Below are 47,657 nucleotides of genomic sequence, written 5' to 3'. Positions count from 1 at the left end.
GGCGACCTCCCCCACCAGCGATCGTCCAACCAGCCGACCTACACCGTCAAGCCAGCCAGCACCTTGACAGCCGATCCCCGATAGGGAATCAGTCGCGGTTGATCCGGGCCGACTGCTTCACCAGCTGGTACGCCGGCAGCAGGTCCTCCGGGTCCGGGGCGTCCAGGCTCAACACGACCGGGCCGTAGAGGGAGGACAACGCGATGGCGCGGTCCGTGTCGCCGTCCGCCGTGTAGCTCACCTCGACGGCGTCCAGCGTGCCGGCCCGCAGCCGCCGGTACTGCGCGCCCGTCGCCTTCGGCGCGTACGCCTCGACGAAGTGCTTCAGGTGCGCCTCGGCGCCGCCGGCGACCCCGTCGACCCGCCACACCCGGAGGAACCCGAGGTCGCCGGTCGGCCGGGCGTCGAGTTCGCACAGCATCCTGGCCTTGCCGACGGTCGGCTCGCCGAACTCCGTCGAGCCCTGCACCGCCTCGACCTTCCACCTGGCCGGCAGCGAGAAGGTGATCGGCAGCTCGCAGGGCGTGCCCTTCTGGCCGACGGTGGTGCCGGCGGCCGCGGCGGCCACCTCGTCGTGCCAGGGTGGGCCGGGGGTCACCGGCGAGGCGGTGGTGCTCGGCGCGGCCGACGCCGACGGCGAGCCGCCGGCCGACGGTGTTTCCTTCGCGTCGGCGCAGGCGCCGGTCAGCGCGATCGTCAGCGCCGCGAGCACGGCGGTGCGGGTACGTCGTTCCATGTGTCCATTCCCCGTTGACGATGAGAGCCGGCCCATCAAAGCGGGGCGGACGGCCCGCGTCAACCCGGTTGACCTAGTGGGCCGCGCGCAGCGCGGCGACCAGCCACTCCACGGCCGGCACCGCGGGCGGGAACGGCTCCCGCCGGTTGAGCACGCCGATCAGCTGCCAGTACCGCTCCACCCGCCGGTCGGTGAAGGCGGCGATCCCGTCGGCCATCGCCCGGCGCTGGTCCGGCGTGAGCGTCGGGTCCACCATCTCGTCGAGCACCGCCCGAGCATCGGGCGACGCCGGGTCGATCCCGGCGGCCAGCGCCGCACGCGCCGGCTCGACCGACGGCATCGGCTCCGGCGGCGGCGCCGTCGCGTCGGCCGACCCGGCCACCGCCATCTCGCGTACCCGACGGCGGAAGTCCGGGTCGGCCACCAGTTCGGCCAGCTCCAGCCAGGCGTCCACCTCCTCGTCTGTGGGCTCGTCCGGCAGGTCCGCCGGCAGCGCCCGCATGGCCTGGGCCAGGCCGGCACCCAGGTCGACGTCGACGCCGTCGAAAACCTCGGCCACGAAGTCGTCGATGATCCGCTGCCGCTCCCGGGCGGAGAGGCGGGCCAGGTCGTTCATGAGTCTCAACTCCTCGGTCGTACTGCCACGTCGGGTGACCGACCGCAGCACCGCCCGGCGCAGCCGCAGCGTCCGGATCTCCGCGTCCAGCGCCCGGACGTGCGCCTGCGCCACGTCCCGGACGGTGGACTGGCGGTCCACGATCCGGCGTACGTCGTCCAGGCCGATGCCCAGTTCGCGCAGGGAGCGCAGCAGCTCCAGCCGGGCCACGGCGGCCGCGTCGTAGAGCCGGTAGCCGCCCGGCGACCGGCCGGTCGGGGGCAACAGGTCCAGGTCGGACCAGAAGCGGATGGTCCGGACCGAGAGGCCGGTCCGCCGGGCGAGCTGCCCGATGGTGAACAGGTCGGTGCGGTCGTCCACGTCGAAGAGCCTCCTGTCTCCAGCCGCTGGAGAGTCAACCCGGAAACGGGCTCGCGGTCGCCCGCCGCGCCTGGCACGCTCTGCGCACATGGGAACGGCACAGGGTTTCGCGTACGCCGAGCGGTCGGACGGCACCGTGGTGATCACCCACCACGGGCGGGTGGCGGGCACGTTGCGCGGCGGCCGGGCGGCGGAGTTCCTCGCGGAGGTCGAGGACGACCCGCAGCTCGCGATGGCCCGGTGGACCGGCAACTACCGCCGGGGCAACGAGCGGACCGCCCGCCGGCACCCACGTAACCGGGGCTGAGCGACGCGAGGGGCCCGCGCTCGGGTGAGCGCGGGCCCCTCGACGGTACGTGCGACTACAGCGGGATGTTGCCGTGCGCGCCCCGGGCCGCCGGGGCGGCGGCGAGGGCCTCGGCGATGCGGCGACGGGTCTCGGCGGGGGTGATGACGTCGTCGACCACGCCGATCTCCAGGGCGCGGTTGACGCCGCCCGCGACCCGGGTCTGTTCCTCGATCAGCTGCGCGCGCAGCGTCTCGCGTTCCTCGGCGGGGGCGGCGGCGAGCTTCTTGCGGTGCAGGATGTTGACCGCGGCGCTGGCCCCCATGACGGCGACCTCGGCGTGGGGCCAGGCGAACACGGCGGTGGCCCCGAGGGAGCGGGAGTTCATCGCGATGTACGCCCCGCCGTAGGCCTTGCGGGTCACCAGGGTCACCCGGGGCACGACGGCCTCGGCGAAGGCGTGCAGCAGCTTCGCGCCGCGGCGCACCACGCCGTCCCACTCCTGGCCGAGGCCAGGCAGGTAGCCGGGCACGTCGACCAGCACGATCAGCGGCACGCCGAGGGAGTCGCACATCCGCACGAACCGGGCCGCCTTCTCGGCGCTGGAGGCGTCGAGGCAGCCGCCCAGGCGCAGCGGGTTGTTGGCGATCACCCCGACGGTGCGGCCGGCGAACCGGCCCAGGGTGGTGACCACGTTCGGCGCCCACTTGGCGTGCAGCTCCACCCCGGGAGCGTCCAGCAGCGCCTTGACCACCGGCTTGACGTCGTAGGCCCGGTTCGTCTCCACCGGCATCTTCGCCGCCAGGTCGTGGCCCTGGTCACCCTCCACCGCCACGTCGTCGGGCGACAGCCGACCCTGGCGTCCCAGCAGCGCGGCGAGCTTGCGCGCCTCGGCCAGCGCCGACTCGTCGTCCTTGCACGTCACGTGGACCACCCCGGAGCGGCGGCCGTGCGGCTCCGGCCCGCCCAGCCGCTCCATGTCGACCTGCTCACCGGTGACGCTGCGGACCACCTCCGGACCGGTCACGAAGATCCGTCCGGCCCCGCTCATGACCACGATGTCGGTCAACGCCGGCCCGTACGCCGCGCCGCCGGCCGCGGGCCCCAGCACCACCGAGATCTGCGGCACCCGCCCCGACGCGCGCACCATCGCGGCGAAGACCTGACCCACCGCGTCCAGCGCCACCACGCCCTCGGCCAGCCGGGCCCCACCCGAGTGCCACAACCCCAGCACCGGCACCCGCTCCCGCACCGCGGTGTCGATGGCGTCCACGACGTGCCGGCACCCCTCGGTGCCCATCGCCCCGCCCATCCGCGTGGCGTCGGTCGCGTACGCGATCGCCGGCGTGCCGTCGATCTCGCCCCGCGCCCACAGGACGCCGGAGGTGTCCCGGGGCGCCATCAACCGCAACGAACCGGCATCGAACAGCGCCCGCAGCCGCAACTCCGGATCTCGGTGGTCCACGACGGGTGAAGTGTCCGCACCAACGGCGGTGGTGGTCACGTGAGCCTCCAAGGCTGTGGTCTCAGGCCCGCGTAAAGACGAGAGCCACGTTGTGCCCGCCGAAGCCGAACGAGTTGTTCAGCGCGGCGGGGATGTCCATGTGGCGCGCCTTGTTCGCGGCCACGTCCAGGGTGAGGCCGTCGTCCGGGTCGTCGAGGTTGATCGTCGGGGGCACGACACTGTCGCGGATCGCCAGGATGGTGGCGATCGACTCCAGTGCGCCCGCCGCACCCAGCAGGTGACCGGACATCGACTTGGTGGAGGACAGCACCGGGTGGTCGCCGAGCGCCTCGTGCAGCGCCTTGATCTCCGCCACGTCACCGACCGGGGTCGACGTGGCGTGCGCGTTGACGTGCGTGATGTCGGACCTGGCGACGTCCGCGTCGGCGATCGCCTTCGCGATGGCCCGGATCGCGCCCTCCCCCTCCGGGTGCGGCTGCACGATGTCGTAGCCGTCGGAGGTGATGCCGGCCCCGGCCAGGCGCGCGTACACCCGGGCTCCCCGGGCGGCGGCGTGGTCCGCGCGTTCCAGCACCAGGATGCCCGCGCCCTCGCCGAGCACGAAGCCGTCGCGGCCCTTGTCCCACGGCCGGGAGGCCCGCTCCGGCTCGTCGTTCCGCGTCGACATGGCCCGCATCGAGCTGAAGCCGGCGATCGGCAGCTGGTGGATGACCGCCTCGGTGCCGCCGGCCACCACCACGTCGGCGCGGCCGGCGCGGATCATGTCCAGGCCGAGCGCGATCGCCTCCGCACCGGTCGCGCAGGCGCTGGCCACCGAGTGCACCCCCGCCCTCGCGCCCAGCTCCAGCCCCACCCAGGCGGCGGGGCCGTTCGGCATCAGCATCGGGATGGTGTGCGGGGAGACCCGCCGCGGCCCGGACGCCTCCAGGATGTCGTCCTGGGCGAGCAGGGTCAGCGCGCCGCCGATGCCCGAGCCGACGCTGACGCCCAGCCGCTCCCGGTCCAGCCCGGAGTCGGCCAGGCCGGCGTCCGCCCAGGCCTGCTGCGCCGCGATGATCGCGATCGCCTCGGAACGGTCCAGCCGGCGCAGCTTGACCCGGTCGAGCAGGCCGGCCGGATCCACCGCGAGCTGGGCGGCGATCCGGACCGGCAGCTGCTCGGCCCACTCCTGGGTGAGGGCACTCACCCCGGAGCGGCCGGCGAGCATGGCGTCCCAGGTCGACGCGACGTCCCCGCCCAGCGGGGTGGTCGCGCCGAGCCCGGTGACGACGACGTCGGTGTGCGCCATGATCAGGACTGCGCCTCGATGTAGCTGACGGCGTCCCCGACGGTCTTCAGGTTCTGCACCTCGTTGTCCGGGATCTTGACGCCGAACTTCTCCTCGGCCGCCACCACGACCTCCACCATGGAGAGCGAGTCGACGTCCAGGTCGTCGGTGAAGGACTTCCCCTCGGCCACGTCGTCCGGGTTCACCCCGGCAACCTCTTCGAGGATCTCGGCGAGGCCGGCGGTGATCTCGTCACGGGTCATTGCGGTTTGGTTCCTCTCATCGGTTTCACTCGACGGCCGACGACGCCGGCCGTCACTCCCCGGCGCTGGCGCGCCGGAGGGGCTTCAGGGGCAGCGGACGACCTGACCGGCGTAGGTCAGGCCGCCGCCGAAGCCGAAGAGCAGCACCGGGGCGCCCGAGGGCACCTCCCGCCGCTCCACCAGCTTGGACAGGGCCAGCGGCACGCTCGCCGCCGAGGTGTTGCCGGACTCGACGATGTCCTTGGCGATGATCGCGTTCGGGATGCCGAGCCGCTTCACGATGCCGTCGATGATCCGGGCGTTGGCCTGGTGCGGCACGAAGGCGGCCAGCTCCGACGGGTCCACCCCGGCGCGCTCGCACGCCTGCCGGGCCAGCGGCGCCAGCTCGGTGGTGGCCCAGCGGAAGACCGACTGCCCCTCCTGCTGGATGTACGGGCGCCAGCCCTCGATGCGTACCGCGTCGCTCTTCTCCGGGGCCGAGCCCCAGACCACCGGGCCGATGCCGGCGGGCTCGTCCTCGGCGGTGGCCGTCACCACGGCGGCGCCCGCGCCGTCGGCGAAGATGATGCAGGTGGAGCGGTCCGTCCAGTCGACGATGTCGGAGAGCTTCTCCGCGCCGATCACCAGGGCGTTGCGCGAGGCGCCGGCCCGGACGGCGTGGTCCACCGTGCCCAGCGCGTAGGCGAAACCGGAGCAGGCCGTGTTGATGTCGTACGCCCCGGGCGCGGTGATGCCGAGCTTGGCGGCGACCCGGCAGGCGACGTTCGGGCTGCGGTCGACGGCGCTGCAGGTGGCAACGACGACCAGGTCGATGTCGGCGGCGGTGAGGCCGGCGTTGGCCAGTGCCTTGCCGGCGGCGGCGGCGGCCATGTCGGTGACCGACTCGCCGTCGGCGATCCGTCGGGTGACGATGCCGACCCGGTCGCGGATCCACTCGTCGCTGGTCTCCACCAGCTGCGCGATCTCGTCGTTGGTGACCACTCGGGAGGGCTGGTAGTGCCCCATGGCGAGGATCCGGCTGCCGGTCATGCGTGACCTCCGATGCGAACGAGCGGCTGGCCCGGCGCGACCGGGTCGTCGTGGTGGGCGAGCCACTCGGTGAGCACCCCGCTGGCGTGGGCGGGCACCTCGACGGGGCCCTGCCGGGTGGCGATGTGGCCGACGACCTGCCCCGTGTCGAGCGTGTCGCCCTCGGCGAGGCCCTCCGCCGGCTCGAAGGTGCCGGCCGACGGGGCCACCACCACGCGGAACTGCATGGTCGGCTCGTGGCTCGGCGCCATCCCGTGCCGGGCGATCAGGTCCCGTGCGGCGGGCAGGTCGTCCGGGGTGTTCAGGGTGACGATCTCCGGGAGGCCGCTCTCCTTGAGCTCCCGCTTGATCAGGCCCGCGAGGGTGCCCGCCGGGGGCAGCTCGATCACTCCGGTCACCCCGAGGTCGGCCAGCGTGCGCATGCAGAGGTCCCAGCGCACCGGCGCGGTGACCTGCCGGACCAGGCGCTGCACCATGTCGCGCCCGTGGTCGACCGCGGCGCCGTCGATGTTGGACAGCAGGATCCGGGTCGGGTCGGCGGGGGTGATCCCGGCGGCGACGGCGGCGAGCGCCGCCTCGGCGGGGGCCATGTACGGGGTGTGGAAGGCGCCAGCCACCTTGAGGCGGATCACCCGGGCCTTGGTCGGCGGCTCGGCGGCGAGCTTCTCCAGGCCCGCGACCGCGCCGGCGGCGACGAACTGGCCGGCGCCGTTGCGGTTGGCCGGGTGCAGCCCGTGCGCGGCGATCGTGGCGAGCACGTCGTCGGGCTCCCCGCCCAGCACGGCGGCCATCCCGGTCGGCTCCAGCGCGCAGGCGGCGGCCATCTCGCGGCCGCGTACGCCGGCGAGGGTGATCGCCGCCTCCGCGGGCAGCACCCCGGCGAGCGCCGCCGCGCCCAGCTCGCCGACGCTGTGGCCGGCGGTGACGGTGACGTCGTGCATCGGCAGGTGTTCGGCCGCGAGCAGCGCCGCCGCGACCAGCAGCGGCTGGGTGCGGGCGGTGTCCTTGATCTCGTCGGCGTCGGCCGCGGTGCCGAGGTGCACCAGGTCGACCCCGGCCATCGCCGACCACCACCGCAGCCGGGCCTCGGCGCCGGGCAGGTCGAGCCAGGGGGTCAGGAAGCCGGGTTTCTGGGAACCCTGGCCGGGAGAGAGTACGGCGAGCACGTCTATGACTCTCCCGGATACGCGCGGGTAGCGCTGTGCCGCCCTCGACCAAACCGCACTAGAACCTTTGGAGGGTTCCTACAAAGATCGGCGGTGATCGTCACCCGACTGTGATGTTTTCCTGACGGCTGGGGTCATTGTCTGGGTTGGGACCACCGGGACCACCGGGTCGAGCCGGCCGACGGTGAGCGCCACCTGGAGGGCGAACGCGTCCCGCGCGGTGAGCGGCGAGAAGCCGGTCACGTCGGCGATCCGCCGCAGCCGGTAGCGCACCGTGTTCGGGTGCACGAAGAGGGCGCGGGCGGCGCTCTCCAGCGTGCCGCCGGCCGCGAAGAACGCGTCGAGGGTCTCCAGCAACTCGCCACCCGCCCGCACGAGCGCGGCGTAGACGTCGTGCCGCAGCCGCCGGCGCGCCTCCGCGTCACCGGCCAGCGCGCGCTCCGGCAGCAGGTCGCCCGCCGGCACCGGCCGGGGCGCGGTCGGCCAGGCGGGGGCGGCCCGGAAGCCGGCCAGCGCGGCGCGGGCCGACTCGGTCGCCTCGTCCAGGCTCGGCACGGCCGGGCCGACCACCACCGGCCCGTCGCCGAACGCGCCGAGCAGCTTGACGGTGGCGGCGACGGGATCGGCGGCGCCCCCGAGCACGATGACCAGCCGGTCGCCGTGCACCCCGCCGATCACCTCCGCGCCGATGCGCCGGGCCTGCCGGTGCACGGTGTGCAGCACGGCGGAGACCTCGCCGCCGGGGGAGCGGCCGACCGCCACCGCCACCGGCGGGGCGTCCGCCCAGCCGAGCGCCGCCGCGCGGCTGGCCAGCACGTCCGGCGAGTCGCCCCGCAGCAGCGCGTCCACCAGCAACGCCTGCAACCGGGCGTCCCAGGAGCCGCGGGACTCGGCGGCCCGGGCGTACGCGCGGGCGGCGGCGAAGGCGATCTCCCGGGAGAACCGCAGCACCGCCTCGCGCAACTGCTGCTCCTCGCCCGGCGCGGCCAGGTGCGAGACCTGCTCCTCGACGACGTCGATCATCACCTTGATCAGCGCCACCGTCTGCTGGAGGCTGATCGAGCGGGCCAGCGCCTGCGGCGCGGTGGCGAAGACCTCGTCGGAGACCTCCTGGGTGCTGTCCGCCGTGCCGCCGCCGTCGCGCAGCCACTGCACCAGCGACCGGGCGCCGGCCTGGGCCACCAGCATCACCCAGGAACGGTGGTCGGCGGGCAGGTCGCGGAACCAGGGCAGGGCCTCGTCCATCCGGGCCACGCTGGCGGTGGCCAGCGCCCCCGCCGCCCGCTCGATCCGGCGCAGCGTGGCCGACAGCTCCGTACCGCCCGGCTCGCTCACTGCTCCAGCCTGACACGTCCCGACCTGGACCTTCACTCCGGGCGGCCCGCGCTCGGCGGTGACCCGGGCGGGCCGGCGGGTCGGGTCAGGCGGGCGGGGGAGCGGGCAGCCCCAGCTCCTGGGCCAGGATGGCGGCCTGCACCCGGCTGCGCAGGTCCAGCTTGGCGAGGATCCGGCTGACATGGGTCTTGGTGGTGCTCTCCGCCATCGCCAGCCGGTCGGCGACCTGCTGGTTGGACAGCCCGAGCCCGAGGCAGGCCAGCACGTCCCGCTCCCGCGGGGTCAGCGCGTCCACCGCCGCCCGGGTCGCCCCGGAGGCGGCCGGGGCGGTCGCCGCGAACGCGGTGATCAGCCGGCGGGTCACCGCCGGGGCGATGAATCCCTCGCCCCGGGCGACCGTCCGCACCGCCGCCACCAGCCCCTCGGCGTCGGTGTCCTTCAGGACGAAGCCCGCCGCGCCAGCCCGCAGCGCGCCGAAGACGTACTCGTCGAGGTCGAAGGTGGTGAGCACGAGCACGTCGGCGAGCCGGTCGGCGACGATCTCCCGGGTGGCCGAGATGCCGTCCAGGCGGGGCATCCGCACGTCCATGACCGCCACGTCGGGCCGCAGCTCGCGGCACAACCGGACGGCCTCCGCGCCGTCGTCGGCCTCGCCCACCACGGTGACGCCGGGCGCGCCGGCCAGGATCAGCGCCAGCCCGGCCCGCACCGCCGGCTGGTCGTCGGCGAGCAGCACCCGGATCACCTCGGCCATGACACGTCCCGTCCCCTCATGCCGCCCCGCCCGTCGGCAGCTCCACCCGTACCCGCCAGCGGCCCTGCGCCGGGCCGGCGGCGAACCGCCCGTTGAGCAGCACCGCCCGCTCCCGCATCCCGACCAGGCCGGCCCCCGCGCCGCTCGGCGCGCCACCGCCGGCGCCCACCGGGTTGTCCACGCCCACCACCACTCCCGCCGGCTCGTACGCGACCAGCAGGTCGGCCTCGCCGCCGCCGTGCTTGAGCGCGTTGGTCAGCGACTCCTGCACGATCCGGTACGCGGCCAGGTCCACCCCGACCGGCAGCGGGCGGGGATCGCCGCGCCGGGTCACCCGCACCGCCAGCCCGGCGGCGCGAGCCCGGTCGACCAGCCCGTCGACCTCGCTCAGCCGAGCCCGGGTCGTCTCGTCCGTCGCGTCGACGGCCGGCCCGCTCTCCGCCGGCTCCCGGAGCAGGCCGATCATCTGCCGCATCTCCGCCAGGCCCTGCACGCTGTTCTCCCGGATCACCCGCAGCGCCGACTGGACCTGCGCCCGGTCGAGTCCCGGCACGGAGAGCACGGCCGTGGCGTGGATCGCCACGGCGCTCAGGTGGTTGGCGATCACGTCGTGCAGCTCCCGGGCCATCCGGGCCCGTTCCGCGCCGACCGCCTGCCGCCGGTCGAGCTCCACCAACCGCGCGGTCTGCTCGGCCCGGGCCCGCTCGGCCGCCGCCTGGTCCCGGTACTGCCGCACGCTGATCCCGGTGAGCACCGGCAGCACCCCGGCCAGCACCAACGGCATCCCGAGGCCCACACCCCGCCAGTCACCGGTCAGCAGCACCCCCGCCGCCGTGCCGAGCACGCTCAGCCCGACCATGACCCGCAGCAGCCAGCGCCAGGTCAGCGCCGAACCGAACACGCACGCGTCGTAGAGGACCTGGGTGTAGACGAGGACGGTCGCCAGCGAGCCGCCCATCGCGAGGTCGACCACCACCGCCACCGTGCCGAGGGCCAGGCTGGTGCGGGTGGCGACCCGGCGCAGGCCCACCGCCACGCAGGCAGCCGCCAGCGGCAGCAGGAACAGCGGCTCCGGCGGGCCCGGCTCCCAGGGCAGCTGCGGCTGCGTGCCCAGGGCGTACATGACCGCGCCGCCGGCCAGGGACGCGGCGGCGAGCATCAGGTCCCGGCCGGCGGTGCCGGGCCCGAGCCAGGTCGGCGCTCGCATGGCCCCGATCCCACCACACCGACCGCCGCCCGGGCTCCGACCGCCGGAGGAGCCCGCCCCGCCCTGCCCCCACCAAAAGATGTACGCCACCCGGCCCGGCCGGTGCCGGTGAGGGTGGGTCCGTCGAAGGAGGTAGGGAGATCTCGTCTTCGGCGGTGAGGGTTGCGCGTCCGGGGCGGGGCAGGGTGGTGGGGCACGAACGGGGAGGGGCAGGAATGCTGCTGGGAATCATCGTCGCCTGCGAGATCGGGTTCTGGGTGGTGCTCGCCGCCGGGCTGGTCGCGCGGTATCCGCTGCGCCGGCCGCGGCTGGGGGCCGCGCTGCTGGTCTGCGTACCGCTGGTGGACCTGGTGCTGCTCGCGGCGAGCGCGCTGGATTTGCGGCGTGGCGCCACCGCGGACGTCACCCACGGCCTGGCCGCCGCGTACCTCGGCTTCTCGGTGGCTTTCGGGCACTCGATGGTCCGCTGGGCCGACCAGCGCTTCGCGCACCGCTTCGCCGGCGGCCCGCCGCCGGTCAAGCCGCCGCGGCACGGGTGGGCGCGGACCCGGCACGAGTGGCGGGAGTGGGGCAAGGGCCTGCTCGGGTGGGCGATCGCCTGCGCGCTGCTCGGGGCGGCGATCGTCTGGGTCGACGACGCCGAGCGGACCCGGGAGCTGACGAACTGGATCGGCAGGCTCTCCCTCGCCATCGTCATCTGGCTGGTCGCCTTCCCGGTCTGGGAGACGATCTTCCCGCGCCGGGCGCGGCGCTGACCCGGGTCCGGCTGCACGGCCCGTCGGTGCCGGCCAGTACGGTGACAGGGCACGTCGGGCGACCCCGGCGGGCGTGGCTAGCGTGAGGAGACCGGATGGCGCACGGGGAGGCCGAGCACGGCTGCGCCCAGGGTGAGCCCTGCCGGACGGGCCACCACGACCAGCAGGCGGCGGCCAAGCATCACCGCCGGCTGCCCGGCGGGTTCCCGGCCCATGCGCCGGAGCCCCCTGGCCGTGCGGCGGAGCGCGCCGACGAGGACGGCCCGGTGCCCCGGCAGCGTGCCGCCGAGGCGGCCCTGCCCGGCGAGGTCGAGCCGGCGGCGCCGCAGGGCTGCCGCAGCGACCTGCCCGGTTGGGCCGGCGCGCACCGGCACGGCCCGGTCCGCCCCCGGCACCGTGTCGTCCGCCGGGAGCGACCGCCACGCCGCTGGTGCTGACCCCACGGGCGGCCCACGACGGGCCGGTCGGGCGACGGCGGGCCTAGGGGCGGTGCGGGCGGCGGGGGCGGGCCGTCAGCGGGTGCGCCGGCGGACCAGCAGCGCGATCCCGGCGAGACCGGACGTGATCACCAGCACCACCGCCACGTTGAGCAGCAGCAGCCGCTGCAACTCGCCGAGCGCCTCGTCGATGCCCTTCGCCGGGTCGAGCGCGTCCTCCGGGATGACCCGCTCGCCGCCGCCGACGCCGCCGCTCACCGTGTCGAACTGCCGCTCCAGCGGCACACCGGCGGTGCGGAGCGTCTCCGACATGCTGAGCCGGCCGAGGAACCACCCCGCGGCGGTCTTGCGGGAGTCGGGCTGCTTGGCGGGCCGGTAGACCCGCGGACCGCCGACTGCCTTCGGGTAGAGGTCGTACGTCTGCTTCGGAACGTCGCCGGCGAACACCACGACCGTGTACTTCGGACCGAGGTCGGCCGCCTTCGGGCCACGGGCCTGCCCGGTGCGGCCGAGGAAGTTGACCTGGTCGATGACCGCCACGACGTGCGCCGGGTGGGCGTCGGCGTGCAGCCGCAGCGGCTCGGCCAGGCCCTCGCCGGTGATCTCCACGCCGGCGGGCGGCGGCTTCGGCGCCGCCTTCGCCGCCCCGGCGAGACCGAGCGACAGGACCGTCGCCGCGAGCCCGCCCGCCAGCACCGCGACCAGTCGCCGCATCGTCCGGACCATCGCCGCCTCCTCGCCCCGTTCGATGGATGGCTTGCTGCAGGTCACGCGTTGCCTGGCCGACGGAGTGACCGAACCCGCACACATCGGGTGCCCACTCTCAAGACTCCGCAGAACGTCGATCGGTTGCAGCTCGTGGAACAGTAATTGGAACTATCTGCGATCTGGGCCCGACAAATGAGCGGTAGCCGATGATCAGCGGGCGGATCGTACCTTTACGGAGGGGTTCATGGGGGGCAGGGTCCCACGTGCGGCGCGTACCTGGCCAGTGGTGGTCGGCGTGGCGCTCGGTGTGTCGCTGGCGCTGCCGGCCGCGCCGGCCGCCGCGCACAACTCGCTGACCGGCAGCGATCCGCGCAACGGCGCCCGGGTGGCCGAGGCGCCGACCCGGATCGAACTCCGGTTCCTGGCCAAGCCGGACCCGGGCACGACGAAGATCACAGTCACCGGGCCGGACAACGTGGTCGCGTCGGGCGGCCCGCCGACCTTCTCCGGCTCCCGGGTCAGCATCCCGTTCACCCCCGGCAGGGCGGGGCTGTACGTCGTCGGCTACCGGTTGGCGTCCAGCGACGGGCACCCGGTCTCCGGCGAGGTGCGGTTCACCCTCACCACCGGCACCCCCGCCGAACCGCCCCCGTCGACCGGTCCGACCGCGCCGGCGTCGGCCGTACCGTCGCCGACCGGCTCCGCGGCGCCGACCTCGGCCGCGCCCGTCCCGACGGGTGGCGGCGCGACGGCGGCTGCGGTGCCGACGGCCGGGCGGAGCGACGGCGCGGCGGGGCGGGGCTGGCTGTGGGCGCTCGGCGGCGCCGTGGCGCTGGCCGCCCTCGCGGCGGGCCTGCTGCTCCGCCGCTCCGCCCGCCGCTGACCGTCACCGCCGGCCCGACAGGCCAGCGCCCGGGTCGGTCGGACCGGCCCGGGCGCTGACGGTACGGCTGCCGACGTCAGACGAGGCGGACCCGGGCGGCCCGCAGCCGGCTCAGGGTGCGCTCGCGGCCGAGCACCTCCAGCGACTCGAACAGCGGCAGCCCGACCGTGCGGCCGGTGACCGCGACGCGCACCGGCGCCTGGGCCTTGCCGAGCTTGAGGCCGCGCTCGGCGCCGACCGCCTCCAGCGTCGACTTCAGCGTCTCCGCGTCCCAGGACTCCAGCCCCTCGAAGGCCGCCGTGGCGGCGTCCAGCAGCTCCGCCGAGCCCTCCTTCATCGCCTTGGCCCAGGCGGCCTCGTCGACCAGCGGCGCGGCGAGGAAGAGGAAGTCGACGTTCGGCACGATCTCGCTGAGCACCGCGATCCGGGTCTGCGCCAGCGGGGCCACGGCCGTGAAGGCGTCCGCGTCGAACTCCTCCGGCTGCCACGGCGGCGGGGCGATCGTGCCGGTGCCGGTCAGCCACGGCCGGCAGGCCTCGACGAACTCCTCGACCGGCAGCGCCCGGATGTACTCGCCGTTGAACGCGCGCAGCTTCTTCTCGTCGAAGAACGCCGGCGAGGGGTTGACCTCCGCCAGCCGGAACTCCTCCTCGATCACCGACCACGGGACGATCTCCCGGTCGCCGGAGGGCGCCCAGCCGAGCAGCATCAGGTAGTTGCGCATCGCCGCGGCTAGGTAGCCCTCGTCCCGGTACGCCTCCAGGGCCACCTTGTCCCGCCGCTTGGAGAGCTTCTGCCGCTTCTCATTGACCACCACCGGCACGTGCGCCCAGACCGGCGGCTTGACGCCGAGGGCGTCCCAGAGCAGCTGCTGCTTCGGCGTGTTGGGCAGGTGCTCCTCGGCCCGGATCACGTGGGTGATCCCCATGGTCATGTCGTCGACCACGTTGGCCAGCAGGAACACCGGCGAGCCGTCGCCCCGGGCGATGACGAAGTCCTCGATCAGCTTGTTCTCGAACGTCGGCTCGCCGCGGATCAGGTCGACCACCACGGTCGCGCCCTCGTCGGGCGTGCGGAAGCGCAGGGCGCGGCCCTCGCCGGGTGTCAGGCCGCGGTCGCGGCAGAAGCCGTCGTAGCCCTGGTACTGCGAGCCGGTGCGCGCCTGCACGGCCTCCCGGGTGCAGTCGCAGTAGTACGCCCGGCCCGACTCGTACAGCCGCGCGGCGGCGGCCCGGTGCTCGCCGGCGTACTGGGACTGGAAGTAGGGGCCCTCGTAGCTGCCGCGCTCGATGCCGATCCAGTCCAGCGCCGAGAGGATGCCCTCGGTCCACTCCGGCTTGTTGCGCGCCGCGTCGGTGTCCTCGATGCGGAGCACGAACACCCCGCCCTGCTGCTTGGCGTAGATCCAGTTCTGCAGCGCGGAGCGGGCGCCGCCGACGTGGAACATACCGGTCGGGGAAGGGGCGAAGCGTACACGTACCGTCACGCCCCCAGCCTACGGCGGCGCGCGACCGAGTTTGGAAGGGCCCCTTGCAATCGCCAGGCGATTGCAAGGGGCCCTTCCTTGCACCTCAGGGGACCGAGCGGATCTTCAGCACCAGGACGCTGCCCAGCACGGTGACCGCGGCGGTGACCGCGTAGAGCGCGGGGTAGCCGCCGAGATGCACCACGAGTGGGGCGGAGATGGCCGGCCCGAGCACCTGCGGGGCGGAGTTGGCGATGTTGATGACGCCGAGGTCCTTGGCCCGGTCCGCGGCGGCCGGCAGCACCTGGGTGATGAGCGCGGCGTCGACCGACAGGTAGACCCCGTAGCCGGCGCCCAGCAGCAGCGCGGCGGCCACCGCGACCGGCCAGACCGGCGCGACGGCGAGCAGCAGCGCGGCGACCGCCATGATCCCGCCGGCGGTGATCACGAAGACCTTGCGCCGGCCGGTCCGGTCCGACAGCCGGCCGGCCACCACGGCGGTGCCCGCCAGGCCGGCGGTGTAGAGCAGGATCAGCACCAGCAGGCCGCCCTCGGGGTCGGCGTGGCGCACCTCGTCGGTGAGGAAGTAGAGCAGGTAGAGCGTGCCGAGCGCGTTGCCGAGCTGGACCAGGAACCGGGTGATCCAGGCCCAGCCGAAGTCGGGGTGGCGACGGGGCGAGACCCACATCGCGGCGAGCAGGGCGCGCGGTCGCAGCGCCGGGCGGTGCGCCCGGGGCAGCGGATCGTCGGCGGTGAGCAGCGCGAACGGCAGGGACAACAGCAGCATCGCCGCCGCCACCGCCAGGTAGCCGGCGGCGGTGCCGGTGACCAGGGCGGTGACCAGCACCACCCCGAGCACCAGCCCCAGCGCCTGGGGGATGCCGACCCAGCCGGAGACGCCGCCCCGCTGGGCGACGGGCACCCGGTCCGGCACGGCGGCGGTCAGGCTGGCCAGCATCGCGTTGAAGCAGACCTGGGCCGCGACCCAGCCGAGCGCGACCCCGACGACGGTGCGTTGCTGGGCCAGCAGCACCAGGGCCGCCGCGCCGAGCACCGCGCCGCCGGCGGTCCAGACGTGCCGGCGGCCGAACTCCCGCCCGGCCAGCCGCGGGCAGGTCCGGTCCGACAGCGCCCCGGCGAGGGGGTTCGCGAGCACCGCGGCGAGCGCGCCGAACCCGGTGACCACGGCGAGCATGCCCTCCTTGTCGGCCGGTGCGATCCGTTCCACCTGCTGCGGCAGCAGCACCTGGATCGGCGTGAAGAACGCCATCCAGACCCCGAGGTTCGCGGCGAAGACCAGCGCGACCCAGCTCCGGCGGACCGGCACGGTCGGTTCGGCGAGCGCCGCCGGCAGCGACCCGGGCGTCGGGTCGACGGTGGTCACGGCCGGCTGATCAGGTCGCGGAACCAGGCGTATGAGGACTTGGGCGTACGGGCCTGCGTGTCGAAGTCGACGTGCACCAGGCCGAAGCGCTTGGTGAAGCCCTCCGCCCACTCCCAGTTGTCCAGTAGGGACCAGACGAAGTAGCCGGTCACGTCCACGCCCTCGTCCATCGCGGCGCGCACCGCGCGCAGGTGCCCGTCGAGGTACGCGATCCGTTCCGGGTCGTGCACCCGGCCGTCGGCGTCGGGCACGTCGTCGTACGCGCAGCCGCTCTCGGTGACCTGGATCGGCGGCAGGTCGTCGCCGTACGTGCGGTGCAGCCAGCCGAGCAGCTCGCGCAGCCCGTCGGGGGCGACCGGCCAGTCGAACGCGGTGCGCGGGTACCCGTCCAGCGGCACCAGCTCGAACGGCAGCGGCGAGCCCTCGCCCGGGGCACGTACGCCGGTCGGGTTGTAGTAGTTGACCCCGAGCACGTCGATCGGGGCGGCGACGACGGCCAGGTCGCCGTCGCGCACCACGGTCTCGTCGAAGCCGAGCCCGACCGGGTAGCCGCGGCCGAGCAGCGGGTCGGTGAAGAGCCGGTTGTGCAACGCCTCGTACGCCGCGCCCGCCGCCCGGTCGGCGTCGCTGTCGCCGGCCGGCCGCACGGGCGAGTAGTTGTTGGCGATGGCGACCGGGCCCGTGGTGCGTGCCCGCAGCGCCGCGACGGCGAGGCCGTGCCCGAGGAGCTGGTGGTGGGCGACCGGGAACGCGTCGAGGAGCAGCGTCCGTCCGGGGGCGTGCTCGCCCGTGCCGTGGCCGAGGCTCAGGTGGATGAACGGCTCGTTGAGGGTGATCCAGAGCTTCACCCGGTCGCCGAGGCGGGCGGCGGTGGCGTCGGCGTACTCGGCGAACCGGTGGGCGGTGTCCCGGGCGAGCCAGCCGCCGGCGTCCTCCAGGGGCTGGGGCAGGTCCCAGTGGAAGAGGGTGGCGACCGGGTCGATGTCGTGGGCCAGCAGGTCGTCGACCAGCCGGTCGTAGAAGCCCAGCCCGGCGGCGTTGACCGGACCGTCGCCCGTGGGCCGCACCCGGGGCCAGGCAACGGAGAAGCGGTACGCCGAGACGCCCAGCCCGGCCAGCAGCGCTACGTCCTCCGCGTGCCGGTGGTAGTGGTCGCAGGCCACGTCGCCGGTGCTGCCGTCGGCGACGCGGCCGGGGTCGTGGGCGAAGGTGTCCCAGATGGACGGGCCGCGCCCGTCCGCGCCGACGCCGCCCTCGATCTGGTAGGCGGAGGTGGACACTCCCCAGCGGAATCCGGCGGGGAACTCGGGCATCGCTGCGGTCGACATGCGCCCTCCCGTCGTACGTGAATCGTGCTCGCGACTCTAGGGGCCGGCCGGGCGATGCGCCATAGGCCGTACGACGCCGCAGCGCAATGGATTTCGGCGTGTCTTTTTCCGAACCCGTCCAGGTACGTCCGAATTTGCGCATAGAGTGCCGATATCGTGGGATGTCCTCACTGGAGGAAAGACGGAAATGATCCTCGTGGAACGCAGTGCGCACGTGATGGCGCCAGTGGAAGCGGTCTGGAACGTCGTGCAGCGGGCCGAGCAGTTGCCGGCCTGGCTGGCGGGGGTCCGTGCGGCCGAGGTGCTCTCGGGAGAGGGCTTCGGGCGGCGACAACTGGTCCAGGCCGGCCGTGGCGCGGCGCATGAGGCCGAGGTGATCGCCTACCAGGAGCCGACCCTGATCGGCTGGCGCGAACGCGCCAAGGGCGCCGGTGCCCGGGCGGAGGCGCGCACCGAGATCTACGTCCAGCTCACCGCCGACGACGAGGAGGAGGGCGGGACGGTCGTGCGGCTCATCGTCGTCCGGTGGCCCGCCGGTCCGGTCAAGGCCGCCCTGCTCCGCCTCGGCCTGCGCAGGGTCGGCGCCGACCTGGAGGACTCGCTCGCCCGGCTGACCGACCTGGCCGCCGTCGGCTGACCGGGCCGGTCCTGGCGTCGCCCGCGCGACGATGGTGGCCCGGTGTCCCCGCCAGGGACTCCGGGCCATCACCGGCTCCGCGTCACGCGGCGTTCTGCCGACGGCAGATGATCGTCGGAACGGCGGCCCCCGCTGCCTACGCTGGGAGGATGAGCAGCGAACGGCTCCGTCCCCGCCTGCACCGGATCCCCCTCGGCCGCTACCAGGCCTACCTCTGGGCCGACGACGACGGCGCGACCCTCGTCGACGCCGGTCCCGCCGGGTCCGGGCCGGCGATCGAGGCGGCCCTGCGCGGCCTCGGCCTCGCCCCGACCGACCTGCGCCGACTGGTGCTCACCCACTTCCACGACGACCATGCCGGGGCGGCGGCGGAGGTGGCCGCGTGGGGTGGTGTGGAGGTCGTCGCGCACGCCCGGGAGGCGCCGGTGCTGCGCGGCGAGCGGCCCGGCCCGCCGCCCAACTTCACCGACTTCGAACGCGGCCTGCACGCCCAGGTCGCCGCTGGGCTCCCGCCGGCCCCGCCGGTGCGGGTGGACCGGGAGGTCTCCGACGGCGACGTGCTGGACTTCGGCGACGGCGCGCAGGTGCTCGCCGTGCCCGGGCACACCGACGGCAGCATCGCGGTTCACCTGCCCCGCCACCGCATCCTGTTCACCGGCGACGTGGCCGCCGAGTACGGCGGTGAGGTCATCTTCGGGGTGTTCCACCTCGACCGGGCCCGCACCGCCGCGGCGTTCCGTCGGCTCGCCGCGCTCGACTCCGACGTGGCCTGTTTCGGGCACGGCGAGCCGGTGCTGACCGGCGCCGGCGACCGGCTGCGGGCCACCGCCGCGACCCTCGCGGAGGGCTGACCGCCGCGTACGACGAAGGGCCCGGCACGGTGTCCACCGTGCCGGGCCCGCACCCGCCAGTCCGGGGCGCGACCTAGCTGTCGCCGCCGGTCTCGCCGACCGGGGCGGCGTTGACGTCCTCGATGGCGTACTTCTTGGCCGCCTCGGCGGGGACGTTCGCCGGCACCACGCCGCGCAGGGCGAGCTGCCGCAGCGTCGCCACCGCCACGGACTCGGCGTCGACGTGGAAGTGCCGGCGCAGGGCGTGCCGGGTGTCGGACATGCCGAACCCGTCCGTGCCGAGCGAGGTGTAGTCCCCGGGCACCCAGCGGGCGATCAGGTCCGGCACCGCGCGCATCCAGTCGCTGACCGCGACCTTCGGCCCGTCGGCGTCGGCCAGCTTCCGCGCCACGTACGGCACCCGCTGCTCCGCGCCCGGGTTGAGCAGGTTGTGCTCCTCGCACTCCACCGCGTCGCGGCGCAGCTCCGTCCAGGAGGTCACCGACCAGACGTCGGCGGCCACGCCCCAGTCCTGGGCGAGCAGCTGCTGCGCCTTGAGCGCCCACTGCATGCCCGTACCGGAGGCCAGGATGTTCGCCTTCGGGCCGTCGACCTGGGGGGCCGGAGCGTAGCGGTAGATGCCCTTGAGGATCCCCTCGACGTCCACGCCCGCCGGCTCGGCCGGCTGCAGGATCGGCTCGTTGTAGACCGTCAGGTAGTAGAAGACGTTCTCCTGGGCGTCGCCGTACATCCGGTGCAGGCCGTTTTCGAGGATGTGCGCGATCTCGAAGGCGAACGCCGGGTCGTACGCGACCACCGCCGGGTTGGTGGCGGCGATCAGGTGCGAGTGGCCGTCCTCGTGCTGGAGCCCCTCACCGTTGAGCGTGGTGCGGCCGGCGGTGGCGCCGAGCAGGAAGCCCCGGGCCATCTGGTCGGCGGCGGCCCACAGCCCGTCGGCGGTGCGCTGGAACCCGAACATCGAGTAGAAGATGTACATCGGGATCATCGGCTCGTCGTGCGTCGCGTACGACGAGCCCGCCGCGGTGAACGAGGCGACCGAGCCGGCCTCGTTGATGCCCTCGTGCAGGATCTGCCCGCCGATGGCCTCCTTGTACGACAGGAACAGCTCCCGGTCGACGGAGGTGTAGCGCTGGCCGTGCGGCGAGTAGATCTTCTGCGTCGGGAAGAGCGAGTCCATGCCGAAGGTGCGCGCCTCGTCCGGGACGATCGGCACCCAGCGCTTGCCGAACTCCTTGTCCTTCATCACGTCCTTGAGCAGGCGGACGAAGGCCATCGTGGTGGCCACCTTCTGCTTGCCCGAGCCGCGCTTGACGTCGGCGAAGCGCTCCGGGCCCGGGATGGCCAGCCGCTTGCTCCCCGGCCGCCGGGACGGCAGGTAGCCGCCGAGCTGCTGGCGTCGCTCCTTGAGGTAGGCGATCTCGTCGGACTTCTCGCCCGGGTTGTAGTACGGCGGGAGGTAGGGGTTGTCCTCCAGCACCTTGTCCGGGATGTCCAGGTAGAGCCGGTCGCGGAAGGTCTTCAGGTCCTCCAGCGTCAGCTTCTTCATCTGGTGCGTGGCGTTGCGGGCCTCGAAGTGCGAGCCCAGCGTCCAGCCCTTGATCGTCTTGGCCAGGATCACGGTCGGCTGGCCGGTGTGCTCCATCGCCGCCTTGTAGGCCGCGTAGAGCTTGCGGTAGTCGTGCCCGCCCCGCTTGAGGTTCCAGATCTCGTCGTCGCTGAGGTCCTCGACCATCTTGCGGGTCCGCGGGTCGCGGCCGAAGAAGTGCTCCCGGACGTACGCCCCGGACTCCGCCTTGTAGGTCTGGTAGTCGCCGTCGGGCGTGGTGTTCATCAGGTTGACCAGCGCGCCGTCGGTGTCCGCCGCCAGCAGCGGGTCCCACTCGCGGCCCCAGACCACCTTGATGACGTTCCAGCCGGCGCCCCGGAAGAACGCCTCCAGCTCCTGCATGACCTTGCCGTTGCCCCGCACCGGACCGTCGAGCCGCTGGAGGTTGCAGTTGATCACGAAGGTGAGGTTGTCCAGCTCCTCGCGGGCGGCCACGCCGATCGCGCCGAGCGTCTCCGGCTCGTCCATCTCGCCGTCGCCCAGGTACGCCCATACGTGCTGGTCCGAGGTGTCCTTGATGCCCCGGTGGTGCAGGTAGCGGTTGAACCGCGCCTGGTAGATCGCGTTCAGCCCGCCCAGGCCCATGGAGACCGTGGGGAACTCCCAGAAGTCCGGCATCAGCCGCGGGTGCGGGTACGACGGCAGGCCGCCACCCGGGTGGGAGAGCTCCTGCCGGAAGCCGTCGAGCTGGTGCTCGGTCAGCCGCCCCTCGAGGAACGCCCGCGCGTACATGCCGGGGGAGGCGTGGCCCTGGTAGAAGATGTGGTCGCCGCCGCCCGGGTGGTTCTTGCCCCGGAAGAAGTGGTTGAAGCCCACCTCGTAGAGGGAGGCGGAGCTGGCGAAGGTGGAGATGTGCCCGCCGACGCCGATCTCGGGGCGCTGCGCCCGGTGCACGAGCATGGCCGCGTTCCACCGGACGTACGCCCGGATCCGCCGCTCCACGTGCTCGTCACCCGGGAACCACGGCTCGCGCTCCGGGGGGATGGTGTTGATGTAGTCGGTGGTGGTCAGCGACGGCACCCCGACCTGGCGCTCGCGGGCCCGCTCCAGCAGGCGCAGCATGACATAGCGGGCGCGCTTGGTTCCGCGCTCGTCGATGACACCATCGAGCGACTCGACCCATTCGCTGGTCTCTTCAGGGTCGATGTCCGGAAGCTGGCTCGGCAGACCAGCGGTGATCACCGGGCGCTTGCGTTCCGTAGCCACAGGCGTTCCCTCGGTTCTGTGTGGGATAGGTCTCTAGCGTCATCCTGCCCCCTGGTGGCACCCGCCGTCACGCCCACCGCCCCGAGACGCGACGCTGAACACAGGTACCCGCCAGTAACTTTCTGCGACCGGCGATCCACCAGTCGATCCGTCCGTCCATGTCCGGTCCGGTGGCGGGGACTCGGGCGGCGGTTGGTCACCCCCTCGGGCAGAATGCGTCGTATGCGCAGTGAGGTGATCACGGTCCAGACCGGGTCCCGGCCGGCCGTCCGGGACATCACGGCGGAGGTCGAGCGGTTCGTCGCCGGTCAGGGCGACGGCCTGCTGCACGTCTTCGTGCCGCACGCCACGGCCGGGCTGGCGCTCATCGAGACCGGCTCGGGCTCCGACGACGACCTGCTCACCGCGCTCGACGACCTGCTGCCCACGGACAACCGCTGGCGGCACCGGCACGGCTCGCCCGGCCACGGGCGCGACCACGTGCTGCCGGCGTTCGTCCCCCCGTACGCGACGCTGCCCGTGGTCGACGGGCGGTTGGCGCTGGGCACCTGGCAGTCGCTCTGCCTGGTCGACCCCAACGGCGACAACCCCACCCGGAGCGTCCGGTTCTCCTTCCTCCCCGGCTGACCGTCCCCGCCCCGCATCGGGGGGCGGGGGCGGTGCCGGGCGGGCCTTCCGTGTCGCCGGTCAGGCGGCGGTGGCGAGTTGGGTGACGCGGACGCGGGTGACCAGCGCGTCGAGCAGGCCGCGGAGCAGCGCCTCGGTGGTCTCGTCCTTGACGGTGCCGTCGAGGGCCAGCTTCTCGTGCGCGTTCGTCACGATGATCTCCGGCTTGCTCAGCACGGCCGAGTCGGTCCAGAGGAAGAGCTGCCGGAGCTGGAGCTGGGCCCGTACGGTGCCCATGCCGGTCGGCGCCGCGCCCATGATGGCCACCGGCTTGTGCGCCAGGGGCGACACCCACGAGGTGATCGGGAAGCTCGGCCGGGACGCCCAGTCGAGCGCGTTCTTGAGCACGCCCGGCACGCCGTAGTTGTACTCCGGGGTGGCGATGAGCAGCGCGTCCGCCGCCGCGATCCGCTCCCGCAGGTCCACCACGGGCGCGGGCGGCTCGGGCTCGACGTCCTCGCTGAAGGGCGGGATGGCGCCGAGGTGCTCGTACCGCTGGATGGTCATGCCCTCGGGGGCGAGGCGCTGCGCGGCCCGGATCAGCGCCGTGTTGAACGACGCGTCGCGCAGGCTGCCGGAGATGGCGAGGACCGAGAGGTCGGACATGCGGGAACTCCTCCGTCGGGTGCCCATCGCGATTTGCGTGAGCTGCTCGATAGTAGAGCTACTCAACTATTGAACCGCAAGTAGGATGTGAGGCATGGCGCAGCACACCGACCTCTCCACCCGACCCGCTCCGGGCGACCGCCCCGAGCTGGCCGGCGACGTGGTGCGCCGGATCATGCACGTCGCCTCCGCGATGCGGCACCACCAGGACGTGGAGGTCGCCGCGCTGGGGCTCACCCCCGCCGCCGCCCGGGCGCTGCACGAGCTCGACCCCGACCGGCCGCTGCCGGCCCGGGACCTCGCCACGGTCCTCGGCTGCGACCGCTCCAACGTGACCGCCCTGGTCGACAAGCTGGAGCAGGCCGGGCTGGTCGAGCGGCGGACCGACCAGGCGGACCGGCGGCAGAAGACGCTGGTGGTCACCGACGAGGGCCGGCGGGTGCGGGCCCGGGTGCGGCAGGTCATGTCGGACTCCCGACTGCTCGCCGGGCTCACCGTCGACGAGCTGGCGAGCCTGCGCGAGCTGGTGTGGAAGGTCTCCGACGGCGGCTGCCCCGAGTCGTGCGGCGACGCCTGAACCGCCCCGCGTCGTTCGTGTCCGGGTGGGCGAGTCGGGCGCTCGTCGGTAATGCTGTCCGACGTGACCACCCCGCAAGATCTCGACGACCGGTTCCGGGAGGCGCTGGCCGCGCTGGCCGCCCCGCACCAGCCGCGTGACCCGGCGCGGCCGGTCACCGACGGCGCGACGCTCACCGGCGCCCGGGTGCTGGACCTCTTCGACGCCCAGGTGACCAGCCGCCAGCTCGACCTGGCGGGGCGCTGGCTGCGCAGCTTCGGCGAGGGGTTCTACACGATCGGCTCCGCCGGCCACGAGGCGAACGCCGCGGTCGCCGCCGCCCTGCGCGCCACCGACCCGGCGCTGCTGCACTACCGCTCGGGCGCCTTCTACTGCGTCCGCGCCGGTCAGGCCGCCGCCGCCCGACCCGACCCGGCCGACCGGCCCGACCCGCCCACCGACGCCGACCCGGCACCCCCGGACGACGACGCCAGCCGCGCGGCCGGGCCCGGCCCGGAGGAGCCGGCCGACGCGTCGCCGACCGCCGGGGCCGCCGCGGACCGGCCGCTCCCCCCGGGGTACGCCGAGGCGGCCCGCGACGTGCTGCGGGGGATGGTCGCCTCCAGCCGGGAACCGGTCGCCGGCGGGCGGCACAAGGTCTTCGGCCGCGCCGACCTGGCCGTCGTCCCGACCACCTCCACCATCGCCTCGCACCTGCCCCGCGCCGTCGGGATGGGGCTGGCCGTGGAACGCCTGCGCCGGCTGGACACGGCCGGCCGGCGCGCCGGGGAGGGGGTGCGGGTCGGCAGCGGCGGTGGAGCGGCGCACGCCCCCTGGCCGCCCGACGCCATCGTGGTCTGCTCGTTCGGCGACGCCTCGGTCAACCACGCCAGCGCCACCGCCGCATTCAACACCGCCGGCTGGTACGACCACACCGGCCTGCGCATCCCGGTGCTCTTCGTCTGCGAGGACAACGGCCTCGGCATCAGCGTCCGCTCGCCGAAGGGGTGGGTGGAGACCGCGCTGCGGTCCAGGCCGGGCATCCGCTACTTCGCGGCCGACGGCGGCGACCTCGTGCGGGCGTACGAGGTGGCGGCCGAGGCGGCGGCCTGGGTCCGCCGGCACCGGCGCCCGGCCGTGCTGCACCTGTCGACGGTGCGGCTGATGGGGCACGCCGGCGCGGACGCCGAGACCGCGTACCGCGGCGCCGACGAGATCGCCGCCGACCTCGACCGGGACCCGCTGGTCGGCACCGCGCGGCTGCTGGTCGAGGCGGGCTTCGCGTCCGGCGACGAGCTGCTGGCCCGCTACGACCAGATCGGCTGGCAGGTGCGCCGGATCGCCGAGGAGGTGCTGGACGAGCCGAAGCTCGCCGCCCCGGCCGAGGTGGTGGCGCCGCTGGCCCCCCGCCGGCCGGTGCGGGTCGCCCGCGCGGTGGCGGACGCGGCGGCCCGGGCCAGCGGCCCCGGCGCCGGGGCGCGGGCGGAGGCGTTCGGCGGCAAGCCGCCCGAGCTGACCGGCCCGCTGACCCTGGCGCAGAGCATCAACGCCGCGCTCGCCGACGGGATGCTCGACCACCCGCAGATGGCCGTGTTCGGCGAGGACGTCGGGGCCAAGGGCGGCGTGTACGGGGTGACCAAGGGGCTGCGGGACCGGTTCGGCGCGGCCCGGGTCTTCGACACCCTGCTCGACGAGACCTCGATCCTCGGGCTCGGGCTCGGCGCCGGGCTGGCCGGGATGCTGCCCGTGCCCGAGATCCAGTACCTGGCGTACCTGCACAACGCCGAGGACCAGGTGCGCGGCGAGGCGGCGACCATGCAGTTCTTCTCGCAGGGGGCGTTCCGCAACCCGATGGTGGTGCGGGTGGCCGGGCTGGCGTACCAGGAGGGCTTCGGCGGGCACTTCCACAACGACAACTCGGTGGCCGTACTCCGGGACGTGCCGGGCCTGGTGATCGCGGTGCCGGCGCGGCCGGACGACGCCGCGCCCATGTTGCGCACCTGCCTGGCCAGCGCGGCGGTGGACGGCAGCGTCTGCGTCTTCCTGGAGCCGATCGCGCTCTACCACACCCGCGACCTCTACGCTGACGGCGACGGCGAGTGGCTGGCCCCCTATGCCGAGCCGGGCGCGTGGACCGGCGGGCATGTGCCGATCGGGCGGGCCCGGGTCTACGGGGTCGGCTCCGCCGAGGACGTCACGATCATCACGTTCGGTAACGGGGTGCGGATGTCGCTGCGTGCGGCGGCGACCCTCGCCGACGAGGGGATCGGCGCCCGGGTGGTGGATCTGCGCTGGCTCGCCCCGCTGCCGGTGGCGGACATCATCCGGGAGGCCGCCGCGACCGGCCGTGTGCTGGTGGTGGACGAGACGCGCCGGTCCGGCGGGGTGGGCGAGGGGGTGATCGCCGCCCTGGTCGACGCCGGGTATGTCGGGGCGGCGCGCCGAGTGGCCGGAGTTGACTCGTTTGTACCATTAGGTCCGGCGGCGCGTCAGGTTCTGGTCTCCGAGGAAGCAATTACCCAGGGTGCCCGTACGCTGCTGGCACGGTAAATTCCGTTCCACCCGGTGCGCCACTTGCGCGGGGAGTCACAACTGTGTGGACTTGCCTGACGGCGTCGCACGACGTCGCCAGCAGGGATGAGATGAGGAGGCACGCGACAGTGAGCGCGACCGCTGGTCAGGCCGCCGACGGGGTACGCAGCCTGGCGGACCGGTTCGGGATCGAGCCGGGGATGGTCGTCATGGAGATGGGGTACGACGACGACGTCGACCAGGATCTCCGGGACGCCCTGACCGACCGCTGTGGAGAGCTGGTCGACGAGGACACCGACGAGGTGGTCGACGCGGTGCTGGTCTGGTACCGCGACGGCGACGGTGATCTCTTCGAGCTCCTCGTCGACGCCCTCGGCCCGCTGGCCGACAACGGTGTCGTGTGGCTGCTCACGCCCAAGGCCGGGCGCGAGGGGCACGTCGAGCCGAGCGAGATCGCCGAGTCCGCGCCCACCGCCGGCCTCCAGCAGACCTCGACCGTCAACGCCGGCCGGGACTGGAGCGGCGCCCGCCTCGTCCTGCGGCGCGGGGCCAAGGGCAAGAAGTAGGCGCCTCTGTGGCACCCGGCGGCGCCGCCGGGTGTGGCAGGCTGGTGCCCATCCGACCCCCATCCTGAGGAGTTCGCATGCCGATCGAGGTTGGCGCCGAGGCGCCGGACTTCGTGCTCAAGGACCAGAACAACCAGGAGGTCCGGCTCTCGGACTTCCGCGGCAAGCGGACCGTGCTGCTGGTCTTCTACCCGCTCGCCTTCACCGGCATCTGCCAGGGTGAGCTGTGCGAGGTGCGGGACAACCTCAACGAGTACGTCAACGACGACGTCCAGGTGCTCACCGTCAGCGTCGACTCGGTCTACGCCCACAAGATCTGGGCCGACCGGGAGGGCTACCAGTTCCCGCTGCTGGCCGACTTCTGGCCGCACGGCGCGGTCGCCCAGGCGTACGGCGTCTTCAACGACGTCGCCGGCATCGCCAACCGGGGCACCTTCGTCATCGACAAGGCGGGCGTGGTGCGCTTCGCCGAGATGAACATGCCGGGCGAGGCCCGTGACCAGCAGGGCTGGCGCAAGGCCCTGGCGGAGGCCGTCGCGGCCTGACCAACCGGGCACACCGTACGACCGGGCCGGCGGGTGGCAGGGTAAGCTTGCCAGCCTCCGGCCCGCCGTACGGGCGTTCCGGGCGCGTAGCTCAGTGGGAGAGCACTCGCCTTACAAGCGAGGGGTCGCAGGTTCGAAACCTGCCGCGCCCACCCAACACCACCAGGACCGATGCCGGCCCGAAGATCAGAGATTCGGCCGATGACAGCAACGGTGACAGCAACCGGGTTCACGAGAGCCGTCCGTCGAGCTTGCCGAGGGCTTGCCGCATGACGTCAAGGTTGGCGTGCGAGTAGATCTTCAGAGCGATCTTCACGCGCTGGCTACGTCGCCGCAGGTCACGCGACCGCCTGTCTCAGTTTCCGCTTCAACCTATGAAACCTGTTGCCTAGGCGCGCGGTGGGGATCTTCGATCCGGTAGCCGAGTCTGAGGCGCCGAGCGACCGTGACGGGTGTTGGACGTTTATCCGTAGGTTCGCCGCAGCCTGGCGTGAACCGCTAGCACACGACGGCGGAGAGAGCTCCGCTGCCATCGCCGCTGCCGAACAACAGTTGGTCGTCCCGCTGCCAGCTGCGGTGCATGAGGCCTACGCGCTGTTCGCTGGCGGGACGACCTGGCACGCAACGAACATCGGATGCGCCGGCTGAACGAGCTGAACTTCCGGGATCCCCTCGACCCGCGCATGCTCCTTTTTCGAGTGGAGCAGCAGGGCTGCGCGCATAGGGGCATTCGCATGGAGGATCTGCACCTGGACGATCCGCCTGTGATGCTGCGTACGGACGGATGGGGATGGGTCCGCTACCTCGATCGGTTCTCTTGCTGCTGTCGACCTGGTGCGGCACGAGACGGTTGTCAGCGATGGCACGCACTTGGCAATGTGCGACCACGACAAGACCCTTGTGAGGCGGATTACCGAGCAGTACGCCCCGTTGGATCTACCGCCGGCACCGGTGGACATCGACGAGCCGGCCGCCAGGGTGCACCGGTATGGAGGCCGGGACGTGCTCGTATCCCGCCAGGGCGATGCAGCCGTGTGGGTCTGTGGACGTACAGCGAGAGCCTCAGAGCCCGTTATCTGTTGGGGCCCGGCCGGCAGGTCACCGGCCGGGCCTCCGATCAGGACTCGTGGGCTCGACGCCGGGAGAGGAAGAACATGAGCCCGCCCAGGACGACCATGACACCTCCCGTGCCCGTTATGGCCGGGACCAGGCCGCTACCGGTTACCGGCAGCATGTCGGGTTTTTTGTCGGGACTGCCTGGGGCGCCAGGAGAGCCTGGCGCACCGGGAGCGCCGGGACTGCCTGGGGCGCCGGGGGGGCCGGACGGCCCGGGGGGGCCGGACGGGCCGGGGGCGCCGGGACTGCCGGGGGCGCCGGGACTGCCGGGGGCGCCGGGACTGCCGGGGGCGCCGGGACTGCCGGGGGCGCCGGGACTGCCGGGCGGGCCGGACGGGCCGGGGGGGCCGGACGGGCCGGCACACAAAGGTGCGGTGATGACGTTGTCGTCGAGGGTCACGGCGGCGGTTCGAGCCAGCGCACGGCCATGGAGATCCGCACCCGTGGCCATGGTGATCGACGCCTGAGCCATGATGGTGCCCACGAAGTCGGTTTCCGTGCCGATCGTCGCCGAGCTGCCGATCTTCCAGAAGACGTTGCAGGCCGAAGCGCCGTTGATGAGGACGACGCTGCTGCTCGACGCCGTCGTCAGCATGGAGTCGACCTGGAAGATGAACACGGACTGGGGGTTGCCCTGACCGTTGAGCGTCAACTGCCCGGTCAGTTGGGCGGCCCCGATCCGGTAGACCCCGGGGTTGAGGTTGTTGCCGCCGAGTTCTGCGGGAAGGTTGGTGAACGGGGTCCGACCGGCGGCGTCGTTGAAGGCGAGGGTCAGGTCGCTCTGGGCCTGTAGAGCCTCCGCATCGCCGAGGTGAACCTCGCCCTCGATCGTTGCCGTCTCGAAGCCCGCCGCAGTGTTCCCTGGGTACCTCCCGAGATTCTGGGCCAGGAAGCTTGGGCCGGTGTTGGTGGGCTCGGCCCCGGCCAGCACGGAGTAGTCGCCGGCCGTCCCCAGGCCCACCGGCGCTTCCTGGGCGTTGGCGGCGGTCGCGTTGAGGACCAGCAAGGTGGCGGTCACGGCGACAGCCGCGGAAGCCCCGAGCGCCGGCAGGACTGCTCGCCGAATGAGATGAATGGATCTAACTGTCACAGAACACCCTCCGTGGGTACTGCTCGCAGGAGGCGTCTCGCAAGCTGCGTCCTGCCTGAAGCGGTATATATGGCGCAAACTGGCGCGCTGACCACCACACCATTTTTTGCTTGCTCAGGTGACTAAAACAGGACAATCCATAAGTTTCGCGACAGGGGCTGGACTTGGGAGCGCCGCCCACGGCGCTGCAACAAGAGCACTACGAGCCAAGCCCAGCACTCCGACCAGCATGCGAGCGGGCCGCCGGAACAACCGGCGGCCCGCTGCGTCCCAAGTCGTCGTACTGCTGAGCAGCCCGGCGGGTCAGCTCGCGCAGACGGCGTACGCCCGCACCTTCCAGTTGCTGCTGAAGCCGTCCTCGTCCTCGGCGGCGCTGACGGTCACGGTGGTCGAGGTCGTGGGCAGCATCTGGGTCAGGCGCACCTGGCCGTCGCCGCCGAGGATCTCGCCGCCCACTCCGTGCACCTGGGTGCCGGGCGGGCAGGTGGCCACGGCCGACCGGGTGGCGGCGGAGTTGTAGAGGCTGTCGTTGATGACGCGCTGCTCACCGGGCAGCGGGTCGGCGCAGATCGCGGTGGCGTCCAGCCACCACGTGCCGGCGAAGCCGGTGCCGTCCTCGGCACCCGCCACCACGACGCTGTTCTGGTGGATGCGCAGATCCTCCAGGACGACCTCGCTGTTCGACGCCCCGACGACCGCGCCACCGACCCCGATGGCGTGCTTGCCGGGCGGGCAGGACTTCTCGAACCAGTTCGAGGTGCCGAAGCTGCTGGGCGCCGAACTGCCGGACACGGTCACCAGGCCCGCGGGCGCGGGGGCGCACACCGCGCTCGCCGTGACCGCCCAGTCGCCGCCGACCCCGTTCTCGTCCTCACGGCCGGTCACCGAGTACGTGTTGCCGTCGACCAGCGGCCGCATGATGTCCATGCCGACCTGCCCGAGGCCCGCGCCGGTGATCGCGCCGCCACCACCGATGACCTTGGTGCCGGACGGACACGTCGCGGGCTGCGACTTCGCGAAGGTGTTGCTGGGGCCGGTCGTCGTCTTGATGCTCAGGCCGGGCACCGCCGCCACCGGCCCGGTGAGGACCACCTGGCCGAGCACGAGCGCGCTCAGCGCCGCCCCACCCACGGCGGCCGTCCGACGCGACCACCGGGTGCGGTTCGATCCCTCTCGCATGGTGTCTTTCCTTCCTGGGTTGTTCGTAGCGATGACACCGGTAGGAGCGCGGTGGGGTCGGGATGCCAACAGAAACTCCCGAAGAAAAAATTCGGCGGCTTTACTGGACGCGTCGAGGAGCAGCGAGGGACACGGATGGACACGGCGGCACAGGACGACACCGCACTGGTCGAGGCGGTGCGCCGCGGCGAGCGGGCCGGGCTGGAGGGCATGTACCGGCGGTACGCCGACCGGCTGTACACGTACGCCCGGACCATGCTGCGCGAGCCGGAGGCCGCCGCGGACGCCGTCCACGACGCCTTCCTCACCGCGAGCCAGCGCATCGGCCAGCTCCGGGAGCCCGACCGGCTGCGCCCCTGGTTGTACGCGATCGTGCGCAACGAATGCCTCCGGCAGCTCCGGGAGCGGGCCCGCTCCCTGCCGCTGGAGGAGGCCGACGAGCCGGTGGCCGACGCCGCCGACCCGGCCACGGGCGTCAACGCCGAGCAGGTACGCGACCTGGTGCACACCGCCGCCGCCGCGCTGAACCCGGGCGACCGCGAGGTGGTGCACCTGGCCATCCGCCACGACCTGTCGTCCGCCGACATCGGCGCGGCCCTCGGGGTGCCCGCGAACCACGCGCACGCCCGCCTGTCGCGTGCCCGTTCGCAGCTCGAACGGGCGCTGGGGGCGCTGCTGGTGGCCCGTACCGGGGCCCGGGACTGCCCCACCCTCGCCGGCCTGATCGACGGCTGGCAGGGGCGGCTCACGCCGACCCTGCGCAAGCGGGTCTCGCGGCACATCGAGAGCTGCGCGGTGTGCGGACTGGTCCGACGGGAACAGCTCAGCCCGTCCGTGCTGCTGTCGGCGTACACGGCGCCGGCCTTCCTGGTCGTCGCGGACACGGTGTGGCCGAGGCTGGCCGAGGTCTGCGCGACCGGTGCCCTGGCCGACCCGGCGGCCGACGAACCCTCCGGGTCGGGGGATACCGGGCCGGCGGACAGATTCGTCGACGGGCCCACGCCGACGACCGGCGGAACGGTGGCCCAGGACGGTACGGCGGTGACCCCGGCCGGCGAGGCGGTGGCCCCGGGCGGTGAGGCCGCGGCCCCGGACGGTGCGGCGGTGACCCCGGGCGGTGAGGCCGCGGCCCCGGACGGTGCGGCGGTGGCCCCGGCCGGCGAGGCGGTGCCGGGCGGTGCGGTGGTGCCGGGCGGTGCGACGCACCGTGCGGTGGCGCCACGATCCGGCCGGTCTCGTACCACCCGGCCCGCCGCCGGTGCGGACCACGCGGTGCGGACGACCCCGCCGGGCCGCGACCGGCGCCGTCGGCGGATGGCCGCGACCGCGGCTCTACTGATCCTTCTCGCCGTCCTCGGCACCTGGGCACTGACGACCGGTCGCCCGACCGCCAGCCGGGACGGCTCCGGCCGACCGGTCTCCGAGGCGCTCGCATCACCGGCCGGTGGCCCGGCGGAGCCCGCCGCCGCGCCGCTGCCGTCCGGCTCGGCCACGCCAGCCGGCACCCGAGCCGACACGCCGGTGCCGGCCGGCACCGCCTCGACGCCCGGGACCGTGGCCGGGCCGGCGGGCGGTGACGGGGCCGTCCGGACCGATGCGCCCGCCGCGCCCGGTGTGGTGCCGGGTGGCGCCGCACCGGCCACCTCCAGACCACCGACCGTGCCCCGGCCGACCGGCACACCGCAGGTTGCCACGCCGTTCACGGTCTCCGCCACCGCGCGGGTGCGCTGTGGCGCGGACACGTACAGCCTCGTGGTGCAGGCCACCGGCAGTGCCACGCTCGGCGGTGCCGAGGTTCACTGGACACCCACCGGGGGCAGGACGTCGGTCCGGGCCATGACGACGGACGGATCGGCCGCGCGGGTGACCGTCGGGCGGCTGCGTGCGCCGACGCTGACCTGGTCCGTACGGGCGACCACAGCGGACGGCCGCACGGCGCGGAGCGCGACCTACACGGTCACCGACCCGTGCGTCCGGCCGGGATAGCCGGGACGGCGGCTGCGCGGGGCAGCCCGGAAGCGGGGATTGGCATACGGTGCCGGGGATGGTGACCCTGAGGCTCGAGCCGATGACCGACAGGCAGTACCTCCGCTACCGGGAGCGGGCGGAGGAGAGCTACGCGCAGAACATCTGCGATTCCGGGGCGATGCCGCTGCCGGAGGCGCGCCGAAAGGCGCAGGAGGACTACGGGAAACTGCTGCCCGACGGCCTGGCGACGGAGGGCCACCACCTGTGGGCGGCCTACGACGGCGACGACGAGGTCGGCATGCTGTGGCTCCACGTCGAACAGAAGTCGGACGGGCCGCACGCCTTCGGCTACGACTTCGAGGTGCGGGCGGACCTGCGGCGGAAGGGCTACGGCCGCGCCATGATCCAGGCGGTCGAGAAGCTGTGCCGGGAGTGGGGAGTCGTCTCCATCGGCCTGAGCGTCTTCGGCTTCAACCTTCCCGCCCGGACGTTGTACGAACAGATGGGCTTCGAGGTGACGGCTCTCCAGATGCGCAAGCGGCTGTAGCCGGGGAGGACGGCACGCCGGTGCCGGCCGGCGGCCTCCGGTGCGTGTCGCCGTGGCCCCTCGGCCCGGCAGGTTCAGATCCCGCGACGCGCGGCCCACTCGTCGGCGAGTATCGCGAAGACGAGTTCGGTGCTCCACCCGCCCTTGAAGAACTCGTTCTCGACCAGGCGGGCCTCCTGCCGCATCCCCAGCCTGCGCGCCAGCCGCGCCGACGGGTCGTTGCGCTCGTCGACCCGCGCGACGACGCGGTGCAGGCCGAGGTCCTCGAAGCCGAGGCGGAGCAGGGCCCGCGCCGCCTCGGTGGCGTAGCCGTGGCCGCCGAAGGCGGGATTCACCGCGTAGCCGAGTTCGCCGCTCCCGTGCAGGCGGCTGTGCCAGAACAGCACCACGTCGCCCACCAGTTCGCCGGTGTCGGCGACCTCGACGCCGAGCGTCAGCGACTGCCCCTCGTCGGTGAGTTCCCGGCGCGCCCACACCGACGAGATCCGGTCGACGACGACCTGGCGGGTCATCGGCTCGAAGGGCACGTAGCGGCACACGTCCGGTCGGCTGCGGTAGGCGAGCAGCGCGTCGACGTCACCGCCGGTCAGCGGCCGCAGCAGCAGCCGCTCGGTGCGGACCGGGTACTGCGGACGCAGGGCGACCCGCGTGGGAACCGACATCGCGTCATCGTGCCACCTCCTCGCCCCCGTACGCCGTCCGCAGTGCCCGGGTGCACAGCTCCTCGGCCGCCCCACCGCCGGACGGCCGGCGGATGCCGTACGGACGAGGTTGGATGAGGGGGTGAGCTACGCGGAGGTCAACGGGCTGCGCCTGTGGTGGGAGGAGCACGGCGAGGGCCCGCCGTTGCTGCTGTTGCACGGCGGCTTCGGGGCGGTGGAGATGTTCTCGGCGATCCTGCCGGCCCTGGCCGGGCGTCGCCGGGTGATCGCGGTCGACCTCCAGGGGCACGGGCGCACCGCCGACGTCGACCGTCCGCTGCGTTTCGAGTCGATGGCCGACGACGTCGCGGCGCTTGTCACCCGGCTCGGCCTGGCCGAGGCAGACCTGCTGGGTTATTCGCTCGGTGGCGGCGTGGCGCTGCGTACCGCGATCCAGCATCCGGCGCTGGTGCGCCGGCTGGTCGTCGTCTCCGCGCCGTGCCGGCGGCAGGGCTGGTATCCGGAGGTGCTGGCGGGCATGCCCGAGCCCGACGAGGAGGCGGGCGAGCGGATGCGTGGCACCCCGCCGCACCAGCTCTACACGCGGATCGCGCCCCGGCCGGAGGAGTGGCCCACGCTCTGGGCGAAGACGGGCGAGCTGCTGCGGCGCGACTACGACTGGTCGGCCGAGGTGGCCGCCCTCGTCGTGCCCACTCTGCTCGTCTTCGCCGACGCCGACTCGGTCAGCACGGCGCACATGGTGGAGTTCTTCGGGCTGCTCGGTGGTGGCCACCGGGACGCCGGCTGGGACGGCGCCGACCGGCCGGCCTCCCGGCTGGCCGTGCTGCCCGGGCTCACCCACTACGACATCGCGGCCTCGCCGGCGCTGCCGGCCGCGGTCCTGCCGTTCCTGACCCATCCCGTGGCGACGCCCGGCTGACGCCGGGACCCGCCGGGCCGGGCTGGACGTGGACCGGGGCTGGGCGCGGCGGGCCCGGGAGCACCGCCGCGCCCGGCGCCGGGTCAGCTGGTGAAGCCGCCGTCCACGTTGACCACCGCCCCGGTGACGTAGCCGGCCTCCGGGCCGGCCAGGTGCGCGACGGTCGCGGCGATGTCGGCCGGCGCGGCGTAGCGGCCGAGAGCGGTGAAGCCCGCGATCGCGGCGGCGTTCGGCCCGTCCGCGGGGTTGGCGTCGGTGTCCGTCGGCCCCGGATTCACCAGGTTGGCCGTGATCCCGCGCGGCCCGAGTTCCCGGGCGAGGCCCCGGGTCAGGCCGACCAGCGCGGTCTTGCTCATCGAGTAGAGCGACAGGCCGGGGAAGACGGCCCGCTCCCCGACGTTGCTGCCGATGTTGATGATCCGGCCGCCCTCGGTGAGGTGGCGCGCGGCGGCCTGCGCGGCGAGGAAGGGGGCCCGGACGTTGACCGCGAGCGTCCGCTCCACCTCGTCGTCGCCCAGTTCCGTCACCGGGCCGACCAGGAAGACCCCGGCGTTGTTGACCAGGATGTCCAGCCGGCCCAGCTCCGCGGCCGTCCGGTCGACCGCGTCGCGGACGGCGGCCGGGTCGGCGCTGTCGGCCCGGACCGCCAGCGCCCGCCGGCCGAGCGCCTCGACCTGCTTGACCACCACCGCCGCGCGGTCGGTGGAGTGCTCGTACGTGATCGCCACGTCGGCCCCGTCCTGCGCCAGGCGCAGGGCGACGGCGGCGCCGATGCCCCGGGTGCCGCCGGTGACCAGGGCGACCTTTCCGTTCAGTGTCGTCATGCCAATGATCGTCGGTGGGGCGGCCGATCCCGGTCTGGCGGCGATCGGACGCCTCGTTCCGGGGCCGACGCGGGGTCCGATTCCCGCGTCCGCCCCCTCGGCGGCCCGGTTACCCTGCTTGGGCGGGGCGGGCGTAGTGGAGGATGACGACCCCACTGTCGAACGGGCGGGTGCTTACCAGGTCGAACCGGCGCGGGTCGAATCCGCGGTCGGCGAGCGGGATGCCGCTGCCGATCACGTACGGGTTGAGCTTGATGATCAGCTCGTCGACCTCGGGCAGGAGCTGGCCGGCGAGCTGGCCGCCACCGCAGAGCCAGATGTCGCGGCCGGGCCGGCGCTTCAGCTCGCGGACGAACTCGACCGGGTCGGTGGAGACGATCTCCACCTCCGGCTCGGCGGCCGGGGGCAGGGTGCGGGAGAAGACGTACTGCTTCAGGTGGGCGTACGGGCTGGTGACGCCGATCTTGAGGGCCGGGTCGTAGGTGGCCCGGCCCATCACCAGGGCGTCGAAGCGGCCCTCCGGCTCGTCGATGCCGAACTGCGGGTGGGTGAACGTGGGGAGCGTCTGTGACCAGTTCGCCGCCAGGTGCGCGGCCACGTCGGCGTCCAGACGGAGGAAGTCGGGCGACCCGTCGGGGGCGGCGATGAAGCCGTCGAGGGTGCTGGCGACGTAGTACACGAGCTTGCGCAAACCGGTTCCCCAATCACTACTGGTGTCGTGGATGACTGTACTACAGCCGTCGTGGATCCTGCTAGGGTTCTTCTCATGGCGCGGAACGTGGAGCGGCGGGCGGCCCTGGCGGACGCGGGGCTGCGGGTGCTGGCGGCAACGGGGGCGCGGGGGCTCACCCACCGGGCCGTCGACGCCGAGGCGGGCGTGCCGACGGGCACCGCCTCCAACTACTTCCGCTCACGCGACGCCCTGCTCGGCGCGCTCGGCGAGCGGATCATGGAGCGGTTCGCCCCGGACGAGGGGGTACTGGCCGAGCTGGGCGCCCGCGAGCCGTCGCTGGAGCTGTTCGTCGACTACCTGCGGTACATCGTCGAGCGGACCACCCGGCAGCCCGACCTCACCCGGGCCCTGATCGAGCTGCGGCTGGAGGCGGTCCGCCGGCCCGACCTGGCCCGGGTCCTCGGCGACACGCTGCGCCGGGGCTACCGCGACGACGTCGCGTTCCATGTCGCGTCCGGGTTGCCGGGCGGCGCGTTCGAGGTCGCCCTGCTGCACTACGCCATGGACGGGCTGCTGCTCGACCTGCTCAGCACGTCCATCGACGCCGGTTTCGACCCCGACGAGGTGATCGTGGCGTTCGTGTCCCGACTGGTGGGCGGCGCGACCGACCGGTGACCCACGGAACGTGACCACGCCCGGACACCCGGGAACCGGACCCGACGGGGCGTGTGCCCCGCCCGGGCCGGCCGCCCAGGAGTGTTCCCCGGCGCAGCGGGAAACCGCCTCCGGACGCACCTGGGGAGGAGCGACGGATGACGCGTGGCGGCGGACTGACGATCGGCGTGCTCGGCTCGTACGGGGGCCGCAACCTCGGCGACGAGGCGATCCTGACCGGCCTCCTGGCAGACCTGCGGGAGCAGGAGCCGGACGGGCGGATCATCGTCTTCTCCCGTAACCCCGAGCACACCCGGGTCGCCCACCCCGACGTCGAGGCGGTGCCGTGGGAGGGGATCAGCCGCACCGACTCCGCGCTGGTCCTGGGCCAGCTCGACGTGCTGATCCTCGGCGGCGGCGGCATCCTCTACGACCGGGAGGCCCGCCGCTACCTGCGCGTGGTCCGGGTCGCCCAGGAGCGCGGGCTGCCGTTGCTGACGTACGCGGTGGGGGTCGGGCCGCTCAGCGAGAGCATCGACACCGGGATGGTGCGGGAGACCCTGGCCAGCGCCGCCCAGGTGACCGTGCGGGACCAGGAGTCGCGGATGGTGCTGGAGGAGGCGGGGCTGCTCAACCCGATCACGGTCACCGCGGACCCGGCGTTCCTGCTCGAACCCGAGGACTTCCCGGCGGAGCTGCTCCGCGAGGAGGGCGTGCCGGCCGGGAAGCGGCTGGTCGGGATGAGCGTACGGGAGCCGGGCCGGGCCGCCGAGCGGCTCGACGTCGACGGCTACCACCGCCTGCTGGCCCAGATCGGCGACTTCCTCGTGCACCGGATCGACGCGTACGTGCTCTTCGTCCCGATGGAGCGCGACGACATCCGGCACTCGCACGGCGTGTTGTCGCACATGACCGCCGCCGAGCGGGGCCGGATCCTGCACGGCAGCTACCAGCCCGAGCAGGTGCTCGGGCTGATGCGTCACTTCGACCTGGCCGTCGGCATGCGGCTGCACTTCCTGATCTTCGCTGCGATGGTCGGCACGCCGTTCCTGCCGCTGCCGTACGCCGGAAAGGTCTTCGACCTGGCCCAGCGGCTCGGTGTGCCGGCGCTGCGGGGCGTGGAGCGGGAGGTGGAGGGCCCGCTGCTGGCCGAGGTCGACCGGCTCTGGGACGAGCGGGAGAAGCGGGCCGAGGCCACCGCCCGGCGGGTCGCCGGCGTGTGCGACGAGGCCCGGGGGACCTCGCAGGTCACCCGTGCGGTGCTGGAGAGCCTCCGCGCCCGCACACTGAGCGGGGTGTCCTGAGGGGTGACGCCCACCGGCCCCGTCCCGCCGCCGGACCGGGCCCGGGCTCCGCGCCGGCGCCGACCGCCGCCGAACGCGGGCCCGGGCCCCGAGCGGGGCTCAGACCGCCGGCCCGCGCCAGCAGTAGCGCCACCGGTCGGCCCCGGCATCCACGGACTCCAGCTCGTAGATCTCCGCCGCGGCCAGCCCCTCCGGGCCGAGGTGGTGGTGGGTCAGCGGCGGGCGGCCGTTCGTGTCCAGCTCGACGGTGACCGTCTCGCCGTCGGCCGGGCCACCCGCCAGCGGGATTTCTGCCGTTGATGCCATGCGCCCATCCTGCCCCGCCCGGCCCGACCCCCGCAGCGGATAGCGCGGCAGCGCGCGGGCCCGCTGGACGGCACGGCGAGGGCAGCGCGCGGGCCCGCCGGACGGCACGGCGAGGGCAGTGCGCGGCCCGCCGGACGACTAGGGTCCACGGATGGCGGAGATTCGGATCGACCCCACGCTCGGCCCGGTACTGGCCCGCACGGGCGACGAGCGGGCCGTGCTCGAAGCGTTCCTCGACTTCCACCGTGGTGTGCTGCTGCGCAAGCTGCGCGGGCTGTCCGACGCCGACGCGGCCCGCCGGCTGGTGCCCTCGGCCACCACCGTCGCCGGCCTCGTCAAGCACCTGACCCTGGTGGAGCGGAACTGGTTCCCGTGCCTGCTCGCCCCCGGCCCGGGCGACGTCTACCTCACCTCCGAGGAGGACGCGTCGGCGAGCTTCGCGCTGACGGCGGAGGACACCGTCGAGCGGCTCGCCGGGGCGTACGAGCGGGCCTGCGCCCGATCCCGGGAGGTCGCCGGGCGGTTCGACCTCGACCACGTCGTCCCGCACCCGCAGCTCGGCGAGGTCTCGCTGCGCTGGATCCTGGTGCACATGGTCGAGGAGACCGCCCGGCACGCCGGGCACGCCGACATCCTCCGCGAGCTGACCGACGGCGCCACCGGCGCCGTCTGACGGCCACCGGGGAGGCGGTGCCGCCCGCACCCCGACGTCAGGGGCGCGGCAGCAGGCCGGCCGGGTACTCCATGCCGTCGTGGGTGCAGGCCGCCGCCGCGACCCGGGCCCCGTACGCCGCCGCGGCGGCCGGTGGCGCGCCACGCAGCCGGGCGGCGATCACGCCCGCCGCGAACGCGTCCCCGGCGCCGTTGGTGTCGACGACCGGGGCGGGCGCCTCGGCGGCGGGCACCCGGGTCGGCCCGCCGTCGCCGGCGTGCAGGTCGGCGCCGTCCGCCCCGTGGGTCACCAGCACCGTGCGGGGCGCCAGCGCGGCGGCCAGCGCGGCGGAGCCCGCGCCCAGCCGGACCCCGCTGACGAAGACCAGGTCGGCCGCCTCCGCGAAGGGGCGGTGGTAGGGGTTCTCGCCGTCCCAGTCGTGCAGGTCGGTGGAGAGGACGGCCCCGTCGGCGAGCCCGGCGCGCAGGGCGGGCAGCAGGGGAGGGACCCAGTCCATGATCGACAGATGCACGTGCGCCGAGTCGCGGACCAGCGTCGCCAGCTCGGCCGCCGTGAACGGGGCCGGCCCCCGCCACGGACGCGGGTCGTAGAGCGACATCCGCCGCCCCGCCGGGTCCACCATGTTCACCGACCGTCGGGTGCCGGCCGGGGCGTCGCCGAGCACGGCGTGCACACCGGCGCGGGCCAGCGCCGCCCGGACCACGTCCCCGGCCGGGTCCGCGCCGAGGACGTCGACCACCGCCACCCGGAGCCCGAGCGCGTGCGCGGCGAGCGCCAGCCCGGAACCGGTGTTGCCGATCCGCAGCTCGATGGGGTCGACGGTGACGGAGTCCGCGGCGGGCAGCGGGATCGCGGGCACCCGCACCCGCACGTCCACGCCGAGGCCACCGATCACGAGGAGGTCGAACATGCGCCGACCCTAGCCGGAGCGGGTCGGCAGCGCGCTGCCGGCCGACCCGCTCCGGGGATCACTCCAGCGGCTGGGGTTCGAGCTGGTCGGGCGCGGGGGCGGTGCGCTGCCGCGGCGCCGTCGTCCGGCGGACCGCCGGGCCCTCGGCCAGCGCGAGGTCGAAGACGTTGCGGAAGAGCCGGGACATCGCGGCGTCGGTCGCCAGCGCCCCGGCGAAGGTGATCGAGGAGGCGCTGAAGACGAAGCCGCCGTTGGGCTTCTCGACCAGCACCATGGCCGCGCCGCCGCCGGTGTTCTGCCCCCGGGCGATGACCTCGGTCGAATCGGCCTCGCCGTCCAGGCCGAGCATGGCGTCGGTCTCCCAGCCGCTGGCCGCGCCGTTGTAGCCGGCGAGGCCGAAGCGGCTGCCCACGGTCAGGCCGGTGCCGGCCAGCAGCTCGTGGTCGCGCAGGACCGCGTACGGGGCGAAGGTGAACCAGCTGGCGCTGGTGTAGTTGACCCCCAGGAGTTGCGAGGCGGGCAGGCCCAGCGAGTTGTAGGTGTCCCGCCGCCCCTCCGGGGTGCGGAACGTGACGGCGCTGTGGTCCGCGCTGAACCGCACCCGCTCGTAGAGACCGTTGCCGCCGGCGTAGATCACCCGGCCGCCGCCGGCGAGGTAGTCGGCGAGGTGCTGGCGCATCTCCTCCGACCAGTACTCGGGGTGGCTGCCGAGCACCAGCACCCGGTACCGGGCCAGCCAGCCGCCGGAGACGTGGAGGTCGGTGTCGTCGTAGCAGTCGAACTCCAGCCCCTGCCCGGTCATCCAGCGCATCAGCAGCACGTCCGACCAGAGGGTGTGCTCCAGGTTGCCGGTCGCCTCGACGTTCAGCTCCGTCGACGGCCGGCGCAGCGAGAACGTGCGCGTCCCCGCCATGTCCCCGCAGTACTGGTAGTGCCCGCCCCACGTGTTGTACGCGTGGTAGGTGTTCGTCGGCAGCAGCATCGCGATGTCGTGCCGGGGCGTCGCCGGCTTCACCACGAACGGCACGTGCCGGCGCAGCTTGTGCGGGCCCTCCAGCCGGGCCGCGTACAGGCCGGACGGCCAGCTCTCGGGGATCGACAGCGTCAGCGTGTCCGACCAGTCGCAGCCCGACTGGAGGTAGCCGGTCGGCAGCACCTGGAGCCTGCCCGTCACGCCGGTCGGATTCTTCACCACCTCCGGCGCGCCCTCGCTCGGCGCCACCCGCACGACCGACGCGGTGAGCGTCGGGAAGGTGGTGGAGACCGCGATCCGCGCGGTCGAGCCGGCGGTCACGGTCGGCGTCCGCGCGTACCCCTGGAGGGCGGCCTGGCTCTGCAGGGTGAAGCCGCTGCCGACGGTGCGGCCGGAGCCGCCGTTGGCCCAGGTCGCCCGCCGGTCGGCGCCCGCCTTGGACCAGTTGGTGATCCGGTAGGTGACCAGGCTGCCGGTGGCGCGCCGGGTGGGGTCGCTCGGCTGCACGCCGTAGAGGGTGCCCTGCCCGACGCAGATCAGCCCGTTGATGGTCAGCTCGTTGAAGCCGTTGCCGATCCGGATGCCGGAGCCGGCCGCCCACCTGCCGCCGCCCAGGTGCTGGTACCAGTAGATGGCGCCGTGCCGGTACGCGTAGATCACCCCGGAGCCGTCCGCCACGCCCTGGAAGCTCTTGAAGCCCCGGGTGATCCGGCTGCCGCCGGTCCACTTCCCCGTCGACGGGGTGTACTGGTAGCCGTACAGGTCGCCCTCGGCGTCGACCCCGTAGACCGTGCCGCCGAAGCCGAAGAGGCGGGGGAACTTCTGGAAGCCGCTGCCGATCTGCCTGCTGCCGCTCCAGTAGCCGGCCCCGGTGGTGTAGTTGGTGCAGACGTAGCGGTAGTAGTGGATCGTGCCGTCCGCCCGCACGCCGTAGAGCGAGCCGTCGGTGCTGCCGAGGACGGTGCGGAACTGGTGCCAGCCCGAGCCGATCTTGCGGCCGGAGCCGGTGGCCCACCCGGTCACGCCGGTCTGCCAGCCCCAGTGCCGGTACCAGAGCAGCGACCCGTCGGCCTGGATGGCGAAGATGACCCCGTTCCCGCCGCCCACCAGCTGGATGAACCGCTGCTCGGGGTCGTAGCCGAGGCCGTCGGCCCGGGCGGGCGCGGCGGGCGCCGCGAGCACCGAGGGCGCGGCGGTGGCTGCGGCCAGCGCGCCACCCGAGGCCAACACACGACGCCGGGTGATCCGACGGTGGACGCGCAGTGACATTTGTGAAGAGCCTTCCCCGTTGTCCAGCCAGCGCAATCTAGCCGCCGACCGAGGGCCGCTGGGGGAGGGGTGAGGAGGCGGCGCCGAAAGTCGTTCGGAAGACGGCGGAGACCGACCGATCGGACGATCCGGGCCCGTCCGGCGCCTCCGGCCACACCGGGCACGGCGTGCGCTCGGGGTCGCGGCCGGCCCGATATCCTCGCCGAGTCGTCACGAGGAGGGGGACGGGTGCTGGTCGTCCACGGGGTGTGGCGGTGGGGCGTCGGGCTCGCCGTCTGGGCCGAGGACAGCACGCTGCCGGCCCGCGCGCCGCGCCGCCCCGGCCGCGCGCCCCGGGAGCGGCCGCACCCGTTCGCGGCCGGCCACCCGACGCTGGCCGCCGCGCTGGCCGAGGCGGCCGATCCGGCCGACCTCGGCACAGCGCTGCTCACCCTCCCCACCCGGGCGGGCTCGCCGCTGGACTCGCCGGAGCTGGTCCGCACCGCCGTCGCGGAGCCGGTCCGTGGGCCGGTCACCCTCGCCGGGTGGCGTGTTCCGGTCCTCCGGTACGCCCCGGACGCCGCCCTGGCCCTGCTGCGCGGGCTCGACGGGCTGGCCGTCGTGCCCGGCGCGACCCTGCGCCACCTCGCCGAGCTGGCCGACTTCGCGGTCGAGTTGGCGGCCCGGGGCCGGGTCCTGCCCGGCCTCGCCGCCCCGGCGCCGGCGGTCTCCACCGACGGCGTCCCCGCGCCGACCGGGCGGCCCGAGGGGGCGGGCAGGTCGGGGAAACCCGGCCACGACGGCACGCGCCGCCGCGCGTCGCAGGGCGGCGACTGGTCCACGGTGGACGGGCAGCGGGTGTCCGCCCGGGCGGTGTGGCGGCCCCTGCTGACCGGGACGGACGCCGCCTGGGCGCGGGCGCTGGCGCTGGCCCTGCCGCCGGCCGCACGCGCCACCGCCGACGCGTCGGCCCGCCCGGGCGCCACCGCCAACGCGTCCGGCCGCCGGCGCGCCACCGTCGACGACGGGCCGGGCATCGACGACGGGCCGGGTGCGCTGGTCGCCGACGCGCTCGACGTGCTCACGGACGCCGCGGTCCGGGCGGCTCTCGCGGAGACCGCGCTGGCCCGGGGCGTACGCCCGAACGGCGCCGTGCCGGCCTGGCTGGCCGCCCTCTCCGGACCGGTCCGGGACTTCGCCGCCGAGCCGGCCGCGCTGGACACCCTCCGTGCCGAGCTGGCCGCCTGGCAGCGCGACGCGGCCGGCGGCGCGGTGCGGGCGAGCTTCCGCCTGGTCGAGCCACCCGCCGACGAGATCGCCGAGCCGGTCGTCGTGGTGCTGGCCGACCCGGCGGCACCGGTCGCGACGAACGGGACGTGGCGGGTCGAGTTCGGGCTCCAGGCGGCCGACGAGCCGAGCCTGCACGTGGACGCCGGGCAGGTCTGGCGGTCGCCGGAGACCGTCGCCGGGCTGGCCGGCCGGCGGGACGACCCGCAGGAGACCCTGCTCGCCGAGCTGGGCCGGGCCAGCCGGCTCTGGCCCGAACTGGACACCGCCCTGCGCACCGCGACGCCGGAGGCGCTGGAGCTGGACGTCGAGGGCGCGCACCGGTTCCTCCGCGAGGGCGCGCCGGTGCTGCACGCCGCCGGCTTCGCCGTGCTGTTGCCGTCCTGGTGGCGGCGTCCCTCGTCGCGGCTGGGCGCCCGGTTGCAGGCCCGCAGCCGGACCGCTCCGGGCACCGTCGCCGCGGGCGGCGGCGTCGGGCTGGACGCCCTGGTCGACTACCGCTGGGAGGTGGCCCTCGGCGACCAGCCGCTGACGGCCGAGGAGTTGGCGTCACTGGCCGCGCTGAAGACCCCGCTGGTGCGGCTGCGCGGGCGGTGGGTGGAGCTGGACCCGAAGCGCCTCGCGGCCGGCCTGCGGCTGCTCCGTTCCTCCGGCGAGCTGACCGTGGCCGACCTGCTCCGCCTGGGCCTGGCCGACGGCGGTCAGCCCGACGCCCTGCCGGTGCTGGAGGTGAGCGCGGACGGCGCGCTCGGCGACCTGCTGGCCGGGGCGGTGGAGCGGCGCCTCACCCCGCTCGATCCGCCGCCCGGGTTCCACGGCACGCTGCGGCCGTACCAGCGGCGGGGGCTGGCCTGGCTGGCGTTCCTGCAGTCGCTCGGGCTCGGCGGGGTGCTCGCCGACGACATGGGGCTCGGCAAGACGGTGCAACTGCTCGCCCTGCTCGCGCAGGACCCGCCGGAGGCCGGCCCGACGCTGCTGGTCTGCCCGATGTCGCTGGTGGGCAACTGGCAGCGGGAGGCGTCCCGGTTCACGCCGGGGCTGCGCGTACACGTGCACCACGGCGCGGAACGGGCGCGGGGGGCGGCGTTCGCGACGGCCGTGCACGAGGCGGACCTGGTCGTCACCACCTACTCGGTGGCGGCCCGGGACGCGGTCGACCTGGCCGGCATCGACTGGCACCGGGTGGTGGTCGACGAGGCCCAGGCGATCAAGAACGCCGCCACCCGGCAGGCCGAGGCGGTCCGCGCGCTGCCCGCCCGGCACCGGATCGCGGTGACCGGCACGCCGGTGGAGAACCGGCTGGCCGACCTCTGGTCGATCATGCAGTTCGCCAACCCGGGCCTGCTGGGCCCGGCGGCGACCTTCAAGAAGGCGTACGCGGAGCCGATCGAGCGGCACGGCGACGCCGAGGCGGCCGAGCGGTTGCGCCGGATCACCGGCCCGTTCGTGCTGCGCCGGCTCAAGACCGACTCCTCGATTATCTCCGACCTGCCGGAGAAGCTGGAGATGGAGGTGCTCTGCAACCTCACCGCCGAGCAGGCGTCGCTCTACCGGGCGGTGGTCGACGACATGCTGGCCCGGATCGAGTCCAGCGACGGCATCGAGCGGCGCGGGCTGGTGCTGGCCACCATGACCCGGCTCAAGCAGGTCTGCAACCACCCGGCCCAGCTGCTGCGTGACGGGTCGGCGCTGGACGGCCGCTCCGGCAAGCTGGCCCGGCTGGAGGAGATCCTGGACGAGGTCCTGGCGGCGGGGGAGCGCGCCCTGCTGTTCACCCAGTACGCCGAGTTCGGCGGCATGCTGCGCGGCCACCTGTCGGCCCGGTTCGGCCGGGAGGTGCTCTTCCTGCACGGCGGCGTCGGCAAGGCCGACCGGGACGCGATGGTCACCCGGTTCCAGTCCCCGGCCGGGCCGGCGATCTTCGTGCTGTCGCTCAAGGCCGGCGGCACCGGGCTCACCCTCACCGAGGCCAACCACGTGGTGCACGTCGACCGGTGGTGGAACCCGGCCGTCGAGGACCAGGCCACCGACCGGGCCTTCCGGATCGGCCAGCGGCGCCGGGTGCAGGTCCGCAAGTTCGTCTGCGCCGGCACGGTGGAGGAGAAGGTGGCGGCGCTGATCGCCGACAAGCGGAGCCTCGCCGCGTCCGTCGTCGGCACCGGCGAGCAGTGGGTGACCGAGCTGTCCACCGCGCAGCTGCGTGAGCTGTTCACCCTGGACGCCGGGGCGGTGGTGGAGTGAGCGGGCAGCCCGAACGCGACGGCGGGGCGACCGGCCGCTTCGCCGACTACGGCCGTCCGCGCCGGGTCGACGGCGGGCTGAAGGCGCGCAGCACCCGGGGCGCCATCGGCCGGTCCTGGTGGTCGCGGCGCTTCCTGGAGGTGCTGGAGTCCTTCGCCCTCGGCACCCGGCTGACCCGCGGCCGGGCGTACGCGCGGGCCGGCCAGGTCGTCCGCCTGCACGTCGCCCCGGGCACCGTCAGCGCCGTGGTGCAGGGCTCCCGCGCGCAGCCGTACGAGGTGAGCATCGCGCTGACCCCGTTCCCGCCGGAGCTGTGGTCCCGCGTCGAGGCGGACCTGGCCGCCCAGGCGTTCTTCAGCGCCCGGCTGCTCGCCGGCGACCTGCCCCCGGAGCTGGAGGAGCTGTTCGCGGCGGCCGGCGCCCCGCTCTTCCCGGCCGGGGTGGCGGAGCTGCGCCAGCGGTGCAGCTGCCCCGACTTCGCCGTGCCGTGCAAGCACCTCGCGGCCACCTTCTACCTGCTGGCCGAGGCGTTCGACGCCGACCCGTTCCAGCTGCTGCACTGGCGGGGCCGGGGCCGGGCCGAGCTGCTCGACCGGCTGCGCGCCCTGCGGGCCGGGACCGCCGTCGCCGATGCGCCGGCCAACCCGTCCACCGGGCCCGGCGGCGATGCCGGCGGCGGGCCGTCCACCGTGGAGCGCCGCAGTGTCGGCGCCGCGCCGTCCACCGCGGAGCGCCGCAGTGTCGGCGCCACGCCGTCCGCACCGGAGTCCCGCGATGCCGCCGGCGGCGGGCCGTCCGCCGGGCGGCCCCGCGATGCCGGCGGCAGGCCGTCCATTGTCGACCGGGCCGGCTCCGGCGACCGGCGGGACACCGTGGACCCTCCGCCGGTCGGGGCCGCGCGGGCCCTGGCCGGCCTGCCGCCGGCGCCGCTGGCCGAGTCGGTCGACCGGTTCTGGCTGCCGCCCGTCCCGCTGCCCGACCGTCCGCCCAGCCTGGCGACCGGGCCCGACCTGCTGCTGCGGCAGCTCGGCGCGCCGGCTCCCGCCATCGGCGGGCCCGGCCTGGTCGAACGGCTGCGGCGGGCGTACCGGCTGCTCGGCCGGTAAGGACGTCCTTCCCCTCCGGCGGATCGCCGGCCGGTGTCACCCGGCGCGGTGCCTCCGGCGGGCCGGCGCGGCCGCGCCGGCCCGCCGGGACCGTCGTCGCCCGGTCACAGCCAGCGGCGGCGGAACCGCCACATGAGTGCGGCGTTGGCCACCAGCACCACCGCGCAGATGGCCCCCGCCAGCCGGCCGGCCAGCACGGTCATCGCCGGGAGCGAGGCCCACAGCACGATGGTCAGAAGCATCAGCCACCGGCTCCGGCGGGCCCGGGCCCGGTGGTCGAGCCGGGCGAAGAACGCCGGGTCACTCTCCCGGAGGTGACGGGTGATCTGCTCGAACCTGCGCTGATCCTCTTTGCTGAGCATGTGCCTTCCCCTCACGCGTTCAGCGGTTCGGCGGCATACCCGCTGCGGCGGCGGCTCACGCTCCCGTCCTGGTGCTACTTTGCCGCCCGCCCGGGCGGCGGCGTGCCCGACCCGGGGAACGGGCGCCTCAGGGCAGGCTTATCCGCACCTTAAATTTGCCTGTGTCACTGAACGCGGCGGCAAGCGTCGGCTGGCCGGAAATCGTTACGTCCGGCCCGTGGCGTGTCACGTACGCCCTGCTCGGGAGGTCCGTGCCGGGGCGGGCGGGAAACCGCGCCCGCCGCGCCGCGCTGAGGGCCGTCTTAAGAGGTCCTAACAAAGCCGGGTGACGTGTCGGTACGTGATGATGCAGGTGGCGAGGCCGAGGAAGGCTTCGTGGATGTCGTCGCGGCGTTCCCAG

General features: G+C 74.2%; 42 protein-coding genes, 1 tRNA gene and 3 pseudogenes. 21 read left to right on the top strand and 25 right to left on the bottom strand.

What is annotated here, in order from left to right:
- Positions 1-88 precede the first annotated feature (88 nt).
- Together ACGFZ2_RS32860 and ACGFZ2_RS32855 are read right to left on the bottom strand one after the other, a co-directional pair.
- Positions 89-736, bottom strand: a complete 648-nt coding sequence (locus ACGFZ2_RS32860) for a lipoprotein (RefSeq protein WP_393460564.1) — start codon at positions 734-736, stop codon at positions 89-91.
- Between the two features lie 73 nt (positions 737-809).
- Positions 810-1,712 (bottom strand): MerR family transcriptional regulator, encoded by a 903-nt coding sequence (locus tag ACGFZ2_RS32855; RefSeq protein ID WP_393460561.1) that lies wholly within the window; start codon positions 1,710-1,712, stop codon positions 810-812.
- 88 nt (positions 1,713-1,800) lie between these two features.
- Between ACGFZ2_RS32855 and ACGFZ2_RS32850 the strand changes: the two genes are divergently transcribed.
- Positions 1,801-2,019: a hypothetical protein gene (locus ACGFZ2_RS32850; protein ID WP_393263158.1), complete on the top strand. Its 219-nt coding sequence runs from the start codon at positions 1,801-1,803 to the stop codon at positions 2,017-2,019.
- Positions 2,020-2,074: 55 nt separating this feature from the next.
- Here ACGFZ2_RS32850 and ACGFZ2_RS32845 read toward each other — a convergent pair whose 3' ends face one another.
- The 8 genes and pseudogenes from ACGFZ2_RS32845 to ACGFZ2_RS32810 form a co-directional block, all read right to left on the bottom strand.
- Positions 2,075-3,463, bottom strand: coding sequence for an acyl-CoA carboxylase subunit beta (locus ACGFZ2_RS32845; RefSeq protein WP_393460558.1), 1,389 nt, complete (start codon positions 3,461-3,463; stop codon positions 2,075-2,077).
- Between the two features lie 61 nt (positions 3,464-3,524).
- Positions 3,525-4,751, bottom strand: a complete 1,227-nt coding sequence (gene fabF, locus ACGFZ2_RS32840; RefSeq protein WP_393460555.1) for a beta-ketoacyl-ACP synthase II — start codon at positions 4,749-4,751, stop codon at positions 3,525-3,527.
- Between the two features lie 2 nt (positions 4,752-4,753).
- The gene (locus ACGFZ2_RS32835) at positions 4,754-4,993 is read right to left on the bottom strand and encodes an acyl carrier protein (protein WP_007072348.1); all 240 of its coding nucleotides are present in this window, start codon (positions 4,991-4,993) and stop codon (positions 4,754-4,756) included.
- Positions 4,994-5,077: 84 nt separating this feature from the next.
- Complete coding sequence (locus tag ACGFZ2_RS32830) at positions 5,078-6,022, bottom strand: beta-ketoacyl-ACP synthase III (RefSeq protein ID WP_357450886.1); 945 nt, start codon at positions 6,020-6,022, stop codon at positions 5,078-5,080.
- A complete protein-coding gene (locus ACGFZ2_RS32825; RefSeq protein WP_393263153.1) occupies positions 6,019-7,188 on the bottom strand; it encodes an acyltransferase domain-containing protein in 1,170 nt (389 codons plus the stop codon). The genes ACGFZ2_RS32830 and ACGFZ2_RS32825 overlap by 4 nt, the downstream gene beginning before the upstream one ends.
- Before the next feature lie 78 nt (positions 7,189-7,266).
- A pseudogene (locus ACGFZ2_RS32820) lies at positions 7,267-8,544 on the bottom strand (PucR family transcriptional regulator); the annotation flags it as partial.
- 64 nt (positions 8,545-8,608) lie between these two features.
- Positions 8,609-9,277, bottom strand: coding sequence for a response regulator (locus ACGFZ2_RS32815; protein ID WP_393263151.1), 669 nt, complete (start codon positions 9,275-9,277; stop codon positions 8,609-8,611).
- A 16-nt stretch (positions 9,278-9,293) separates the two neighbouring features.
- On the bottom strand, positions 9,294-10,484 hold the full coding sequence (locus ACGFZ2_RS32810) for a sensor histidine kinase (RefSeq protein WP_393460552.1): 1,191 nt from the start codon (positions 10,482-10,484) through the stop codon (positions 9,294-9,296).
- Between the two features lie 215 nt (positions 10,485-10,699).
- On the opposite strand from ACGFZ2_RS32810, the gene ACGFZ2_RS32805 reads away from it, so the two are divergent.
- Both ACGFZ2_RS32805 and ACGFZ2_RS32800 read left to right on the top strand, forming a co-directional pair.
- The gene (locus tag ACGFZ2_RS32805) at positions 10,700-11,239 is read left to right on the top strand and encodes a hypothetical protein (RefSeq protein WP_393263148.1); all 540 of its coding nucleotides are present in this window, start codon (positions 10,700-10,702) and stop codon (positions 11,237-11,239) included.
- Positions 11,240-11,334: 95 nt separating this feature from the next.
- Complete coding sequence (locus ACGFZ2_RS32800) at positions 11,335-11,676, top strand: hypothetical protein (protein WP_393460549.1); 342 nt, start codon at positions 11,335-11,337, stop codon at positions 11,674-11,676.
- A 75-nt stretch (positions 11,677-11,751) separates the two neighbouring features.
- Here the strand turns inward: ACGFZ2_RS32800 and ACGFZ2_RS32795 are convergent, their stop codons facing one another.
- A complete protein-coding gene (locus ACGFZ2_RS32795; RefSeq protein WP_393263144.1) occupies positions 11,752-12,402 on the bottom strand; it encodes a hypothetical protein in 651 nt (216 codons plus the stop codon).
- A gap of 226 nt (positions 12,403-12,628) precedes the next feature.
- Here ACGFZ2_RS32795 and ACGFZ2_RS32790 point away from each other — a divergent pair, with 226 nt between their 5' ends.
- A complete protein-coding gene (locus ACGFZ2_RS32790) occupies positions 12,629-13,267 on the top strand; it encodes a copper resistance protein CopC (protein ID WP_393460546.1) in 639 nt (212 codons plus the stop codon).
- Positions 13,268-13,343: 76 nt separating this feature from the next.
- Here ACGFZ2_RS32790 and gltX read toward each other — a convergent pair whose 3' ends face one another.
- The 3 genes from gltX to ACGFZ2_RS32775 form a co-directional block, all read right to left on the bottom strand.
- Entirely contained in the window at positions 13,344-14,753 is a 1,410-nt protein-coding gene (gltX, locus tag ACGFZ2_RS32785; protein ID WP_393460543.1) for a glutamate--tRNA ligase, read from the bottom strand.
- Positions 14,754-14,838: 85 nt separating this feature from the next.
- A complete protein-coding gene (locus ACGFZ2_RS32780; protein ID WP_393460540.1) occupies positions 14,839-16,116 on the bottom strand; it encodes an MFS transporter in 1,278 nt (425 codons plus the stop codon).
- Positions 16,113-17,444: a GH1 family beta-glucosidase gene (locus ACGFZ2_RS32775; RefSeq protein ID WP_393460537.1), complete on the bottom strand. Its 1,332-nt coding sequence runs from the start codon at positions 17,442-17,444 to the stop codon at positions 16,113-16,115. The genes ACGFZ2_RS32780 and ACGFZ2_RS32775 overlap by 4 nt, the downstream gene beginning before the upstream one ends.
- Before the next feature lie 187 nt (positions 17,445-17,631).
- Between ACGFZ2_RS32775 and ACGFZ2_RS32770 the strand changes: the two genes are divergently transcribed.
- Entirely contained in the window at positions 17,632-18,081 is a 450-nt protein-coding gene (locus ACGFZ2_RS32770; protein ID WP_393460533.1) for an SRPBCC family protein, read from the top strand.
- Between the two features lie 149 nt (positions 18,082-18,230).
- On the top strand, positions 18,231-18,932 hold the full coding sequence (locus ACGFZ2_RS32765; RefSeq protein ID WP_393460530.1) for an MBL fold metallo-hydrolase: 702 nt from the start codon (positions 18,231-18,233) through the stop codon (positions 18,930-18,932).
- Between the two features lie 73 nt (positions 18,933-19,005).
- Here ACGFZ2_RS32765 and aceE read toward each other — a convergent pair whose 3' ends face one another.
- Entirely contained in the window at positions 19,006-21,744 is a 2,739-nt protein-coding gene (gene aceE, locus ACGFZ2_RS32760) for a pyruvate dehydrogenase (acetyl-transferring), homodimeric type (protein ID WP_393263133.1), read from the bottom strand.
- 222 nt (positions 21,745-21,966) lie between these two features.
- Here aceE and ACGFZ2_RS32755 point away from each other — a divergent pair, with 222 nt between their 5' ends.
- Complete coding sequence (locus ACGFZ2_RS32755; RefSeq protein WP_393460528.1) at positions 21,967-22,371, top strand: YjbQ family protein; 405 nt, start codon at positions 21,967-21,969, stop codon at positions 22,369-22,371.
- Positions 22,372-22,431: 60 nt separating this feature from the next.
- Here ACGFZ2_RS32755 and ACGFZ2_RS32750 read toward each other — a convergent pair whose 3' ends face one another.
- Entirely contained in the window at positions 22,432-23,016 is a 585-nt protein-coding gene (locus ACGFZ2_RS32750) for an NADPH-dependent FMN reductase (RefSeq protein WP_393299446.1), read from the bottom strand.
- Between the two features lie 94 nt (positions 23,017-23,110).
- Between ACGFZ2_RS32750 and ACGFZ2_RS32745 the strand changes: the two genes are divergently transcribed.
- The 5 genes from ACGFZ2_RS32745 to ACGFZ2_RS32725 all read left to right on the top strand — a co-directional run bounded on the left by ACGFZ2_RS32745 (position 23,111) and on the right by ACGFZ2_RS32725 (position 27,367).
- Positions 23,111-23,593, top strand: a complete 483-nt coding sequence (locus ACGFZ2_RS32745) for a MarR family winged helix-turn-helix transcriptional regulator (RefSeq protein WP_393263127.1) — start codon at positions 23,111-23,113, stop codon at positions 23,591-23,593.
- A 51-nt stretch (positions 23,594-23,644) separates the two neighbouring features.
- Entirely contained in the window at positions 23,645-26,122 is a 2,478-nt protein-coding gene (locus tag ACGFZ2_RS32740) for a transketolase C-terminal domain-containing protein (RefSeq protein WP_393460525.1), read from the top strand.
- 110 nt (positions 26,123-26,232) lie between these two features.
- Entirely contained in the window at positions 26,233-26,670 is a 438-nt protein-coding gene (locus tag ACGFZ2_RS32735; RefSeq protein ID WP_357450928.1) for a DUF3052 domain-containing protein, read from the top strand.
- A 77-nt stretch (positions 26,671-26,747) separates the two neighbouring features.
- Positions 26,748-27,215 carry a peroxiredoxin gene (locus ACGFZ2_RS32730; protein WP_091104391.1) on the top strand — a complete coding sequence of 156 codons (468 nt, stop codon included), beginning with the start codon at positions 26,748-26,750 and terminating at the stop codon, positions 27,213-27,215.
- Between the two features lie 80 nt (positions 27,216-27,295).
- Positions 27,296-27,367: transfer RNA gene (locus ACGFZ2_RS32725), tRNA-Val, on the top strand.
- Between the two features lie 965 nt (positions 27,368-28,332).
- Here the strand turns inward: ACGFZ2_RS32725 and ACGFZ2_RS32720 are convergent.
- A complete protein-coding gene (locus tag ACGFZ2_RS32720; protein WP_393460522.1) occupies positions 28,333-29,349 on the bottom strand; it encodes an ice-binding family protein in 1,017 nt (338 codons plus the stop codon).
- Between the two features lie 375 nt (positions 29,350-29,724).
- Complete coding sequence (locus ACGFZ2_RS32715) at positions 29,725-30,600, bottom strand: hypothetical protein (protein WP_393460519.1); 876 nt, start codon at positions 30,598-30,600, stop codon at positions 29,725-29,727.
- A 135-nt stretch (positions 30,601-30,735) separates the two neighbouring features.
- Between ACGFZ2_RS32715 and ACGFZ2_RS32710 the strand changes: the two genes are divergently transcribed.
- Together ACGFZ2_RS32710 and ACGFZ2_RS32705 are read left to right on the top strand one after the other, a co-directional pair.
- Entirely contained in the window at positions 30,736-32,586 is a 1,851-nt protein-coding gene (locus ACGFZ2_RS32710) for a sigma-70 family RNA polymerase sigma factor (RefSeq protein ID WP_393460516.1), read from the top strand.
- An 82-nt stretch (positions 32,587-32,668) separates the two neighbouring features.
- The gene (locus tag ACGFZ2_RS32705) at positions 32,669-33,115 is read left to right on the top strand and encodes a GNAT family N-acetyltransferase (RefSeq protein ID WP_393263113.1); all 447 of its coding nucleotides are present in this window, start codon (positions 32,669-32,671) and stop codon (positions 33,113-33,115) included.
- Between the two features lie 74 nt (positions 33,116-33,189).
- Here the strand turns inward: ACGFZ2_RS32705 and ACGFZ2_RS32700 are convergent, their stop codons facing one another.
- On the bottom strand, positions 33,190-33,777 hold the full coding sequence (locus ACGFZ2_RS32700; RefSeq protein ID WP_393460513.1) for a GNAT family N-acetyltransferase: 588 nt from the start codon (positions 33,775-33,777) through the stop codon (positions 33,190-33,192).
- 121 nt (positions 33,778-33,898) lie between these two features.
- Here ACGFZ2_RS32700 and ACGFZ2_RS32695 point away from each other — a divergent pair, with 121 nt between their 5' ends.
- On the top strand, positions 33,899-34,696 hold the full coding sequence (locus ACGFZ2_RS32695; RefSeq protein WP_393460510.1) for an alpha/beta fold hydrolase: 798 nt from the start codon (positions 33,899-33,901) through the stop codon (positions 34,694-34,696).
- An 83-nt stretch (positions 34,697-34,779) separates the two neighbouring features.
- Here ACGFZ2_RS32695 and ACGFZ2_RS32690 read toward each other — a convergent pair whose 3' ends face one another.
- A complete protein-coding gene (locus ACGFZ2_RS32690) occupies positions 34,780-35,520 on the bottom strand; it encodes an SDR family NAD(P)-dependent oxidoreductase (RefSeq protein WP_393460507.1) in 741 nt (246 codons plus the stop codon).
- Between the two features lie 109 nt (positions 35,521-35,629).
- Complete coding sequence (locus tag ACGFZ2_RS32685) at positions 35,630-36,211, bottom strand: dihydrofolate reductase family protein (RefSeq protein WP_393460504.1); 582 nt, start codon at positions 36,209-36,211, stop codon at positions 35,630-35,632.
- Between the two features lie 75 nt (positions 36,212-36,286).
- Here ACGFZ2_RS32685 and ACGFZ2_RS32680 point away from each other — a divergent pair, with 75 nt between their 5' ends.
- On the top strand, positions 36,287-36,868 hold the full coding sequence (locus tag ACGFZ2_RS32680) for a TetR/AcrR family transcriptional regulator (protein WP_393263105.1): 582 nt from the start codon (positions 36,287-36,289) through the stop codon (positions 36,866-36,868).
- 137 nt (positions 36,869-37,005) lie between these two features.
- Positions 37,006-38,151 carry a polysaccharide pyruvyl transferase family protein gene (locus tag ACGFZ2_RS32675; protein ID WP_350707785.1) on the top strand — a complete coding sequence of 382 codons (1,146 nt, stop codon included), beginning with the start codon at positions 37,006-37,008 and terminating at the stop codon, positions 38,149-38,151.
- Positions 38,152-38,250: 99 nt separating this feature from the next.
- Here ACGFZ2_RS32675 and ACGFZ2_RS32670 read toward each other — a convergent pair whose 3' ends face one another.
- Positions 38,251-38,457: a hypothetical protein gene (locus ACGFZ2_RS32670; RefSeq protein WP_393460501.1), complete on the bottom strand. Its 207-nt coding sequence runs from the start codon at positions 38,455-38,457 to the stop codon at positions 38,251-38,253.
- A gap of 151 nt (positions 38,458-38,608) precedes the next feature.
- On the opposite strand from ACGFZ2_RS32670, the gene ACGFZ2_RS32665 reads away from it, so the two are divergent.
- Complete coding sequence (locus ACGFZ2_RS32665; protein WP_393263102.1) at positions 38,609-39,130, top strand: DinB family protein; 522 nt, start codon at positions 38,609-38,611, stop codon at positions 39,128-39,130.
- Positions 39,131-39,167: 37 nt separating this feature from the next.
- Here ACGFZ2_RS32665 and ACGFZ2_RS32660 read toward each other — a convergent pair whose 3' ends face one another.
- Both ACGFZ2_RS32660 and ACGFZ2_RS32655 read right to left on the bottom strand, forming a co-directional pair.
- Positions 39,168-40,040: a carbohydrate kinase family protein gene (locus ACGFZ2_RS32660; RefSeq protein ID WP_393460498.1), complete on the bottom strand. Its 873-nt coding sequence runs from the start codon at positions 40,038-40,040 to the stop codon at positions 39,168-39,170.
- A gap of 58 nt (positions 40,041-40,098) precedes the next feature.
- Positions 40,099-42,282 carry a N,N-dimethylformamidase beta subunit family domain-containing protein gene (locus ACGFZ2_RS32655; RefSeq protein WP_393460495.1) on the bottom strand — a complete coding sequence of 728 codons (2,184 nt, stop codon included), beginning with the start codon at positions 42,280-42,282 and terminating at the stop codon, positions 40,099-40,101.
- A 228-nt stretch (positions 42,283-42,510) separates the two neighbouring features.
- On the opposite strand from ACGFZ2_RS32655, the pseudogene ACGFZ2_RS32650 reads away from it, so the two are divergent.
- The 3 genes and pseudogenes from ACGFZ2_RS32650 to ACGFZ2_RS32640 all read left to right on the top strand — a co-directional run.
- Positions 42,511-43,215: pseudogene (locus tag ACGFZ2_RS32650) on the top strand (ATP-dependent helicase); the annotation flags it as partial.
- A gap of 93 nt (positions 43,216-43,308) precedes the next feature.
- Positions 43,309-45,789, top strand: a pseudogene (locus ACGFZ2_RS32645) (DEAD/DEAH box helicase); the annotation flags it as partial.
- Positions 45,786-46,895 carry an SWIM zinc finger family protein gene (locus ACGFZ2_RS32640; RefSeq protein WP_393460492.1) on the top strand — a complete coding sequence of 370 codons (1,110 nt, stop codon included), beginning with the start codon at positions 45,786-45,788 and terminating at the stop codon, positions 46,893-46,895. The pseudogene ACGFZ2_RS32645 and the gene ACGFZ2_RS32640, both read left to right, overlap by 4 nt.
- Positions 46,896-46,999: 104 nt before the next feature.
- Here the strand turns inward: ACGFZ2_RS32640 and ACGFZ2_RS32635 are convergent, their stop codons facing one another.
- The gene (locus ACGFZ2_RS32635; RefSeq protein ID WP_111132775.1) at positions 47,000-47,257 is read right to left on the bottom strand and encodes a DUF3040 domain-containing protein; all 258 of its coding nucleotides are present in this window, start codon (positions 47,255-47,257) and stop codon (positions 47,000-47,002) included.
- Positions 47,258-47,657: the final 400 nt, after the last annotated feature.

Origin of the sequence: Micromonospora sp. NPDC048063 (assembly GCF_043202855.1) — a bacterium.
Taxonomy (GTDB): Bacteria; Actinomycetota; Actinomycetes; order Mycobacteriales; family Micromonosporaceae; genus Micromonospora.
The sequence above is the reverse complement of the archived record's forward strand: the minus strand, read 5'-3'. Positions and strand labels throughout refer to the sequence as shown.

Bases quoted from the DNA above. Each gene is read 5' to 3' on its own strand.
- ACGFZ2_RS32860 (WP_393460564.1), bottom strand. From the start codon at position 736: ATGGAACGACGTACCCGCACCGCCGTGCTCGCGGCGCTGACGATCGCG.
- ACGFZ2_RS32850 (WP_393263158.1), top strand. From the start codon at position 1,801: ATGGGAACGGCACAGGGTTTCGCGTACGCCGAGCGGTCGGACGGCACC.
- fabF (WP_393460555.1), bottom strand. From the start codon at position 4,751: ATGGCGCACACCGACGTCGTCGTCACCGGGCTCGGCGCGACCACCCCG.
- ACGFZ2_RS32835 (WP_007072348.1), bottom strand. From the start codon at position 4,993: ATGACCCGTGACGAGATCACCGCCGGCCTCGCCGAGATCCTCGAAGAG.
- ACGFZ2_RS32830 (WP_357450886.1), bottom strand. From the start codon at position 6,022: ATGACCGGCAGCCGGATCCTCGCCATGGGGCACTACCAGCCCTCCCGA.
- ACGFZ2_RS32815 (WP_393263151.1), bottom strand. From the start codon at position 9,277: ATGGCCGAGGTGATCCGGGTGCTGCTCGCCGACGACCAGCCGGCGGTG.
- ACGFZ2_RS32810 (WP_393460552.1), bottom strand. From the start codon at position 10,484: ATGCGAGCGCCGACCTGGCTCGGGCCCGGCACCGCCGGCCGGGACCTG.
- ACGFZ2_RS32805 (WP_393263148.1), top strand. From the start codon at position 10,700: ATGCTGCTGGGAATCATCGTCGCCTGCGAGATCGGGTTCTGGGTGGTG.
- ACGFZ2_RS32800 (WP_393460549.1), top strand. From the start codon at position 11,335: ATGGCGCACGGGGAGGCCGAGCACGGCTGCGCCCAGGGTGAGCCCTGC.
- ACGFZ2_RS32795 (WP_393263144.1), bottom strand. From the start codon at position 12,402: ATGGTCCGGACGATGCGGCGACTGGTCGCGGTGCTGGCGGGCGGGCTC.
- ACGFZ2_RS32790 (WP_393460546.1), top strand. From the start codon at position 12,629: ATGGGGGGCAGGGTCCCACGTGCGGCGCGTACCTGGCCAGTGGTGGTC.
- ACGFZ2_RS32775 (WP_393460537.1), bottom strand. From the start codon at position 17,444: ATGTCGACCGCAGCGATGCCCGAGTTCCCCGCCGGATTCCGCTGGGGA.
- ACGFZ2_RS32770 (WP_393460533.1), top strand. From the start codon at position 17,632: ATGATCCTCGTGGAACGCAGTGCGCACGTGATGGCGCCAGTGGAAGCG.
- ACGFZ2_RS32765 (WP_393460530.1), top strand. From the start codon at position 18,231: ATGAGCAGCGAACGGCTCCGTCCCCGCCTGCACCGGATCCCCCTCGGC.
- ACGFZ2_RS32755 (WP_393460528.1), top strand. From the start codon at position 21,967: ATGCGCAGTGAGGTGATCACGGTCCAGACCGGGTCCCGGCCGGCCGTC.
- ACGFZ2_RS32750 (WP_393299446.1), bottom strand. From the start codon at position 23,016: ATGTCCGACCTCTCGGTCCTCGCCATCTCCGGCAGCCTGCGCGACGCG.
- ACGFZ2_RS32745 (WP_393263127.1), top strand. From the start codon at position 23,111: ATGGCGCAGCACACCGACCTCTCCACCCGACCCGCTCCGGGCGACCGC.
- ACGFZ2_RS32740 (WP_393460525.1), top strand. From the start codon at position 23,645: ATGCTGTCCGACGTGACCACCCCGCAAGATCTCGACGACCGGTTCCGG.
- ACGFZ2_RS32730 (WP_091104391.1), top strand. From the start codon at position 26,748: ATGCCGATCGAGGTTGGCGCCGAGGCGCCGGACTTCGTGCTCAAGGAC.
- ACGFZ2_RS32715 (WP_393460519.1), bottom strand. From the start codon at position 30,600: ATGCGAGAGGGATCGAACCGCACCCGGTGGTCGCGTCGGACGGCCGCC.
- ACGFZ2_RS32710 (WP_393460516.1), top strand. From the start codon at position 30,736: ATGGACACGGCGGCACAGGACGACACCGCACTGGTCGAGGCGGTGCGC.
- ACGFZ2_RS32705 (WP_393263113.1), top strand. From the start codon at position 32,669: ATGACCGACAGGCAGTACCTCCGCTACCGGGAGCGGGCGGAGGAGAGC.
- ACGFZ2_RS32700 (WP_393460513.1), bottom strand. From the start codon at position 33,777: ATGTCGGTTCCCACGCGGGTCGCCCTGCGTCCGCAGTACCCGGTCCGC.
- ACGFZ2_RS32690 (WP_393460507.1), bottom strand. From the start codon at position 35,520: ATGACGACACTGAACGGAAAGGTCGCCCTGGTCACCGGCGGCACCCGG.
- ACGFZ2_RS32680 (WP_393263105.1), top strand. From the start codon at position 36,287: ATGGCGCGGAACGTGGAGCGGCGGGCGGCCCTGGCGGACGCGGGGCTG.
- ACGFZ2_RS32675 (WP_350707785.1), top strand. From the start codon at position 37,006: ATGACGCGTGGCGGCGGACTGACGATCGGCGTGCTCGGCTCGTACGGG.
- ACGFZ2_RS32670 (WP_393460501.1), bottom strand. From the start codon at position 38,457: ATGGCATCAACGGCAGAAATCCCGCTGGCGGGTGGCCCGGCCGACGGC.
- ACGFZ2_RS32665 (WP_393263102.1), top strand. From the start codon at position 38,609: ATGGCGGAGATTCGGATCGACCCCACGCTCGGCCCGGTACTGGCCCGC.
- ACGFZ2_RS32660 (WP_393460498.1), bottom strand. From the start codon at position 40,040: ATGTTCGACCTCCTCGTGATCGGTGGCCTCGGCGTGGACGTGCGGGTG.
- ACGFZ2_RS32655 (WP_393460495.1), bottom strand. From the start codon at position 42,282: ATGTCACTGCGCGTCCACCGTCGGATCACCCGGCGTCGTGTGTTGGCC.
- ACGFZ2_RS32635 (WP_111132775.1), bottom strand. From the start codon at position 47,257: ATGCTCAGCAAAGAGGATCAGCGCAGGTTCGAGCAGATCACCCGTCAC.